Origin of the sequence: Aeromicrobium sp. (assembly GCF_037719875.1) — a bacterium.
In the GTDB taxonomy this organism is placed as follows: Bacteria; Actinomycetota; Actinomycetes; order Propionibacteriales; family Nocardioidaceae; genus Aeromicrobium.
The window spans coordinates 112544-169025 of the sequence record NZ_JBBJMJ010000003.1 but is presented as its reverse complement, the minus strand read 5'-3'; the positions used below and the strand labels follow the sequence as shown (position 1 = coordinate 169025).

Sequence of the window (56482 nt, the reverse complement as noted above, 5' to 3'; positions counted from 1 at the left end):
CACCCTCCTCTCCTGACCCACCACCCACCTCCGCTGAGGAGGACGCGCTCCTCAGCGTTAGGGTGCGGGAGTGCTGCTGCTTGCGTTCGACACCGCGACGCCGGTGATCACGGTCGCCGTCCACGACGGGGAGCGTGTGGTCGGTGAGGCATCGGGCTCAGGTGCCATGGCACATGGCGAGCTGCTGGCCCCCGCGATCCGCGATGCCGTCGCCCAGGCTGGAGCCACGATGGCCGACCTCACAGATGTCGCCGTCGGGGTCGGCCCCGGGCCCTTCACGGGCCTCCGGGTCGGCGTCGTCACGGCCCTGACCCTCGGATCCACGCTGGGCCTGGCGACCCACGGGGTCTGCACGCTGGACATCGTCGCTGCCGACATCCAGGTCGAGGGGGAGTTCCTCGTCGCGACAGATGCTCGCCGCAAGGAGGTCTACTGGGCCCGATACGGAGGCGCTCATGTACGCCTCGACGGCCCCCACGTCGACAAGCCCGCGCACCTCGCGGCCCGACACCCGGACCTGCCGGCATACGGTCGTGGCGGTCAGCTCTACGACGGAGTCCTGCGGGCCGCGGGAGAGGCGAGCGACCCACGGGCTGCGGCGCTCGCCAAAATCGTCGTGGCCGGCACGGCACACGCACTGCCGCTCGAACCGCTCTATCTGCGGCGGCCGGACGCCACCCCGCAGGTCGTGTCCAGACGGGCATGATCCGGGTCGCCCGGTCAGCCGATGTCGAGACGATCGTCGACATCGAGCTCGCCTGTTTCGGGGCCAGCGCATGGAGCGAGAGTGACGTGCGGGCCGAGGTCGACGCTGAACACCGCCTGGTGCTGATCGAGGGCGGCCTCCGGGCCTACGGCGCGATCTCGGTCGTCGGCGAGGTGGCCGACCTCGACCGCATCGCGGTCCTCCCCGGCGCGCGCGGTGGGGGTCTGGCGCGGGACCTGCTCGCCGAGCTGATCGGTAGCGCACGGCAGCGAGCGGCAGCCCGGATGCTGCTCGAGGTCGCGGCCGACAATGGCGCCGCACTCGGGCTCTACGCCTCGCTTGGTTTCGCCACCATCAATCGCCGCGCGCGCTATTACACCGGAGGCGTCGACGCCCTGGTGATGGAGCTCGACATCGAGGAGCAATCATGAGGAAGAACGTCAGCTCGCCCAATCCATGGGAGGACACCGTCGGCTACTCCCGCGTGGTGCGGGTCGGCAACAGCGCCTGGGTCGCCGGGACGACCGCGACGGTCAACGGCGAGGTCACCGGGGTCGGGGACCCGTACGAGCAGGCGCGGGTCGCCTTCGGCATCGCGCTGGCCGCGCTGCGCACCGCGGGGCTGGACACCCAGCACGTGGTTCGCACGCGGATGTATGTCACCGACATCGCGGACTTCGACGAGGTCGGTCGTGCCCACAAGCAGATCTTCGACGTCGTGCGGCCAGTCGCGACGATGGTGCAGGTCGCCGGCCTCGCCCGGCCCGAGCACCTCGTGGAGATCGAGATCGATGCACACATTGCATCCTCGGGATGGCGTGCAAGGCTGGGTTCATGACCGAGACCCCAGACCAGCCGACCGAGCAGTCCGAGATCCTGGACCAGCAGCAGCCCGAGGACACCCTGGTCGATCGTGGCGTCGATGACATCCTCGACGAGGGATATTCACCGCCGGAGAAGTGGTCGGCGGGCGAGGGATTCGGCACCACGGCCGACGAGGCCCGTCAGGGCGAGAGCCTCGACCAGCGCATCGCGCAGGAGGAGCCCGAACCCGATCCGTACGCTCCGGTGGACGACGACGTCCTCGACGACGGTGAGGTCGGCACCGAGCGGGCCGGTCGGCTGATCGACCCGGACGGGGGCGTCGGTGAGGACACGGAAAGTGACCTGATCGGCGACGATGTGGGCATCGATGGTGCGGCATCGAGCGCCGAAGAGGCTGCCGTGCACATCGTCGAGGACTGAGCGACGGCGGCGTGAGCCTGCTCTCGCTCGTCCCGCGAGACCACGCGGTTCCATTAGTCTGATCTGATGCGCGACTACACCTACCCGGCCACGATCCTCACGGCGAAGACGCTGTTCAGGGTCGCCGGCATGAAGTTCCAGACCTCCGGCACCGAGCACATCCCGCGCACCGGCGGTGCGATTCTCGCGGCCAACCACATCAGCTACGTCGACTTCATCTTCGACGGACTGGCCGCTCAGCCGAGCAGCCGACTGGTGCGGTTCATGGCCAAGCAGGAGGCCTTCGAGCACAAGGTGTCCGGTCCGTTGATGCGGTCGTTCCACCACATCCCGGTCAACCGTGCCGCGGGCGAGCAGTCCTACAACATGGCCGTCGACTATGCCCGCAACGGGGAGATCGTGGGGATCTTCCCCGAAGCCACGATCAGCCGCTCCTTTGAGATCAAGGAGCTCAAGACCGGCGCCGTACGCATGGCAGCCGAGGCCGGCGTACCCCTGATCCCGATGGTGACCTGGGGCACCCAGCTCCTCAAGACCAAGGACCACGAGTCGGATCTCAAGAGCCGCGGCAGGACCATCGGCCTGCACGTCGGGGCCCCGCTCGAGGTCACTGGCGAGGACCCGGTCGCTGAGACGATCCGGCTGCGCGAGGCGATGAGTGCCCTGCTCGACAAGGCCATCGCGGACTATCCGATCCGGCCTGAGGGGCAGTGGTGGGCGCCGGTGCGACACGGCGGCACGGCCCCCACCCTGGAACAAGCCAAGAAGCTGGACGAGGAAGAGCTGATCGCCCGAGCGGCCAAGCGCGCCGCCAAGAAGGAGTCGTCATGAAGGCATTACTCGGCCAGACCGTGGTCGCCGAGGCGCCGGTCGAGGATCTCGTCAAGATCGAGGGCAATTGGTATTTTCCGCCGTCGAGCCTGACCGAGGGCGCGTTCGAGAAGAGCTCCACGGCCTATCACTGTCCCTGGAAGGGCGACGCGCAGTACTGGAATGTCGGCCAAGGCGAGGACCTGCTCCCCGATGGTGGCTGGTCCTATCCTGAGCCACTCAAGCCCTCGTTCGACATCGTCGGGCAGGACTACAGCGGCTATGTCGCGTTCGACCCCAGGATCACTCTCTCGGACTAGCAGGGTGCGGGATCAGTCGCCGACGGATCCGTCGGCCATCTCTCGCAACAGGTCGAGGTGCCCGTTGTGGCGCGCGGTCTCCTCGATGAGGTGCGCGACGACCCAGCGCACCGTCGGGTGGAAGTTCGACAGCGGCTGCTCGGTCTCGGCATCGAAGTCGAGCTCGGCCAGCAAGGTCCGTGACAGCTGGACCTGCGTGCTGTAGGCATCGATGACCTCTTCGATCGGCAGGGTCAGCCCCTCCTCGAGCTCGCCGTCGGGTTGCTCGTCGCTCCACGGGGCACGGTCCTCGCGACCCAGCGTGATGACCTCGATCCAGTAGTGCTCATTCCACCTGAGGTGGTTGAGCAGCGAGGCAGGGTTGGTGAGGGGCGATGTCGCCACCGGCGCGGTCCTGGCCAGCTCCTGCGTGAGCCCTCGAACCTTGAAGAGCGCGGTCTGCTGGACATACTCCAACAGCTGCATCTGGACGGAGCGTTCGTCGCCGGCGGGGGGTGTGTCAGTGCGGACCATCCGCCCACCCTGTCACGTATGTCGGCGGTCCCCGACCGACATGCCCGTCGCGCGGCGCCTGTCACAATGGTCCGGTGAGCGAACCGCTGGTGATGGGCATCGAGTCCTCCTGCGACGAGACCGGTGTCGGCATCGTCCGGGGGACCGAGCTGCTGGCCCACGCGTTGTCCTCGAGCATGGAGCAGCATGTGCGCTTCGGCGGGGTCGTCCCCGAGGTCGCCAGCCGCGCGCACCTCGAAGCCATGGTGCCGACCCTCGAGCGGGCCTACGCCGAGTCCGGCATCCGCGTCCAGGACGTCGACGCGATCGCGGTGACGAGCGGGCCGGGCCTGACCGGCGCGCTGCTCGTGGGAGTCGCCGCGGCCAAGGCTCTCGCCCTGGCTCACGACAAGCCCCTCTACGGCGTCAACCACCTCGCCGCACACGTCGCGGTCGACCAGCTCGAGCACGGTCGCTTCGACCGCCGGGTGGCAGCGCTGTTGGTCAGCGGCGGCCACACCGAGCTGCTGCTCGTCGATGACATCGTCACCGACATCACGATGCTGGGACAGACGATCGACGATGCCGCGGGCGAAGCGTTCGACAAGGTCGCCCGGCTGCTCGGCCTGCCCTATCCCGGCGGGCCCCACATCGACCGGGTCGCGCGCGATGGCGACCCGTCCAAGATCGCGTTCCCTCGCGGCCTGACCGGTGGGCGCGACCTCGACAAGCACCGCTACGACTTCTCGTTCTCCGGCCTCAAGAGTGCCGTGGCCCGACACGTCCAGCACGAGGACCGCATGGGCCGTACGTTCGACGTCGCCGACATCGCCGCGTCGTTCCAGGACTCGGTGTGCGACGTGCTCACCAAAAAGGCCATCGCCGCGTGCCTCGACCACGATGTCAACACCCTGATCATCGGTGGCGGGGTCGCGGCCAACGCCCGGCTGCGGCAGTTCGCGCAGGAGCGCGCGGCCAAGGCCGGTATCCAGATCCGGGTTCCGCGCATGGGTCTGTGCACCGACAACGGGGCGATGGTCGCGGCGTTGGGCGCCGAGGTCGTGCGCCGTGGGTTGCCGCCCTCGCGGCTGGACCTGCCGGTCGACTCGAGCATGCCGGTCACCGAGGTCGTGGCGGCCTAGATGTCCCCAGAATCTGATCGTCAGCGGGACGTCGGGCGTGCCGGTGCGGCGGTCGTGCTGGGAGTGCTGATCCTGGTGGCGACTGCCGGGTGGGCAATCAATCCGAACGACGATGACGACACGAAACGGCCGGCGAACGCGCAGAAGAATGCGCAGAAGAGTGCGCAGAAGAAGGCACCGCCCGAGCCCAGGGGTTGGGCGCCGACGGCTGACGAGGCCGCCGAGGCGCGGTCGCTCGCGGCGGAACTGAGTCTCAAGGAGCTCGCCGGACAGCTCATCGTGGCGCGGAGCTTCTCGGAGGAGGACTCGCTCGCGCTGGTCCGCAAGCAGCACTTCGCCGGTGTCATGGTGACCAGCCCACGGATCCTCGAGGTGACGACCGACGATCCACTGAGCGAGGTCAAGGCCTTCAACCGACGGCTCCACGAGGCCGGCGACGAGCGTGGAGTGCCGGTCATGGTGCCGATCGACCAGGAGGGCGGCCTCGTCGCGCGACTGCGTGACCCACTCACGACGTTCCCGACCTTCATGTCGGCCGGCGCGGCGATCGCGGGCGATCCCAGTCGGGGGGCGGCCACGGTGACTGCTGCGACCCGCGCCTCCGGTGCAGAGCTGCGGGCGGCCGGTTACAACGCGGTGTTCGCCCCTGATGGCGACACGACGGTTGGTCCCGCAGATCCGATCATCGGCAGCCGATCGGCCGGTAGCGATCCGTCGATCGTGTCCAAGGCCGTCGTCGCCGCGATCGATGGCTATTCCGAAGCCGGCCTCATCTCGGCGGTCAAGCACTTCCCTGGCCACAACGTCACGACGGACAGCCATCGCGACCTGCCGGTCCTCGGCAGCGACCGGGCCCGCTTGCGCAGCCACGACCTGCCACCGTTCGAGGCAGCGATCGCCGAGCAGGCCCCCGGCATCATGACCGGGCACCTTGATGTCCCGCTGATCGACAAGGGTGTGCCGGCGTCGCTCTCACGCAAGGTCGTCACGGGTGGACTGCGCAAGGATCTCGGCTTTGACGGGCTGGTCATCAGCGACTCATTGGGCATGGGGCCGGTGATGTCGCGCTACCCCGGAGGCAGCTCGACCGTTGCCGCGATCAAGGCTGGCAGCGATCTCGCGCTGATGCCCGCGGACAACCTCCAGGCGCACAAGGCGGTGCTCGCCGCGCTGAAGTCCGGCGAGATCCCCGAGCAGCAGGCTCGCGACTCGGCGACCCGGGTCATCGGCTACCTCCTGCACAGTGATGCGTCGCCGCGACTCCCGGGAGAGCCGGGCAGCCACGGTGAGCAGTCGGAGGCGCTCACAGCGGGCGCGCTGACCGTGCTGGCCAGCCCTTGCCCCATCCCGCCGGTCGAGGGCGTACGACCCTTTGGATCCGCCGAGGCCGTCGCCAGCTTCCGGACCGCGGCCAAGGAGGAGGGGCTGCCGGTCGACACCGGCACGTCGGTCGCATTCCTCGGCCCGGGCAGCGCCGGGGCCGTTGCGGACGTCGTGGTCTCGACCGACGTTCCCTACGGGCTGGCCCGCAGCACCGCACCGACCAAGATCGCGCTCTACGGGCAGGGAGTTCCAGCCATGCGGGCGCTGGTCAAACGGCTCATGGGCAAGGCAGGTGCTCCGGGCAGGCTGCCGGTCGATGGCACGGGCCTGACACGGGTTGAGGCCTGCTGAGTCATCGCTGCGGGACACGCCTGAAGCGCAGGATCTGCCCTGGGGCGGCCTGGGCAAGCCGGTCGGTGTGCCGGTCGAGGACCACCGCGATGACCGGGTAGCCCCCCGTCACGGGATGGTCGGGTCCGAAGACAACGGGCTGACCGTCTGCTGAGACCTGGATGCTGCCTCGCATGCACGGCTCGCTCGGCAGCTCTTCGGAGCGTGACCGCTCGAGTGGAGGTCCGGCCAGGCGTACGCCGACACGGTTCGAGGCCGGGGTGACCTGCCACGCCGACTCGAGCAGCAGGTCGACCGCACCGGCGGCGAACCAGTCGTCTCGAGGCCCGATCGCGACGGCGAGAGTCAGCTCGGCGGACCGCCCGAGCGGCGGCACGTCCTCGAGGTCCGGCGTGGGTTGCCGCACTCCGACGTCGAGCCGGTCGCCTGCAGCAAGGGGTGCAGGACCGAGACCGGCCAGCGTGTCGGTCGAGCGCGAGCCGAGCTCCGGCGGGACCTGGAAGCCACCCGAGACCCCGATGTACGCTCGTAGCCCCGTGTTGGGTGAGCCGATGCCCAGCCGCTGTCCCCGGCCCAGTGGGACAGCCCGACCGTATGCCGCGGGGGCTCCGTCGATCGTGATGGCACCGACTGCGCCGGTCACCGAGACGATCACGGGCGCCTCGGCGCGAAGTGCGAGACCACCCCCGAGCGCCTCGAGTGCGGCCGCTCCGGGTTGGTTGCCGAGGATCAGATTGGCTTGACGCAAGGCGGTCCGGTCGAAGGCCCCGGACCGACTGACCCCGAGATGCCCGAGTCCGGGTCGACCTTGGTCCTGGAGCAGGGTGAGCAGGCCCGGGAGATCGACGACAAGGGTCATGTCTCGACCACGAATCGCACGGTCATCCCAGCGGTCAGCAGCGCCGGATCGGACCGGCCGGAGTCCCACATCGTCAGGTGGGTGCGTCCGATCAGCTGCCAGCCTCCCGGGGACTCGCGGGGGTAGACCCCGCTGAACTCCCCGGCCAACCCCACCGATCCGGCCGGAACCCTGGTGCGGGGGGAGCTCCGGCGTGGCACGTGGAGTCGCGGATCGCCCCCGTCGAGATAGCAGAATCCCGGCGCGAAGCCGCCGAAGGCGACGCTCCACGAAGAGCCGGCATGTGCCTGTGCGACCTCTGCCGTGCTCAGGCCGGTCAGTCGGGCGACGTCATCGAGGTCAGCCCCGTCGTAGACGACGGGGATCTCGATCTCAGCACCGAGGTGCTCCTCGCTCGGATCGGCCGGTGTGGTGCGGCTGATCAACGTTCGCAGGTCGTCCGGCCTGCCGCGGAGCAGCACGGTGCGGGCCCCGAGCACGGCCTCGACGTCGCCGTGAAGGGAGCTGAACCATTGCCGGGCCTCCTCGAGCGACTCACAGTCCAGCAAGAGGGCGGTGTCGCCATACGGCCTGAGGTTCACGTCATGCTCGTCAGCTCGGCGCCGGCGGACTCCAGAGCCGATCGGACGGCGCGTGCCAGCTCAGGCGCTCCGGGGCTGTCGCTGTGGACGCAGATCGAGGAGACGCTGCCCATCAGTCGTACGGCCTGGGCGCCGGCCGCCTTGGGGTCGTGGAGCACGGCGCCCGGCTCGCTCCGCGGGACGAGCCTGCCCTCCGGGGTGTAGGCGCGATCGGCGAATCCTTCACGCACGACGCGGAATCCGGCGGCCTCGGCGATCGAGAGCGACACCGAGCCCGGCAGGCCCAGCAGCGGGAGCGGCGTGTGGAGACGCTGCATCGCGTCGACGACGGCCTGCGCCTGGACGTCGTCGTCGACGATCGCGTTGTAGAGCGCACCGTGGGGTTTGACATACGCCACCATGCCGCCAGCCGAGCGGGCAATCTTGTCGAGCAGCAGGATCTGGCCCAGCACCTCGTCGGCAAGGTCCTGCGACGGCATCTCAAGGTGCACGCGGCCAAAACCCGCGCGGTCGGGGTAGCCCACCTGCGCGCCGATCGTCACGCCCTTGGCCACTGCCGCCTCGCACGTGGCCCGCATGAGGTCGGCATCGCCGGCATAGGTACCGCAGCACACGTTGGCGCTCGTGACGATGTCGAGCAGCGCGCTGTCCTCACCGGACTCCCACCTGGGCCACGACTCGCCCAGATCAGCGTTGAGATCGATTTGCACAGCTAAAGCCTCTCCACGAGGTAGGCCCGGCCGTCGCCGAGGACACGGGTCATGATGACCGTGGCGGTGTGCGGCCCCTTGAGCTTGAGCCGGCGGATGAGCTCGTCGGGCACGATGTCGACCCCGCGCTTCTTGATCGTCAGGGTGCCGACCCGTCTGGCCTGCAGCGCGGCCTTGAGCGGCTTCTCCCGAAATGGCAGCTCGTCGACGATCCTGAACCCGCGAGCCAGCGGGGTCTGGTGGGCGTCGTTCGAGGCGACGTAGGCGATGTGAGGGTCAGGCAGCCAGCCGCCGATCGTCGCGGCCATCTCGCTGACCAGCCCCGAGCGGATCACCGCGTCGTCGGGTTCGTAGAGGTATGGCCCGACGTCGGCGACGGCAACCGGCTCGCGGGTCGCGACCAGTCCGGCGCCGGACGGCAGGACCGTGGCCCGCCGGGTGGCCGTCGCGAACGGGGCGCCCCACAAGCAGGCCTCGACGAGGCTTCCGCGGTCGCTGACCCACTCGGCCTCGACCCCGTGGGGCACGGCGTTGTGAGCCAGGCCCGGCATGAGCTTGGCGACCGCCGGGCCCTCGAGCAGGTGCCGCACCCAGTCCCACGGCGGCTGCAGATCAGACGTGGAGAACGTACGACCTCGGCCGTCGCGTCGGGCCGGATCGATGAAGGCGACCTCGTCCGGGCCGATCGGCGCGTCGCGGGCGTCCTGGCAGCAGATGTCGCCATCGAGGTCGAGGACCCTCAGGTTGGCCGAGGCCATCGCGGCACGGAGGGGATCGATCTCGACTCCTCGCACGTGCAGTCCGGCCCGAGCGAAAGCGACGAGGTCACCTCCGATGCCGCACCCCAGGTCGACGACGCTGGTCGATCCGGTTGCCGCGAGTCGGGCGGCCCGGTGTTCGGCCACCGACATCCGGGTGGACTGTTCGAGGGCGTCGTGGGTGAAGTACATACGCGCTGCATCGGCGCCGAACTTCGCGAGCGCCTTGCCGCGCAGATGGTTCTGAGTGACGGCCGCCGCGACGAGCCCCGGGGCGTACGTCTTGCGCAGGCGGGTGCCAAGACCGAGATCGGACTCGACGCCGGCTCGCTCGGCGACCTCGGCAAGCAGCAGCTGGCCCGTGGGCGACAGCAGCTGCTCAAAGGTCTCGACGTCCATGACCTGACCCTAAGCGAGGGGCGGAGCCCGAGAAATCGGCCGTGGACGGAGTCCGCGAATCGAGTGCGAAGCGAAGCGAGCACGCCCGCCGGGTGTCGCGGGAGGTGAGGGTGTGAGGGCGGAGCCTGTCGCGGGAGGTGACGGTGTGAGGGCGGAGCCCGAAAAATCGGCCGTGGACGGAGTCCACGAGTTGAGTGCGAAGCGAAGCGAGCACGCCGGCCGGGTGTCGCGGGAGGTGAGGGTGTGAGGGCGGAGCCCGAAAATCGGCCGTGGACGGAGTCCACGAATTGAGTGCGAAGCGAAGCGAGCACGCCCGATTAGCACTCTCTTGGGTCGAGTGCCAACAGCGTGCTAGATTTCGTAGTGGCACTCTCCCTCCGAGAGTGCCAGCATCGGTGAGCACGACCCCCGCGACGGCGTGCCCACCAGCGTCCAACGTTCCACCGCTCGAAAGGGGAGGTCGACACGTGTCGGTCACCATCAAGCCGCTCGAAGATCGTCTGGTCATCCAGGCCGTCGAAGCCGAGCAGACCACTGCATCAGGTCTGGTCATCCCGGACACCGCCAAGGAGAAGCCGCAGGAAGGCAATGTCATCGCCGTAGGACCCGGTCGGGTCGACGACAATGGCAACCGCGTTCCGCTCGACGTCGCCGTCGGCGACAAGGTCATCTTCAGCAAGTACGGCGGCACCGAGGTCAAGTACGACGGCCAGGAGTACCTCATCCTGTCCGCTCGCGACGTCCTCGCTGTCGTTTCGTGATCTGATGCCCCGGCGCCCCTCCATGGGGCGCCGGGGCTTCTCATGTACACCCCATCGTCTTTTCACTGAAGACCAGCACATTTTTGAAAGAGGCTGACTATGCCCAAGATTCTCGAATTCGACGAGAACGCCCGCCGCTCGCTCGAGCGCGGCGTCGATAAGCTCGCCAACACCGTCAAGGTCACCCTCGGCCCCAAGGGCCGCTACGTCGTCCTCGACAAGAAGTGGGGCGCTCCCACGATCACCAACGACGGCGTGACCGTCGCGCGTGAGGTCGAGCTCGACGACCCGTTCGAGAACCTCGGCGCCCAGCTCGCCAAGGAAGTCGCCACCAAGACCAACGACGTCGCCGGCGACGGCACCACGACCGCGACCGTGCTCGCCCAGGCGATGGTCCACGAGGGTCTTCGCGCTGTTGCGGCCGGCGCCAACCCGGTCGGCCTCAAGAAGGGCATCGAGGCGGCCGTGACGGCCGTCGTCGAGCAGCTCCACAGCGTCGCCCGTGACGTCGACGACATCAAGGACATGACCGACGTCGCCACCGTGTCTTCGCGTGACGCGGTCATCGGCCAGCTCATCGCTGAGGCATTCGACAAGGTCGGCAAGGACGGCGTGATCACGGTCGAGGAGTCCAACACGATGGGCACCGAGCTCGAGTTCACCGAGGGGATGCAGTTCGACAAGGGCTATCTGTCGCCCTACATGGTGACCGACACCGAGCGCATGGAGACCGTCCTCGACGATCCCTACATCCTGGTCAACCAGGGCAAGATCTCCTCGGTCAGCGATCTCCTGCCGATCCTGGAGAAGGTCGTCCAGGCCGGCAAGCCGCTGTTCATCATCGCCGAGGACATCGAGGGCGAAGCGCTCTCGACCCTCGTCGTCAACAAGATCCGCGGCACGTTCACCTCGGCTGCCGTCAAGGCGCCGGCGTTCGGTGATCGCCGCAAGGCCATGCTGCAGGACATCGCGACCCTGACGGGTGCGCAGGTCGTGACGCCCGACGTCGGCCTCAAGCTCGACCAGATCGGCCTCGAGGTGCTGGGCACGGCTCGCCGTGTCGTCATCACGAAGGACGACACCACGATCATCGACGGCGGCGGCGACAAGGCCGAGGTCGATGGCCGGGTCGGTCAGATCAAGGCCGAGATCGAGTCGAGCGACTCCGACTGGGACCGCGAGAAGCTCCAGGAGCGTCTGGCCAAGCTCGCCGGCGGCGTCTGCGTCATCAAGGTCGGCGCGGCCACCGAGGTTGAGCTCAAGGAGAAGAAGCACCGCATCGAGGACGCCGTCTCGGCGACCCGTGCAGCGATCGAAGAGGGCATCGTCGCCGGTGGCGGCTCGGCTCTCGTCCACGCCGTCTCGGTCCTCGACGACAACCTGGGTCTGACCGGTGACGAGGCAGTCGGTGTGCGCATCGTCCGCATCGGCGCCGACGCCCCGCTGGAGTGGATCGCCCGTAACGGCGGCGTCTCGGGTGAGGTCGTCGTCAACAAGGTCCGCGAGAGCGGTCAGGGCTACAACGCGGCCACCGAGGAGTACGGCGATCTCGTCGCCCAGGGTGTCCTCGACCCGGTCAAGGTGACCCGTTCCGCGCTCGCCAACGCCGCATCGATCACCGCGATGTTGCTGACGACAGAGACTCTGATCGTCGAGAAGCCTGCCGAAGAGGCGGCCGACGCGCACGCAGGTCACAACCACTGACCTGGACCAACGAATGAGAGTGAGGCGGATGGCTCGGGTGAGCCATTCGCCTCACTCTTTTCTGACTGCCCTCGGACCGGGGTCGACAAGCGTGAGCACTCGATGTCTCGGGGTTCCGAGCCGCCGGCCTCACGCTCGCGCCGGCAAGGGGTGAACTCACCGGGGAGCGGATAGGTTCGTGCCGTGACTCCCTCCCAACACGATTTCGACGGCGTACGCGCGGAGTTCGACCTTCCGCCTGCGGCCGACACCGACCTGTTCCCGCCCGAGGTCGTGGCAGAAGCCGCGACGATCGCAGAGTCGTCCCCGGGTGACTTGGAAGACGCCACGTCGATGCCGTTCGTCACGATCGACCCACCGGGGGCCAGAGACCTCGACCAGGCGGTGTTCCTCGAGCGGGTCGGCGACGGCTTCCGTGTCCACTACGCGATCGCCGACCTCGGCTCGGCGATCCCTCCAGAGGGCGCCGTCGATGCCGAGGCACGCCGTCGCGGCCAGACGATCTACCTGCCTGATGGGCGGGTCCCGCTGCACCCGCCGGTGGTGTCGGAGGGCTCACTGAGCCTCCTGCCCGATCAGACCCGGGCCGCCGCGGTGTGGACGATCGATGTGGGCGCCGATGGTGCTCTGGGCAAGGCGTCGGTCCGTCGGGCGCTCGTGCGGTCGGTCGCGCAGCTGGACTACGAAGGCGTGCAAGGGACATTCGACGCGGGTGCTCCGCATCCCTCGATCGAGCCCCTCGGCGATCTCGGCCGGCTCCGACAGAAGGTCCGGGTCGACCATGGCGCGATCGACCTGGCCCTGCCCGAGCAAGAGGTGATCCGCGACGGCGATGGCTGGCGAGTCGTGATGCGCGTCCGGACCGATGTCGACGGGTGGAACGCGGAGGTCTCGTTGCTCACCGGCATGGCCGCCGCGCAGCTCATGATCCAGGCTCAGGTCGGCCTCCTGCGTACGCTCCCGCCGGCCGACGAACCGGCCGAGGACGACTTCCTCCGCACGGCACGGGCGCTCAAGGTGGATGTCCCGGACGGCGCCACCCCCGCCCAGGTCCTGGTGGGGCTCGACCCCGCCCAGCCGGTCTCCGTCGCGCTCATGACCGAGGCCACCCGGCTGCTTCGCGGGGCAGGCTACGAGGCATTCGACGGATCGGTTCCGGCTCAGCCGGACCACGCCGGAGTCGGCGGTTCCTACGCCCATGTGACGGCCCCGCTGCGGCGTCTCGCCGACCGGTTCGGAACTGAGGTGTGTCTCGCGGTGTGCGAGCAGCGTCCCGTTCCTGACTGGGTGCGGGAGGCGCTGCCGCTGCTGCCAGAGATCATGCGGTCCTCGGACCAGCGCGCTGCCAAGGTCGATCGCGCCTGCATCGACCAAGCCGAGGTCTGGATGCTCGCCGGCCGCGTGGGAGAGCTGTTCGAAGGCGTCGTCGTGCACGCCGATCGCCGGGCCGGCGAAGTCATGCTGCTCGACCCGCCCGTCATCGCCCGATGCCGGGGCGGGGGTCTCAACGAGGGGGCTCAGGTCAGCGTGCGACTCAGCGAGGTCGACGAGCAGCGCCGCGAGGTCGAGTTCACCTTTGGGGCCGCCGGCAGCTGAGCGGGATCTTAGGTTAGGCTGCCCTTATGAAACGACTAATGGCAGCCGCCTCCGCGCTGGCCCTCATGACCCTTGCCGCGTGCGGATCATCCACCCCGGACGACTCGTCCGCCGGCCCCTGGAAGTTCAAGGACGACCTCGGCACCTCGATCTCCCTGGACTCGGCGCCCAAGCGCCTCATTGTCCAGTCGTCGATGGCAGCAGCGTTGACCGACCTTGGACTCGGAGACAGGATCGTCGGCACGTTCGGCCCGCTCAAGAATGCCGAGGGCAAGCCTGACTCGCAGGTTGCCGGACTCGACATCAGCGCGGCCCCGGATGTGACGGGCGGGGGTGAGTACGGTTCGATCGATCTCGAGAAGGCGGCCGGCCTCAAGCCCGACCTGGTGGTCACGAGCGCCTACCTCGAGAGCGATCTCTGGTATGTCAACGATGCGACCGCCAAGAAGCTCAAGACGCTCGCACCGATCCTCGTCGTGAGCTTCGACGGCAAGACCCTGCCGGAGCTGCTGGCCGCCACCGAGCGGGCAGCCGAGGCGCTCGGTGCCGATCCCGAGGCGGCGCGCGTGCAGGCCGCCCACGAGGACTTCAAGACCGCTGCCGACGAGGTGGCGGACGCCGGAGCTGACCTTGACGGCAAGAAGATCCTGGTCGGGTCGCCGGCCAAGGACGTCTTCTACGTCTCCAACCCCAAGGTCAGCCCCGACCTGTCGTACTGGCGCGACGAGCTCGGCCTGCCGATCGTCGCCCCGACCAAGCCCGACGCCGGTGGCTACTTCCAGACGCTGAGCTGGGAGCAGGCCGATCTCTATCCTGCCGATGTCCTCCTGTATGACGACCGGGTCGGCAAGGCCGGGCTCGGGATCCTCAAGAAGCAGCCGGTGTTCCAGACACTTGCCGCTGCCAAGGCCGAGGCCTACATCCCGTGGACCTCGGTCGCACCCCCGAGCTATCGCGCATACGCCGACATCATGGACCGACTGGCCGGCGAGCTGGAGACGGCCGGCTGAGTCCTACGGCTCGATGCGACGCTGGGCGAGACCGGCCAGCACGATGTCGAGCTTGCGGGCGTACCAGCCGCGTCCACGCCAGACCTCTTCGGTGTCGTATGCCTTGAGGACCGGCAAGCTGGGCCCGGCGGTGTGAGCCGCCTCGATCCGGTGGAGGCGCCGCATCTCGGCCGAGGCCGTCAGCGCGAGAGTGATGACGAACTCGACCGAGACCGCGGCGTCCTCCAGCAGGAAACCCTGGTGCTGGATCGACTCGATGTACTTCTCGATCCGGTGCTCCACGGCACGCGGCGACCGCGGTGCACTGAGCGCCGCCTCATCGAGCCCGACATGCTCCTCGCACATGTGCCAGATGGTCTCGCCGATCGCACGGAGGAGCTCCTCCCAGGAACAGTCGGCGTCCGGCCACGTCGCCGCTTCGATCGCACGGTCAAGAGCACGGACGAGCAGGTCGTCACGGTCCTCGATGTAGCGATAGAGGCCCGAGTGCGCGACGCCCAGGCGCCGGGCGACAGAAGGCATGCTGAACGTCGCAATTCCGTCGTCGAGTGCCGCTTGCGCGATGACATCGACGGTGAGAGCCCGGGGGCGCCCTGGTTTGCGGTCCATCAGCTGATGATACTCCGGGTACGCCTTGGACGCCGTGCGATTTCGATGCCCGGCGCACGGCTGCACGGCCGTCCGCGAGGCTTCGTCGGAGCGATAGGATGAGGGCATGGAGCAGACGGGCATTCCTGACAAATTCGCGTCCCTCGGACTCACCTACGACGACGTCCTCCTGCTGCCCGGTGAGACCGACGTCATCCCCAGCGAGGTCGACACCACCGCCCGGTTGACCCGCGGGCTCTCGCTGCGCGTCCCGCTGCTGTCGAGCGCGATGGACACCGTCACGGAGTCGCGGATGGCGATCGCGATGGCCCGCGAAGGCGGCATCGGCATCCTGCACCGCAATCTGGCGATCGAGGACCAGGCCTACCAGGTCGACCTGGTCAAACGAACCCAGACCGGCATGATCCCCAACCCCGTCACGATCAACCCGAAGGCGACGCTGGAGGAGCTTGACGAGCTGTGCGGCGAATATCGGGTCTCGGGTCTCCCGGTCGTCGACGCGGACAACAAGCTGCTCGGCATCATCACCAACCGCGACCTGCGCTTCGTCCCGGTCGCGGAGTGGGGCACCCGGACGGTCCACGAGATCATGACCCCGATGCCGCTCATCACCGGACCGGTCGGCATCAGCCGTGAGGATGCGTCGGCGCTGCTGCGGGCCCACAAGCGCGAGCGACTGCCGATCGTCGATCCAGAAGGCCATCTTGCCGGTCTCATCACGGTCAAGGACTTCGTCAAGTCCGAGCAGTATCCGCTCGCCAGCAAGGCAGAGGACGGCCGGCTGCTGGTCGGTGCTGCGGTTGGCTTCTTCGGCGACTCGTGGGACCGGGCCAACTCCCTTCGTGAGGCCGGGGTCGACGTCATCGTGGTGGACACCGCGCATGGTCACGCCCGGCTGCTGCTCGACATGGTGCGCAGGATCAAGGGAGATCGGACGTTCGACGGAGTCCAGGTCATCGGTGGCAACATCGCGACCCGCGCCGGGGCGCAGGCGCTCATCGACGCCGGAGTCGACGCCGTCAAGGTCGGCGTCGGGCCGGGCTCGATCTGCACGACGCGTGTCGTCGCGGGAGTGGGAGTGCCCCAGATCACCGCGGTCTACGAGGCGTCGCTGGCCTGTGGGCCCGCGGACGTGCCCCTGGTCGCAGATGGCGGCCTGCAGTACTCCGGCGACATCGCCAAGGCGCTGGTCGCGGGTGCCGACACCGTCATGGTCGGCTCGCTGCTGGCCGGTTGCGAGGAGAGCCCCGGCGAGCTGATCTTCCGCGGGGGCAAGCAGTACAAGAGCTATCGCGGCATGGGCTCGGTCGGCGCGATGGCGTCGCGGGGCAAGCAGTCCTATTCCAAGGACCGCTACTTCCAGGCCGATGTCGCGAGCGACGACAAGATCGTGCCTGAGGGCATCGAGGGTCAGGTCGCCTATCGCGGCCCGCTGTCGGCCGTCGCCCATCAGCTGGTCGGTGGACTTCACCAGTCGATGTTCTACGTCGGGTCGCGCAACATCGCCGAGCTGCAGGAACGCGGACGATTCGTGCGCATCACGACGGCCGGCCTCAAGGAGAGCCACCCGCACGACATCCAGATGACCGCAGAGGCCCCGAACTATGCCTCACGATGATTCGCGCGCGGCGAAGCGTGGCGACGTGACTCCCCAGCTGAACGACTAACCTCTACACGTGACCAACCGCAACGTCGCCGTCTTCATCGACGCCGAGAATCTGTTCAAGGGCTACGGCAAGCTCGACATCCCGGACGTGTCGATGGCCGACATCCTCCGGCAGCTGGAATCGGCAGCAGCGCGCGAGGCCGGCGCCGGGAGCATCGCTCTCGCCCGGGCATACGCCGACTGGAGCGCTCTCGGCCTGGAGGACTACCGCCGCGACGTGGAGCGGGCCGGCGTGCAGACCATGCAGGTGTTCTCGGTGAGCAAGGCCGACAAGAACGCGGCTGACATCGTTCTTGTCGTCGACTGCCTGAGGGCCGCGGCCGACCTCGAGCAGCTCGAGGTCTTCATCATCGTGTCGGCGGACGGAGACTTCGTGCCCTTGGTCCGGCGCCTGCACGAGCTCGACAAGTACGTTGTCGGCGCGACTCTGGCCGACCATCCCGTCAACAACGTGCTGCGGCAGGAGGTCGACCACTACGTGCCGCTCAAGCTCGCCCCGGTCCTGCCCGCTGCCGGGCTGCACCCGGTGTTCTCGGCCGATCTCGTGACCCAGAAGGCGGCCCCGACCAGGAAGGCCCCGGGGAGGAGGGGCGCCGCCAAGGCGTCGGCCGAGCCGGCAGCTGCCCCGCCGGCACCGACCAAGAGGGTTGCCAGGAAGCAGGATCAGCCCGTCGCGAAGCCGTCCGGCAAGCCCGAGTGGCACAAGATCGCCAAGGAGATTCCAGTCGTGCACGCAGGCCGTGCCACCTCGCCGGATGACTACAAGGCAATCGTCAAGAAGGTCTTCTCCGACTCCAAGGTCCGCAGCTATCTCGACCTGCTCGCCGATCACGGCGGCACGCTGCCGATCCTCGCGATGGCACTCAAGGCCGCTGCGCCAGAGCTGAGTCCGTCGGACGCCAAGGTCAGCACCCTGTCCCGGGCTCTCCGGTTCGCCCTCGCGGGCACGCAGTATGCCCTGGCCCGCGAGAGCGATGACGTCCAACCGGTGCTCGTGCGCCGTTCGACCAATCCGCCCGGCATGCTGTCCGACCTGACGCTCGACGACATCGTGCGAGGCGTCCAGTAGGGTCGGCGCCACCGCGAAGCACAGCACTAGGCTGTACGCATGGCAGACATCGAAATCGGCACGGCCAAGCGCGGTCGGCGCGCCTACTCCTTCGACGACATCGCGATCGTCCCGAGTCGGCGCACGCGCGACCCCGAGGAGGTCTCGACGGCCTGGCAGATCGACGCCTACCGCTTCGAGCTGCCGGTCATCGCCGCTCCGATGGATTCGGTCATGAGTCCTGAGACGGCGATCGCACTCGGCAAGCACGGCGGCCTGGGCGTGCTCGACCTCGAGGGTCTGTGGACTCGCTACGAGAACCCCGAGAAGCTGCTCGATGAGGTGGCCGGCATCGAAGGCCCCTTGGCGACCAAGCGCCTGCAGGAGATCTATGCCGAGCCGATCAAGGCCGAGCTCATCACTGCCCGCCTCAACCAGATGCGTTCGGCGGGGGTGACCGTGGCGGGGTCCCTCTCGCCCCAGAGGACCAAGGAGTTCGCCGATGCCGTCGTCGACGCGGGAGTCGACCTGTTCGTCATCCGTGGCACGACGGTCTCCGCCGAGCACGTCTCGGGTCAGACCGAGCCGCTCAACCTCAAGGAGTTCATCTACGAGCTCGATGTCCCGGTCATCGTCGGTGGCTGCGCGACCTATCAGGCGGCACTGCACCTCATGCGCACCGGAGCAGCAGGAGTGCTGGTCGGATTCGGCGGGGGTGCGGCCCACACGACCCGTTCCGTGCTCGGTGTGGCGGTCCCGATGGCGTCGGCCGTGGCCGATGTCGCCGCCGCGCGGCGCGACTATCTCGATGAGTCCGGTGGCCGGTATGTCCACGTCATCGCGGACGGCTCGATCGGCCGTAGCGGGGACATCGCCAAGGCGATCGCCTGCGGTGCGGATGCAGTGATGATCGGCTCGCCGTTCGCCAGAGCAGTCGAGGCCCCCGGTCGCGGTTTCCACTGGGGCGCCGAGGCGTGGCACCCCGACCTGCCGCGCGGCGCCCGCGTCGAGGTGGGCACGGTGGGCGACCTCGAGTCGGTGCTGTTCGGCCCGTCCTCGGTCCCAGACGGCACGATGAACCTGATCGGTGCCCTGCGGCGTGCGATGGCCACGACCGGCTACACCGATCTCAAGGAGTTCCAGCGGGTCGAGGTCGTCGTCGGTTGAAGCTCGAGCAGGTGCCGTTCGGGCACCCCGACGCTGTTGCTCTTCGCGATGAGCACGTCGCGCTCGGCAACCAGCTCTATGCCTCGGATCCGTCCGCGCTGCACCGCTCGGGCTCCGAGGGCATCGATCCTGTGTCGGTGATCCTGACGGTCGTGGCATACGCCGACCATGGCCCGATCGGCCACGCCTGCCTCCGCCAGCTCGATGATGAGGTCGAGATCAAGCGGATGTATGTCGTGCCGAGCAGCCGGGGCTCGGGCGTCGCGGACGAGCTGCTCGCCGCGATGGAGGGTGCTGCCCGGGACGCAGGGGCCGGGCGCGTCATCATCCACACGGGTGACCGGCAGCTCGCCGCGCTGACGTTCTACCAGCGGCACGGCTACACCACGATCCCGGTCTATCCGCCCTATCAGGACGTGACCTACTCCCTGTGCTTCGAGAAGCCGCTGTGATGCGGGTCGATGCGGTCAGCATCTATCCGGTCAAGGCGACCGGTCCGGTCGCCCGGCCGGTCGCCGAGGTCGAGCTCGGGGGGCTGCGGGACGATCGTCGCTGGGCCGTCGTCGACCTGCGCGGAGCCCGGCTCAACGCGACGACCCACGACCGGCTCCTCGCGGTCACCGCGACCCCGGACGAGGATGGTGGGTTGACGCTGACGTCGGCCGGCGCCGCCCCTGTGGTCGTGCCCGTCCCGACCGGGGGACGCCACGTCCCGGTCGACGTCTCGCGACTCCCGACGATGGTGGACGCCGGTGACGAAGCAGCGGCGTGGCTGAGCGGGCACGTCGATCAACAGGTCCGGCTCGTGTGGCAGGACGACCCGGCCCGGCGCCCCATCTCCGAACGGCACGGGGGGCTGGGCGGCGAACCACTCAGCCTGGCTGACACGGGTCCGCTCCTGCTGACGACGACGTCCTCGCTGGCCCAGCTCGACTCCTGGATCAGTCAAGATCATGGGCCGGAGTCGATGGCCATGGGCCGGTTCCGCCCCAACGTCGTGGTCGGCGGGTGCGACATCCCGTTCGGGGAGGACCAGTGGCGCGACATCCGCATCGGCGAGGTCAATTACCGGTTCGCCGAGCACTGCGACCGGTGCGTCGTCACCACGATCGACCCGGAGACCCTCTCCCACGGCAAGGAGCCGATCCGTACGCTCGCCCGCCACCGCAAGTGGGCCGGCAAGACCTGGTTCGGGATCCGGATCGTCCCGCTGTCGCCCGGGACGATCGCGGTGGGGGACGAGGTCACGGTCGGGTAGGGACGATCCGCGGCGCAGATCACACCGCTCCACGTGGTGCCAAGGATAAGGGTTGCCTTAGCATGGTGAGGCTCGCCTTATTCTGGCGTGCCCCGATCGAAGGACCTCCGCATGAAGCAGCTTGCCACCCTCGGCGTGATGACGATCGCCGCACTGAGCCTCACGGCCTGTGCCGAGGAGACCACCGGGTCCGGTGGCCTGACGGTCGAGGCCGCCGACTCCTCCTGCAAGGTCTCGGCGACGAAGCTCAAGGCGGGCCCCTCGACGTTCAAGGTGACCAACAAGGGCAGCAAGGTCACTGAGTTCTACGTCTATGCCGACGGTGACCGCATCATGGGCGAGGTCGAGAACATCGGACCGGGCCTTTCGCGCAATCTCGTCGTCGATCTGCCCAAGGGCACCTACCAAGGTGCCTGCAAGCCCGGCATGGTCGGCGACGGCATCCGCGAGAAACTCACGGTGAGCGGTGAGGCAGCCCAGAATCTCTCGGACTCCGAGGAGCTCAGCGCCGCAGCAACGAGCTATGAGCGTTACGTCAAGTCGCAGTCCGATGCACTGATCGACAAGACCACTGAGTTCGTCGATGCGGTCAAGGCCGGCAAGGTCGACGAGGCCAAGACGCTGTTCCCCATCGCGCGGACGTACTGGGAGCGGATCGAACCGGTGGCCGAGAAGTTCGGCGACCTCGACCCGATCACCGACGGTCGGGAGCCTGACGCCAAGGCCGAGGGCGTCGACTTCACCGGGTGGCACCGCATCGAGAAGCAGCTCTGGGTCGAGGACAACACCACGGGCATGGACAAGTACGCCGATCAGCTGCTCGCCAACGTCAAGGAGATCGTCGCGCTGGGCCAGGACGCACCGCTCACGGCCCTCGAGCTGGCGCAGGGGTCGAAGGCGCTGCTCGACGAGGTCGCGGCCGGCAAGATCACCGGCGAGGAAGACGAGTTCAGCCACACCGACCTGTGGGACTTCAAGGCCAACATCGAGGGGTCGGAGGCCGCGATCAACGCACTGCGGCCGGTCCTGCAGAAGCAGGACCCCAAGCTGCTCGACCGGCTCGACACCGAGTTCGAGGCGCTCTACACCGAGCTCAACCAGTACCAGGACAAGTCGACGGGTGAGTGGGAGTTCTACGACAAGGTCACCGAGCCTGAGCGCAAGAAGCTCTCCGCTGCGGTCGACGCGCTCAGCGAGCCGATCAGCCAGGTCGCGGCCGTCGTCGCACGGTCGGCCTGAGTCACAGTGGACACGTGAGCGCTGACACCACCCGTCCTGAGTCCGGCCTCTCCCGCAGGAAGCTGCTGGGAGCGGCCGGACTAGGCGCGATCGCCGCTGGAGCGGCCGGGGCGGGAGCCGGCTACGCCGCGGCGGGCGGTTCGGACTCCGCTCCCGTGATCGACAAGGACGAGCTGCCGACGCCGTTCGAGGGTGCCCACCAGGCCGGCATCGTCACGCCGGCCCAGGACCGGCTCTACTTCGCCGCGCTCGACCTGACGACCGAGAGCCGTGAGGAGCTCGTCGCGCTGCTGCAGGAGTGGACCGCTGCCGCCCGCCAGATGACGCAGGGCAATGATGTCGGCGAGTTCGGCGCCGTCGCCGGGTCACCCTTCGCGCCGCCGGAGGACACCGGTGAGGCGCTCGGTCTCCCACCCTCGGGCCTCACGATCACGGTCGGATTCGGCCGAAGCATGTTCGTCGACGCCAAGGGCAAGGCGCGTTTCGGCCTCGACGGCCAGCTGCCTGACCGGCTCAAGGATCTGCCGCTGTTCATCGGCGACCGGCTCGACCCCGCCGTCAGCAACGGCGACCTCGCGATCCAGGCGTGCGCCAACGATCCGCAGGTCGCGGTGCACGCCGTGCGCAACCTCGTGCGCATCGCCTTCGGCCGCGCGTCCGTGCGCTATTCGCAGATGGGCTTCGGACGTACGTCCTCGACGTCGACGGCTCAGGCCACGCCTCGCAACCTGTTCGGCTTCAAGGACGGCACGGCCAACATCAAGGTCGAGGAGCGCATGGACGTCGAGAAGTTCGTCTGGGTCCATGACGACGATGGCCCCGAGTGGCTGGTCGGCGGCTCCTACCTCGTGACCCGCAAGATCGACATGCGCATCGAGATCTGGGACCGCGAGCCGCTGGAGGGCCAGGAGGCGATCATCGGGCGCACCAAGGGCTCCGGGGGTCCGCTGTCCGGTGGCGACGAGTTCGACGAGCTCGACTTCAAGGCCGAGGGCGACGGCGGTGATCCGGCCATCGGCGAGGTCGCCCACGTGCGACTCGCGCACCCCGACTTCAACAAGGGCGCCAAGCTCCTGCGTCGCGGCTACAACTTCGTCGACGGGTCGAACGGGCTCGGCCAGCTCTCGGCAGGACTGTTCTTCATCGCCTATCAGCGCGATCCGGAGTCGCAGTTCGTCCGGATCCAGAAGTCTCTGGCCGGCTCGAAGAACGATGTCCTCAACGAGTACATCGTGCACGTCAGCTCTGGGTTGTTCGCCTGCCCACCTGGCGTCGGCGCCAAGGGCTACTGGGGTGAGGGGCTGTTCGCCTGAGGCATGTGGGTTCGAGCGGTTACCGATGGGTAGGTAACTGGTCACATGTGACAGCGCCAGTGTCATACCGGAGGTACGCTGACCTCTATGTCTGTAGACCTCGCCAGTTCGTTGACCGGATCTCCCGTCGCCGCAGGGAGGATCGCTGAGCTCACCGGCCTCATCCGTACGACCTCAGGTGAGAGCCGGACGACCTACTCGCCGCTGACCGGCGAGGGGATCGCCGAGGTGCCCGTCTCGAGCATCGCCGATGTGGATGCGGCGTTCACGGTCGCTCGCGAGGCGCAGAAGACCTGGTCCCAGACCTCGCTGCGCGAGCGCAAGAAGGCCTTGCTCAGGCTCCACGACCTGGTCCTCGAACACCAGGACGAGCTGCTCGACCTGATCCAGATCGAGTCGGGCAAGAGCAGGTCACACGCGTTCGATGAGATTGCGCACCTTGCGCTGACCGCCCGCTTCTATGCGCGCCGGCTCAGGAGGCAGATCAGGCCCCGCCGCCGCAACGGGGCGCTGCCTGCATTGACCTCGATCACGGTCAACCAGGTGCCCAAGGGCGTCGTCGGGATCATCAGCCCCTGGAACTATCCGCTCACGATGGCGATCTCCGACGGTCTTCCCGCAGTCGCGGCGGGCAACGCCGTCGTCCACAAGCCCGACAGCCAGAGCCCGCTGATCGCCTTGGCGGGAGTCGAGCTCATGCGCAAGGCCGGTTTCCCGGCCGATGTGTGGCAGGTCGTCAGCGGCGCCGGATCGGTCGTCGGCACGGCGATCATCGAGCGCGCCGACTATGTGTGCTTCACCGGATCGACCGCGACCGGCAAGCTCATCGCGAAGCAGGCCGCCGAGCGCCTGATCAGCTGCTCGCTCGAGCTTGGCGGCAAGAACCCGATGATCGTGCTGCCCAGCGCCGACATCGACAAGGCGGCGGAGGGAGCGGTCAATGCGTGTTTCTCCTCGGCCGGTCAGCTCTGCGTGTCGATCGAGCGGATCTACGTCCCGGAATCACGCTTCGAGGAGTTCCGGGTGGCGTTCGTCTCGCGGGTGGAGCACCTGGCTCTGGGCGCCGCGCTCGACTGGGACGCCGACATCGGCTCACTGGTCTCGCAGGCGCAGCTCGACACCGTCACCGATCACGTCAAGGACGCCGTCGCCAAGGGTGCGACAGTTCTCGCCGGCGGCAACGCTCGCCCGGACATCGGACCGTACTTCTATGAGCCGACAGTGCTCGAGGGAGTGAGCGAGGACGCCGAGTGCCATGCCGGGGAGACATTCGGCCCGCTGGTCTCGCTCTATCCCTACGCGACCACCGACGACGCGATCGCGCTCGCCAACCAGGGGGACTACGGGCTCAACGCGAGCCTCTGGGGCAAGCCTCGTGAGGCCCGCGTGATCGCGGGTCGCATCAAGGCCGGCACGGTCAACATCAACGAGGGCTTCTCGGCCACCTTCGGCAGCGTCGACGCGCCGATGGGCGGCATGCGCCAGTCCGGTCTGGGCCGGCGGCAGGGTGTCGAAGGCATACTGCGCTACACCGAGCCGCAGTCGGTCGGCGTGCAGCGCGGCTTCCCGATGGCCGGCCCCGCATTCCTGCAGCCCCGCACCTATTCCAAGGTGCTGATCGCCGGCCTGAAGATCCTGAGGAGAACCCCCCGTGCCTGACAACTTCGACTACGACGTCATCGTCATCGGATCGGGCTTCGGCGGCAGCGTCTCGGCGCTGCGGCTGACCGAGAAGGGCTACAAGGTCGCCGTTCTCGAGGCCGGCAAGCGCTATGAGGACTCGGACTTCGCCAAGACCTCGTGGCGCCTGCGCAAGTTCCTCTGGCTCCCGCAGCTCGGCTGCTACGGCATCCAGCGCATCGACAAGCTCAAGGATGTCCTGATCCTGTCAGGTGCAGGCGTCGGCGGTGGGTCGCTCGTGTATGCCAACACGCTCTACGAGCCGCTCGACCCGTTCTACCGGGATCCGGCCTGGGGGCACATCACGGACTGGAAGGCAGAGCTCGAGCCCTACTACGACCAGGCCAAGCGGATGCTGGGAGTCGCGGTCTATCCGATCGAGACTGCCGCCGACCGGATCATCAAGAAGGTCGCCGACGAGATGGGTGTCGGTGGCACGTTCCACCACACGCCGGTCGGGGTTTTCTTCGGGTCGGATCCCGGCCAGACCGTCGCCGACCCCTACTTCGGTGGAGCCGGACCGGATCGTACGGGCTGTCTGCACTGCGGCGAGTGCATGACCGGCTGCCGTCACAACGCCAAGAACACCCTGGTCAAGAACTACCTCTACCTCGCCGAGAAGGGCGGAGCGGAGGTGCATCCACTCACGACGGTCATGTCGGTCAAGCCGCTGTCCGGCGGTGGCTACGAGATCGAGACTCGTCGGACCAACCGGCGCTTCCGCCCGCACAAGAAGATCACGGCCGAGCAGGTGGTGTTCTCCGCCAGCACGATGGGGACCCATAAGCTGCTGCACCGGATGCGTGACCGCGGCAACCTGCCCCACGTGTCGGACCGGCTCGGTGTGCTGACCCGCACCAACTCCGAGGCGCTCCTGGGCGCGATCGCCGACGGGCGTGATGTCGATTACACCCATGGCGCGGCAATCACCTCATCGTTCCACCCCGACGAGCACACGCATGTCGAGCCGGTGCGTTATGGCAAGGGGTCCAACGCGATGTCGCTGATGCAGACCGTGCTCACGGATGGCAGCACCGACACTCCTCGCTGGCGGGTGTGGCTCAAGGAGATGTGGGTGCAGAAGCGCAGTCTCCTCAAGCTCTACGACCTGCGGCACTGGTCCGAGCGCACGGTCATCGCGCTGGTCATGCAGACGCACGACAACTCGATCACGACCTACACCAAGCGCGGACTCACCGGCAAGCGCAAGCTGACATCGAAGCAGGGCCACGGAGCCCCCAACCCGTCATTCATCCCGCCGGCGCACGAGGCCGTGCAGCGGATGGCCGACCACATGGAGGGCACGCCCGGCGGCACGATCGGTGAACCGTTCAACATCCCGCTCACGGCTCATTTCATGGGCGGCTGCGCGATCGGCGACTCACCCGAGACCGGTGTCATCGACCCCTTCCAGCGGCTCTACGGCCACGAGGGTCTGCATGTCGTCGATGGCTCGGCGATCAGCGCCAACCTGGGCGTCAATCCTTCGCTGACGATCACGGCCCAGGCCGAGCGGGCGATCTCCTACTGGCCCAACAAGGGCGAGCAGGACGTACGCCCAGCAGTCGGCGAGGCCTATCGCAAGGTCCAGCCCGTCGCACCCAAGAATCCCGTCGTCCCGGCGGACGCCCCGGCAGCGCTACGACTGCCGATCATCGGCGTGAGCTGAGGAATTCGAGGCGGGCGGTTGCGTAGTCACCTTTGGGCGTCTGGGATTCGTGGCTGGCCCACCGCCGTCGGACTGGACTAACCCCCATACCGCAGGCGGACGAGCGAAGTCGCGAAGTCGTGCTCGACCGTGGACGGCCCACGGGTCTGCATGACGTGGTGGGTGGGTTCGGTGATGCCGTGGGTTTTCATCTGGTGGTGTCTGCGGCAGAGGCTGCGCAGGTTGGCCGCTGTGGTCGGCCCGCGTGGGTGGGGGATCTCATGGTCCTTGTCTGACTCCATCGAGGGTCTGGAGCAGGTGACGAATCGGCAGGTGCTGTCGCGTATGTCGATCGCGGTGCTCAGCTTGTCCGAGGCGAATCTGCCCAGCTCGGTGATGTCGAGGATATGGCCGAGGGGGTCGGTGAAGATCCGGTAGAACAGCGTCCCTGGCTGGGTCATCAGGTCGCGGACGGCTCCGGCGGGCAGGGCGAACGACCCGTCGAAGGACTCGCCGGGCTGGTCATCCCAGCCGGCAACGGTGGAGACCGGGACCGTGATCCCGATGACTGCGCGACTGCTGGTGGACCGGGCGTCGCCAGTTGAGCGCAACCAGGCGACAAGCTCGTCAGCCCTCTTGTGGTCCAAGGTCCGATCATCGGCAGGGAGCGCCTTGGCTCTGGCGGTGAGCTCGGCGTCGATCCGGATCGCCTCGGCGGTCGGCAGGTAGGCGTGCAGAAACGACATGCCGTCGTCCTGGTGGTCCAACCACACCGCACGCTTGTCATGCTCGGTCCTGGCCGCCCGGTCGCCCGGGACGTTGCGGGCCACGAACCGCTTCAGCCAGCCCTTCAGCTGGGCAGCGGTCCGCGCCGGCGCGGAGTCCGGGAGCAGGTAGTCCAGCTCGATGACCGCATGGTTGTCACCCCGGACCTTGTCCACCGCCGAGGAGATCATGCTGATCCGATAGGCATCAATCCGGCCGGCGGTGAAAGCCAGCCAGGTCAGCGGCAGCAACCCACGGACCCGGCGAGCATCAGCCAACCGGCACTGCACGACCCGCGTGGGCTGGTGCAAAGCGACGGCAAGCTCGTCGGCCGCAAATGACGCTTCGAGCGCGCGACGACGCGGATCACCGTTGCGGTCAGCCTGCCGGCGGCGCAGATCGGCGAACTCCAGCATCAACGACGCGGTCTCGGCCTCGATCCTGGCGCGCTCGACCTCGAGCACCGAGATCCTCTCGAGGATCTCGATGTCTCGACCAGCGGCTGCTTCCATACCCCCAATCTAGGGGTCGCCGCTGACACTTTCTTTCGGCCATTGCAGCGCAAATCTATGGCAAAGGGGGAGAAGACCCCGGAATGCACAGACCCCCGGAATGCACAGAGCCCGACCGGGAGGGAGCTCACGGGTCGGGCCCTGTTGTGCCACGAGGAGCAGCACATGATCTAACGGGAGGGAGTGTTGTTAGATCCACCCTGTAAAACGACCGTGCTGACACAGGGTTACGACCTTCTTCAAGAAATTTCCCGGCCGATAGGATGGTCTGCGTGTCCCCTGATCATGATCTTGTTCTCGTCGTCGATTTCGGTGCGCAGTATGCCCAGCTGATCGCCCGCCGGGTGCGCGAGGCACGCGTCTATTCCGAGATCGTCCCGCACACCATGCCGATCGAGGAGATGCTGGCCAAGCAGCCCGCCGCGATCATCTTGTCGGGAGGGCCGTCGTCGGTCTACGAACCGGGCGCGCCGCAGCTCGACGCCAGCCTGTTCGACGCCGACGTCCCGGTGTTCGGCATCTGCTACGGATTCATGGCGATGGCCCAGGCGCTGGGCGGCAACGTCGCGCACACGGGTCAGCGGGAGTATGGCCGCACCGTCGTGAGCGTCCTCGACGCCGGCACCCTGCTCGCCGGTCTGCCCGAGACCCTGACCTCGTGGATGTCGCACGGCGACGAGGTCGTGGCGGCTCCGGACGGATTCCTGGTCAACGCCAACTCTCCGCGCGCCACCGTCGCTGCATTCGAGGACACCGGCCGCAGGCTCGCCGGAGTTCAGTGGCACCCCGAGGTGCTCCACAGCGAGCACGGTCAGCGCGTGCTCGAGGCATTCCTGGTCGACATCGCCGGCTGCCGCCAGACCTGGACCAGCAGCAACATCGTCGATCAGCAGGTCGAGCTGATCCGTGCCGAGGTCGGCGACGCCCGCGTCATCTGTGGCCTGTCCGGTGGCGTCGACTCCGCGGTCGCGGCAGCGCTGGTGCAGCGGGCGATCGGCGACCAGCTGACCTGCGTCTTCGTCGACCACGGACTGCTCCGCGAAGGCGAGGCCGAGCAGGTCGAAAAGGACTACGTCAAGGCGACAGGGGTCGACCTCCACGTCGTCGAGGCCAGCGACCGGTTCCTTGGCTTCCTCGCCGGGGTCTCCGATCCGGAGGAGAAGCGCAAGATCATCGGCCGTGAGTTCATCCGGGTCTTCGAGCAGGCCGAGCGCGAGGTCGTCGAGGCGGCCGTGGGCGCCCCCGTGAAGTTCCTCGTGCAAGGCACGCTCTATCCCGATGTCGTCGAGTCCGGCGGTGGCGAGGGCGCATCCAACATCAAGAGCCACCACAACGTCGGCGGGCTGCCCGCCGATCTCGAGTTCAGCCTGATCGAACCGTTGCGCACGCTGTTCAAGGACGAGGTCCGGCAGGTCGGCGCCCAGCTGGGCCTGCCGCCTGCGATGGTGGCCCGGCACCCGTTCCCCGGTCCGGGCCTGGCCATCCGCATCGTCGGCGCGGTCGATGCCGAGCGCCTGCGCATCCTGCGCGAGGCTGACTCGATCGTCCGCGAGGAGACCACGGCTGCCTGTCTGGACAGCGAGATCTGGCAGTTCCCCGTCGTGCTGCTGGCCGATGTCCGTTCGGTGGGCGTCCAGGGAGACGGCCGGACGTATGGGCATCCCATCGTGCTACGCCCGGTCTCGAGCGAGGACGCCATGACGGCGGACTGGAGCCGCCTGCCCTACGACGTGCTCGAACGCATCTCGACCCGGATCACGAACGAGGTCGACGAGGTCAACCGGGTCGTCCTGGACATCACGAGCAAGCCGCCCGGCACGATCGAGTGGGAGTAGGCCCCGGCTACGACTGAGCGACAGTCATCCAGGAGTCCTTCGTGCGTCGGACGACGTCGTCCACCACGGCCGTGAGGTCGGCTGAACCGGCCGCAACCGTACGTTGACGATCCGCGCCAGTGCCCCCGGTGAGTACACGCTTGATCGCCGCTTCCACAGACTCTGTGGCGCCGTGCTGGTCGAGCACAGGGCGCAGGTGGTCGACCAGGTGACCGAGTGCCTCGTCGGCCGGCGTGAGTGACCTGGTTGCCGGGCTCACCAGCAACCGGCCGACGCCGTCATGGCTCGCCCGCCATCGCGCCGCCCGCAGCAGCTCGACCCGCCACGGACGCGCCGTTTCGCCGGCTGCCCGTGATCGTGCGGCCGTCTCGACGAGACCCCGGGCCAGCTCGGCGACAAGGATCGTGTCGTCGAGGTCCGTGCACACATCGGCGACGCGAATCTCCACGGTCGGGAAGTTGCGGGCCAGGCGCACATCGAAGTAGATCATCGCTTCGTCCAACGCGGCGCCCGAGGCGATCAACGCCCGCACCGCGTCGGCATAGCCGGCGGAGTCGACGAACGGCTCGACCGGTCCCGCGCTCGGCCAACCGTCCCAGACCTGCTCCCGCCAGCTGGCGAACCCTGTGTCGATCCCGCGATCGAACGGCGAGTTCGCCGAGAGCGCCACGAGCATCGGCAGCCAGGGCTGGATGTCGTCCACGACCCCGATGGCCTCGTGCTCGGCGACCTCCACGTGCACATGGGTCGCGCACACCAGGCCACGGTGACCGAAGGTCTCCATCATGGTTCTGTAGCGGACGCTGGGCGTCGTGATCCCGTCGTCGTCGGGCATGACGGGTGTGGCGACCGCAGCCAACGCGGCGCCGGCGGACTCCGCCGAGCGCGCCGCGAGTCTCCGTTGGGCGGCGAGATCTCGGCGCAGGGCCCCCAAGGCAGTATGTGGCCGGGTCTTGGTCTCGATCTGCTGGAGGAACAGCTCCTGGTCGAGGCCATCTGCTGCTGCCCGGCTCGCGTGGATCATGCGATCGGAAACCGGACGGAGCCTCCGGGTCTCGGGGTCGACGAGGAACATCTCCTCCTCGACACCCACGTGTCGCAGATTCACGAGATGAGAGGCGAGGTCATGAGGGCCTTCCGGGGTCGGGTCGTGTCGAGCCGTTCAGGCGTACCCGTCACCCAACCGCTCCAAACTGTCGGCGGCCCGCTCGTCCCGTTTGTCACGCTCGGTCGGGGGTAGACCAAGAATATGAATTCCATGCCCGGCCAGGCCATCTCGTGAGCAGCAACCGGCGTATCGTCGCGGCGACGCCGGACGATGTATGGAAGGTCCTCGCGGATGGTTGGCTCTATCCCCTGTGGGTCGTGGGCGCTGCCCGCATCCGTGATGTCGACGCGAGCTGGCCCGACAAGGGCAGCCGCATCCATCACTCGATCGGAGTGTGGCCCCTCCTCATCAACGACCACACAGAGGTCCTCGAGGTCGTGCCCGGACGATCGATCAAGCTGCGGGCCAAGGGCTGGCCCGTCGGTGAGGCCGAGGTCACGATCCGTCTCAGCGATGTCGGGTCGCAGACCGAGGTCACGATCGAGGAGGACGCCGTCGCCGGTCCGGGAGTCCTGGTGCCGGAGCCGATCAAGGGCCTCTCGCTCAAGTGGCGCAATACCGAGACTCTGCGCCGGCTGGCCTTCGTGGCCGAGGGCCGCCGCCCCCGTCAACCGTGAGCCGCGCCTATGACGCCGTCATCGTCGGCGCGGGCCCCAACGGTCTGGTCGCCGCCAACCACCTGATCGACGCCGATTGGTCCGTGCTGGTGCTGGAGGCCCAAGCCGAGGTTGGGGGAGCGGTCCGCAGCGCCGAGGACGTCCACCCCGGCTTCGTGCACGACACGTTCAGCGCGTTCTATCCGCTGGCCGAGGCTTCGCCGACGATCCGCTCGTTCGACCTGGAGGAGCATGGACTTGTGTGGCAGCACGCCCCAGCGGTGCTGGGCCACCCCACGAAGGACGGCCAGTGGGCCATGCTGCACCGCGACCGTGACGTCACAGCGCGGTTGATGGACGAGCAACATCCCGGTGACGGGGCGGCGTGGCTCGAGTTGTGCGGTCAGTGGGACCGCATCGGTGACCAGATGGTCAAGGCGCTGCTCTCGCCGTTCCCGCCGCTCAAGAACGGTCTCGGCGCGCTCGCGAGGCTGCGCAGCGTTGGCGGGCTGGAGTTCGTACGCTCGATGCTGACCCCCGCCGCCGAGCTGGGTCTCGCGAAATTCGGCGGGACGTCGCCGCGGCTGCTGATCGCGGGCAATGCCGGGCACGCCGACATCCCGCTCCATGCCCCCGGCTCGGGACTGATGGGCATCCTGATGTCGATGCTGGGGCAGACCGTGGGCTTCCCCGTGCCACAGGGCGGCGCGGGTGAGCTGACCAAGTCACTGGCTCGCCGCTTCACGTCGCTCGGCGGCGAGATCCACTGCTCCTCGGAGGTCAGCCGGATCCTGGTCGACGGGCGCCGTGCCACGGGGGTGCGTACGACCGACGGAGAGAAGTTCGCCGCGCGCCGCGCGGTCGTCGCCGACGTGGCGGCGCCGAACCTCTATGGCGGGCTCGTGCCGGAGGCGGACCTCCCGGTTCGCACGGTGCGTGCCATGAAATCCTTTGAGCTCGACCCCGGCACCGTCAAGGTCGACTGGGCGATCGACGGCGGGGTGCCATGGGCGAGCGCACCGCCTCACGCGCCCGGCACGTTCCACATCGCCGACTCGGTCGAGGAGATGACCGAGGCCCTCGGCCAGGTGTCTGCGCGCGCCATCCCGGCCTCGCCATTCATGCTGGCGGGTCAGATGTCCACGACCGACCCGACTCGCTCACCTCCGGGGACCGAGGCGCTGTGGGCGTACACCCACGTCCCGCAGTCCGCGGTCCGCGATGCGGGCGAAGGTGGCATCCGTGGCGAGTGGGACCGCGACGACTGCGAGCGGTTCGCCGATCGGATGCAGGCGCGCATCGAGGAGGTCGCTCCGGGCTTCGGCTCGAAGATCCTGGCCCGCCGCGTACTTGGACCACGGGAGATGGAGTCGCGTGACGCCAACCTGATCGGTGGCGCGATCAACGGTGGCACCGCCCAGCTGCACCAGGAGCTGATCTTTCGCCCTGTCCCCGGAATGGGGCGGGCCGAGACCGGGATCCGGGGCCTTTATCTCGGATCGGCTTCGGCCCATCCCGGCGGTGGAGTGCACGGGGCGCCGGGCATGAACGCCGCCCGCGCCGCGATCGCCCACACCCGCGTCCGTGAGCTGCTGCCAGCAACGCTGCGTCGCTGATCTGGACGGTCAGCGCAGCTGCTCGAGGCGTGCCTCGGCCTTGTCGAGCGCCTTCTGTGCCGAGGTCGAGGCCCGCTCGGCGTTGTCGGCGTGGGCCTGCGCGGTCTTCAGGGCACGCTCGGAGTCAATGATCTGCTTGTCGATCCGCGCGGCCTGCTTGCGCAGGTCCGCGATCTCGGTGTGCAGGGCGTCGCGCTCCGCGGCCAACGAGTCAGCTTGTGCTGCAGCAGCGACCGCTTCCTTGCCAGCCGCCTCGACCGCCCGCTCCGCCTTCTGGATCCGTTTGTCGTCGAGCTTGACCGGAGGCGGTGTCGGTGGCCTCCTGGTCCGGCGTGCCGGGCGCACCCGCGACCCATCGGGCGGGACGGCGAGGACGTCGGTCAGGTCGACCGGCTCGAAGGGACTCGCCACGAACGAGGTGACGAGCAGTCCGTCCTGGACCGCGTCGCCTGCGTCAGGGTCAGTCATCGCCGCGAGGAGGGTCTCCTCGACCCCCGCGGCGGCCTGGGCGCTGAGTGTTCCGCCGACAGCAGTGGCCAGCGTCGAGGCCTCCGCGAGTGCCGTGGCGGTCAGCTCGCGACGCTCACGGTCGAGCAGGCGGGTGCGCGCGCCGTCGGCCTCGGCCTGGGCGTCCCGCAGATCCTCGCCGAGGTCCAGGATGTCCTGGATGATCTCGGGCCGCTCGCGGGCGAGCGCGTTGACCGCCCAGGCCGCCGCGCTGGGTTTACGCAGCGCACGGATCTGTCGGCCCAGCTCCTTGTCCCCGGCCTCCGAGGCCTGCTCGTTGCGCGCGGCGATGAACTCCGCCAACGGCCGGCCGTAGACATCGGTTGCGATCGCTCGAAGGTCGGCCATTCGTCCAGCGTATGGCCGCCGCCAGCCGCTGCCGTGGTTTGCGGGCCTCCCGTGCGGGTAACTCGCAGCAATGACCTCGCTCTGGATCGACCGCGCCGAACGGGTCGCCAGCGATCCGCTGCCCACCGACGAACGGCTCGACGACATCGTCGTCGGCGCGGGGCTGACCGGTTTGACGACGGCCCTGCTGCTCGCGAGATCAGGCCGACGCGTCGCGGTCGTCGAGGCGCGTGAGATCGGTGCGGTGGCGACCGGCAACACGACAGCCAAGCTGTCGCTGCTGCAGGGGACCACGTTGTCGACGATCCTGCAACGGCAGTCCCACCGGGTCGCCCAGGCGTATGTCGACGGCAACCTCGAGGGTCAGCAGTGGTTGCTGCGGTTCTGCCGTGACCACGGTGTCGAGGTCCAGACCCGTGACGCTGTGACCTATGCGGGCCGGTCCGACCAGGTGTCGACTGCTCGCGGAGAGCTGGATGCCGCGCGTTCGCTGGGTCTCGACGCGCACTGGAGCTCCGAGCTGGACATCCCTTTCCCGCACCACGGGGGCGTCGTGCTGCCGGACCAGGCGCAGTTCGACCCGATGGACGTCCTGATCGCCCTCGCGGAGCAGGTCCGACTCCACGGCGGCACGATCCACCAGGGGTGTCGCGTCGTGAGCGCCTCCAAGTGGGGTCGCCCACGGATCAACCTGGTTGACGGAAGCACCCTCGGCGCTGAGACCGTCGTGCTGGCAACCGGCACCCCGATCCTCGATCGCGGTCTCTACTTCGCGAAGCTCGAGCCGCAGCGTTCGTATGCCCTGGCGTTCGAGCACCCGGAACCGCCGGCGGCGATGTACCTGTCGGCTGGCGCCCCGTCTCGCTCGATCCGCGATGCGCCGAGGGCCGGCGAACCGAGCAGGCTGCTGATCGGCGGCAGTGGGCACGGTGTGGGTCGCGCAAGCTCCGAGGCCTGCCACGTGGACGAGCTCCGCGAGTGGACCTACACCTACTTCCCCGAAGCCGTCGAGACCCACGTCTGGTCGGCCCAGGACTACGGCTCGCACGACGGCATCCCCTATGTCGGCAAGCTGCCCCGCGGCGGCGGACGCTTCTACGTGGCAACCGGCTTCGACAAGTGGGGCATGACCAACGGAGTCGCTGCGGCGCGCACGATCTCGGCAGAGATCCTCGGCACGCCGGTGTCCTGGTCCAAGCCGATGTCGCGCCGCATCACCCGCCCCGCCGGGATCGCCCACGGTGCCTCGATCAACCTCGGCGTCGGGGTCGCGCTGACCAAGGGAATCGCGACCGCCGAGTCACGCCCGGTGCCGACGGACCCGCCCGAAGGTGCTGGCGAAGTCGGCCGTGACGGCATCATCCCAACGGGCGTCTCGACCGTCGATGGGCGCACGTGCGCCGTGCGAGCCGTGTGCTCGCACCTCGGCGGGATCCTGTCGTGGAACGACCACGAACGCTCGTGGGACTGCCCGCTGCACGGCTCGCGGTTCACCCCGGAGGGCGACGTCCTCGAAGGTCCCGCGACACGGCCGTTGAGCCGTCCGGGGGACCAGGGCACCAGGTAATCAGGCACCAGGGGACTAGGGCCTGTCGCGGGCGGGCAGCACCTTGTGCGTGCCGTCGCACCACGGCTGGCTCGCGGACTTGCCGCACCGACACACCGCTGTGATCGGGCGTTCGGTGCGGTGCATGACGCCGTCCGCATCCTCGATCAGCCGGTCTCCGCGGATCAGCATGGGGCCTCCGGGGCAGAGGATCACATCGGGATGGTCGAAACCGTGATCCTCGGTCATGCCGCCCACCCGTCGAGCATGCGGCGGGCGAATCGGTCCTCCAGGTCGAGGCAGGTGAATGCGCCGAACACGATGTCGTCGACCAGATGTGGCTCGGCCTCGACCAGCGCACCGCAGATCGTCCGCACCGCGAGCTGCTCGTGGACGGCATCGGCCTCGACGTGTTCCTCGTAGTAGGCGACCATCTCCGGCGCGAAGCCGAGGCGGGCGAGGCCCTGCGCCATGCGCCGGGACGGCAACGAGCTGCTGGCCTCGAATGCGGCCAGGTGCCCCAGCGCTGAGGCCCGCAGCCTGCGATGCAGGCCGAACAGCGACATCGCGTTGTTTTCCTCGAGGGTCTCCACCGGCACGTCGTCGATGTAGGCGCCGCAGTCGCTGCGGAGTCCGCTCGCCTCGAGCCCGAGCGCGAACAGGTGGGAGTGCAGCCGGTTGGGATCGCCTCCGCCGTACTCGTCGTACTGCAGCTCCATCAACGCGGCCTTGGGGGCCGTGGGGAGCCGGGGCACGACCCAGGCGACCGGATCGGACTCCTTGAGGTGATATATCGAGCGGTGCCGCAGGAGCTCCAGCACCTGGTCGCGGTCTGCCTTGCGGTGCACGTGCGCCGCCACGGAGAGGCCGTCATGATCGGCGATGTAGGCGAACAGCGCCTCCGCGAAAGGGCCGTCGAGCTCCGCTGCCGGCCGGCGCGCGCGGAGCTCACGCTCGAAGTCGCGCTCGAGGGTACGCCTCAGCCCCAGGATGGCCGGGTGCCACTCCATCTCGTCGTCGACGTCCTCGAACCCGGAGTAGTGCAGCTCGTACATCGCCCATAGGCAGATCTGGAGGTCTTGCGGATCTGTGGGCTCGACGTCGGGCAGGCGGTCGAGCCTACGGGGATCGTGACGAAGCGAGCCGAACAGTGTCTCGCTCAGCTCGCCGCGAGCCTTGGGTACGAGCATCGCTGCCTCCTTCAAACCGGGTGGGACGTCACTCCCCGATTACCCCTTTGGCTGCGCCTCGAAACCCAGATCGAGGACCGTCGGAGTCGCCGAGATCACAGTTTGAACATGCCCGCTGAGGGGAAAGAAGATCCGGACCGGTTGAGCAGCAGCCGGCATCCAGGCGCCGAGAAGGGCATGCGCGGTGAATCCGACCACCAGCAAGAATCTCCACTTCGTTCTGAGCAGCACCGAGGACCTCAAGCAAGCCATCACCGAGCTCAGCGGGGTCTTCCATGTCATTCCGTCGGCGTCACTCGATGCCGAGCTGCCCCTGCTCAGTGTCGAGGTCGACGACGACTTCCCGCATCTGGTCGATGAGGTCCGACGGATCGTGGAGGCGAACGACCCGGCATCCACAGAGGTGGAGCAGGCCGGCTGATCAGGCCTGGTAGACGTCAGGCACGCCGTCGCCGTCGTCGTCGTGCTGCTCCCGCAGCTCGATCAACCGGTAGCGGCGGTTCCGACCGCGCAGGATCAGGCCGGCGCCGACAGCCGAGACGAAGGATCCCACCAGGACGCCGGTCTTGACCTGTTCGTCGGCGGGGCTTCCGGCACCATAGGCGAGCTCGCCGATCAGCAGGGAGACCGTGAAGCCGACGCCGGCCAGCATCGCGAGCCCGACGACGTCCAACCACTCGAGGTCGTCGTCGAGCCGGGCCCGGGTGAACCTGGAGACCAGCCAGGTCGCGCCGAAGACGCCGACGGTCTTGCCCACGAACAGTCCCGCGATGATGCCGAGCGTGATCGGTTCGGTGAGTGCGTCGGTGAAGCCACTCCAGCCGTCGATCTCCACGCCCGCGCTGAAGAACGCGAAGATCGGGACTGCGACGGCAGCCGAGATCGGACGGAAGCGATGCTCGAAGTGCTGGGCCAGCCCGGGCCCGTCATTGCCATCGCGCCGTAGGACGGGCACCGCGAAGGCGAGCAGCACCCCGGCGACGGTGGCGTGGATGCCCGAGGCGTGAACCAGCCCCCAGGTCAGGCCGGCCAGCGGCAGCAGGATCCACCACGTGCGTACGCGTCGCTGGACGAGCAAGGTGAAGATCGCGAGCGGCACGAGCGCGAGGAGCAGGTAGCCGATGTGGAGCGTCTGCGTGTAGACCACGGCGATGATGATGATGGCCAGCAGGTCGTCGACGACTGCGAGCGTGAGGAGGAAGGTCCGCAGCGCGGACGGCAGGTGGCTCCCGATGACCGCGAGCACCGCCAGGGCGAACGCGATGTCGGTCGCGGTGGGGATCGCCCACCCCTCGAGCGAGCCACCGAGGTTGATTGCGACAAAGACCAGGGCCGGCACGGCCATGCCGCCGATCGCCGCGACGACCGGGAGGGCCGCGCGGCTCGGGTCGCGGAGGTCGCCGGCAACGAACTCACGCTTGAGCTCGAGACCGGCCACGAAGAAGAAGATCGCGAGGAGCCCGTCGGCGGCCCACCCGCCGAGCGTGAGATGCAGATGGAGCGAGTCCGGACCGATCGCGGTGTCGCGCAAGGACGCATAGCCGTCGCCGAGGTTCGCAGCGAGGATTGCCACGATGGTCGCGCCAAGCAGGAGAGCGCCGCCCAAGGTCTCCTGGCGCAGGATGTCCGCGATCCGCGAGGCCTCTGGCCACGAACCGCGTCCGAACAATCTCGACTGAGCCACGGCCCTACCCTATCCACGCCGCAAATCCGTGGAACCAGGGTGCGGGTAGCCTGCGGGCATGCCGGACGTCGCGCTCGCTGCGCCCAACGAGGCCGCCGCCGACGCCGGTGAACAGATCGCGCGTGGTGGTGGCAACGCGATCGATGCCGCTCTGGCCGCAGCGCTCGTGACGATGGTCAACGAGGTCGGGATCGTGTCGCTGAGCTCCGGCGGATTCATCACGGTCCAGCCGCCGGATGGCAGTGCCCCACAGACCGTCGACGGCTGGATGGAGATGCCGGGACGCGGACGGGACCTCGGGGGCGGCACGTGGGATGTCCACACCGCCTACGGCGACGGTGTCACTGCCACGATCGGGGCGGGATCGGTCGCGGCACACGGTTCGGTGGCTGCCTTCGGCGAGGCGCACGCGCGCTGGGGGAGTCTCCCGTGGCACGAGATCGTGGCTCCGGCAATCGACGTCGCACGCGGGGGATTCCGCCTGGGCTCTGCGTCGCGCTATTACCTCGAGCACGTCCACGACCTCATCTTCGGCTGGGATGACCAGAGCCGTTCGGCCGTGCACGACGTGGACGGCCAGGTCACGACCGGCCTGATCGTGCTGCCCGACCTGATGGGCTCACTCGAGCTGATCGCGACCGAGGGTCCTGCGGCGTTGCACACGGGTGACCTGGCCCGGTTGATCAGCGCCGATGTGCTCGATCGGGGAGGCATCCTCGGACCACGGGATCTGGCCGCCTATCGGCCGGTCGTCCGGCCGTCGTTGCTGAGCACGGTCGGTGACTGGACTCTGGGGACCAACCCTCCGCCATCAGTGGGTGGCGTGTGTGTGGCGGCGATGCTGCGTCTCCTCGACGGTCGTCCATATGCCGGTTGGGACGGTGACGACGTCACACACCTGGTGCGTGTGCAGCGCGCCGTGCTGGGACACCGGCTCGCGGTCCTCGACCACACCGACGACCTCGAGCGCGATGCTGCCGCCTTCCTCGACCTGGTGGATCGCGATCACCTCGCGGTGCTCGAATCCGGTTCGACCGCACACGTCTCGGCGACCGACAGCGAGGGCGGGGCCTGCTCGGTGACGGTGTCGTCCGGCTACAGCTCCGGGATGATCGCGAAGGGGACCGGCATCTGGCTCAACAACTGCCTGGGGGAGCCGGAGCTCAATGCCCGCGGGCTGCACGGTCTGCCGCCGGGGACCCGGTTGCTGTCCAACATGGCGCCGACCGTGGGGCGCCACACCGACGGGTCGGCCCTCGCGATCGGATCGCCCGGGGCCGACCGCATCACGAGCGCGATCGTGCAGGCGGTCGCCGGATTCGTCAACGGAGGCCTGGGCCTGCAACAGGCGATCAACCATCCGCGTGTGCACGTCCACCGGGCGGGTCGCCCTGACGAGGTCGTCAAGACCGAGACCGACCTGACGATGTACTACGGAGGGGTCGCCGCCACCCTTCGCAGGCACGACGGTCACCTGGTTGCGGCCGCGGATCCGCGGCGGGACGGAGCGATCCGTCTGGTGCGCGCCGCGACGGACCATCGACCGGATGCGGTGTGAGAGTCCCGTGTCCCCGGCACCCATCGTCATCGCCCATCGTGGCGTCCCCGGTCATCGACTCGAGCACACCCGCCCTTCCTATCTCCTGGCGATCGAGCAGGGGGCGGACTACATCGAGCCCGACGTGGTCAGCACCAAGGACGGCGTCCTGGTCGTGCGGCACGAGAACGAGATCGGCGGGACGACGGACGTGTCCGAGCGCGCTCAGTTCGCCGACCGCAAGGTCTCGAAGTTCATCGACGGGGTCGTCTACACCGGTTGGTTCACCGAGGACTTCACCCTCGAGGAGCTCAAGACGCTTCGTGTCCTGGAGCGGCTGCCAGCACTGCGGCCGCAGAACATACCGTTGGATCGCACCGAACCGATCTTGACGTTGGACGAGGTCCTGACGATCGCCGAGCAGGCGAGCCAGGGCCGCGAGACCCCGATCGGGGTCTACATCGAGACCAAGCACCCGACCTACTTCGCCGGGATCGGGCTCGATCTCGACGATCTGCTGATCGCCGACCTCGAACGGCACGGGCTGAACCACGAGAATGCCAAGATCATGATCCAGTCGATGGAGACCGGCAACCTGCGCAGGCTGCGCGGTCGAACGCCGCTGAGCCTCATCCAGCTGATGGATCGTCAGGGCGCCCCGTTCGACCTCATCAACGCTCGCGACTCCCGCACCTACGCTGCCATGACGTCACGGACCGAGCTGGCCGCGATCGCGGCGTATGCCGATGGGATCGGCCCCAACAAGAGCCAGGTCATCCGTCGTGACAAGAAGTATCGGCTCGCTGGCGACACCGGCCTCGTCCGACATGCTCACGAGGTCGGGCTCCTGGTGCACATTTGGACGATGCGCAACGAGAACAACTTCCTGCCGACCAACCTGCGCACCAGCAGGGACAAGGTCGCCCACGGCGATGCCGTGGGCGAATACCTTGCGTTCTTCGATGTCGGTGTCGACGGTGTCTTCTCCGACTTCACTCAGACGGCCGTGCGGGCTCGCTCCCAGTGGTTGGGGCGTCGGTAGCCGCGGTCCACCCGCTTTGCGCCGCCAGCGGTTCGGCAGGCATCAGGATCCACGCGACGATGTACGCCAGGATGAGCGATCCGGCGCCGAGAATCGTGGCGGCGGCGACGAGCAGGCGGATCAGGTTGGCGTCGAGGCCGGTATAGGTGGCGATGCCTCCGCACACGCCACCGAGCCATTTCTCGTCACGGCTGCGGGTCAACTTCTTCATCTTCAGGTCCTTCCGGGCTGGTTGCTGCGGTGTGGGGGACGGGGGTGGCCTTGGCCTGCGGTGGGCGGGTCCGCCACACCGTCGCGGCGACGCCGACCAGTCCGAGGACGATCAAGACCCCAGATGCGGTGAGACTGAACTCGCGCGGAGTCAGGAGGTCCTGCTTCCACACCGCCCAGTTGCCGACGATGGACAGGAAGAGCAGGCCGAACGCGAGCCCCTCCCAGCGGAATGTGTGCCTGGTCATCTGCGGATCACCTCGATGTTGCCGAATCGTTGGTCGATGTCGATCATGAGAGCTGGCCCGGTCGTGGCCGGCAGGTCCAGGTCGTTGTCGGTGCCGTTGACCTTGCGGCCGAAGATCGAGATCTCACCAGCGCCGAGGTGGGACACCACAGTGACGTCGAGGTCGCTCGGGACGATGACCTTGGTCTGGCCGACACCTGCTCGGAGGTTGATGGTGTCGCCGATGAGCGCCTCCTGGTTCTGGACCTGGGTCAGGTCGAGCTCCAGCAGACCGATACCGTGCCGATAGGTCGAGTCGACCTGCGAAGCGGTCAGAGGGACTGGACGTTGCTCGCCGAACTTGCCGTTGGGGAGCACCGAGCCGATTGCCAGGGCGATCGCGAGGATGACCCCGAGACCGATCAGCGGACCTCCGTTGCCGAAGAGGGTGCCGACCAGGAGGCCGATCGCGACGACGCCGAGAGCCACCGCGACGTACGACGTCCAGCGGGTCTCGTCGTGATACTCGGCGTAGATCCGGGTCGCAGCGACCGCGATCACCGCGACCGACGCGGTCAAGCCGGTGAGCGTCCACGAGCGATCTCTGGGTGTCTTTGCGTACTTTCGGTTGTCCACCAGGCCGACCCTGGCGCCGTCTGCCGCAGACACGGTCTGTTGACCGGCCGCCTGCCGTGCCGCGTCGTCGCTGCGCCGGCGGCGTGGACGCACGAAGAACAGGTAGTAGACGAAGGCAATCGGTACGAGGATCCAGGGTGCGCCGTCCCAGAAGTAGCCGTTGTCACCGATGACCGCCAGCCCGGCGACGACGACGGCGCCCACGAGACCGATGACCCGCACCTGCTCCTCGTTCTTGTCGAGCTTGAACCAATCGGCCGCGACGCTCTTGTCCTCGTCCGCGGCCGGCAGCAGGAACCACGCAGCGGCGTAGAGGATGACGCCCGCGAACCCGACGACGGTGAGCACCGCGATGACGACGCGCACGATGACGGGGTCGATGTTGAGGTACTTGGCGGCACCGGAGCAAACGCCGCCGAGCAGGCGGTCATCCCGGGAGCGCCGCATGTCGGTGATGGAGCGAAGCCGTTGTGGATCGAAGTCGCCGTCCGGCGGGGTGGTGCGGGTGTCTTCTGCGTTCATGTCTCCATCGTGTCCGAGCAGGCCCGTGCAGACCATCGGGTACGACCCTGAATCACACCCGGGACCGGCCGGGGTCACCGGGGGACGTTCCCCATGGCGCCCGTGTGCGTACGCGTGTGACGATCTTGGTGTGAGTGGACGAGGCATCACCCCATACCGCCGGGCCTTCCGACCAGCCGATCGCCGGCTGGTCGGTGGAGTGGCGACCGGTGTGGCCGAGCACTTCGGCGTCCCAGTCCTCTATGTCCGGCTGGTCTTCATCGTGGCGACGTGGTTCCACGGCATGGGCGTCATCGCCTATCTGTTGCTGTGGCGGTTCCTCCCGCTCCGCCAGCCCGAGCTTTCGCCCGGCCTCGAGTCGGCCACCCGTCGCGGGCTGCGGACCGGCAGCCGTCCCAGCATGTTCGAGATCGCGCAGACCTTGGCGCTCGGCGCCGTCGGCATCGGCGTGTTGTTCATCATTCAGGCAAGCGGCCGGGGCATCGCCGGCGGCCTGTTCGCACCTTTGCTGATCGGTGTTGTCGGTGTCGCGGTGATCTGGCGTCAGTTCGACGACGCCGCGTGGGGGCGCTGGATGCGCCAGACGAAGGGCCTCGCGTTCGCTCTCCGGGTCGCGGCGGGTGCGACCCTCGTGGCGGCGGCCGCCATCTACTTCCTGACCCAGGAACGGGGTTGGGGAGCCATGGTCGACCTCGGCTCGGCCGTCGCGGTGGCGGTCCTCGGCCTGTTGCTGATCCTGGGGCCCTGGATCACCAAGCTGCTCGGCGACCTGTCGGAGGAGCGGCGGGAGCGCGTGCGGTCCCAGGAGCGCGCTGACGTCGCCGCTCACCTGCACGACTCGGTGCTCCAGACCCTCGCGCTGCTGCAGAAGAATGCCGGCGACTCTGCAATCGTCGCCACCCTTGCACGTCGCCAGGAGCGGGAGCTGCGCGCCTGGCTCTACGGCAACGACGAGCGGCCCGGGGACTCGCTCGTCGCGGCGCTGCGGGCATCGGCGGCCGATGTCGAGGACACGCATCGGGTGCCGGTCGAGGTCATTGCGGTCGGCGACGCGTCGCTCGATCCTGATGTCGCGGCGATCGCGAAGGCCGCCAGGGAAGCCATGATCAACGCCGCCAAGCATGCCCATGTCGACCGCATCGACGTGTACGCCGAGACCGACGGACGTACGGTCGAGGTGTTCGTGCGCGACCGGGGGGTCGGCTTCGACATGGCGTCGATCGCGGAGGACCGCATGGGTGTGCGAGGCTCGATCATCGACCGGGTCCAACGGCACGGTGGCACGGCCTCGATCCGCAGCACGCCGGGCGAGGGCACCGAGGTCGCACTGAGCGTTCCCCTCCGCACCGGCGACTCCGCCCCGACCGAAGAAGTGAGCACATGACGACACCGCACATGACGACACCGCACATGGCGGCACTGCGCGTCGCGATCGTCGACGACCACGCGATGTTTCGCACCGGAGTGCGAGCCGAGATCGAAGGACCCGTGGACATCGTCGGTGAGGCCGAGGATGTCGACAGCGCCGTCAAGGTCATTGCCGCGACCAGGCCCGACGTCGTCCTGCTGGACGTCCACATGCCCGGCGGCGGAGGCCTCGAGGTCATCCGTCGCCTGCACCTGCGCCACCCGGAGACCAAGTTCTTGGCGCTGTCGGTCAGCGACGCGGCAGAAGACGTGATCGGCATCATCCGCGCCGGGGCCCGCGGCTACGTCACCAAGAACATCTCCGGACCCGAGCTGCTCGACGCGATCAACCGGGTGGCCGTCGGTGACGCGGTGTTCTCGCCACGGTTGGCCGGATTCGTCCTCGACGCATTCGCCGGCACGATCGAGGTCGCCCAAGTGGATGAGGAGATCGACCGGCTGACCGAGCGGGAGCGTGAGGTCATGCGACTCATCGCCCGCGGCTACGCCTACAAGGAAGTGGCCAAGGAGCTGTTCATCTCGATCAAGACCGTCGAGACCCACGTCTCGAGCGTCCTGCGCAAGCTGCAGCTCTCCAGCCGTCACGAGCTGACCCGCTGGGCCAATGACCGCCGCCTGATCTGAGGCTGAGCCGATCTGCTGGCGGGAGCACCTTAGGTGGCGCCCGCAACTTCTCGCGTCGAATGATTCACGCGTTCACCCCCTCAGGTCTAGCCTGTGGGGGTGAATGAACCCCACCTGATCGTGCTCTTCGGGGCCACGGGAGACCTTGCCCGCCGCAAGCTGCTGCCCGGCATCATGCACCTTCTGCAGTCCGGACTCGTGCCCGAGTCACGGATCATCGGCGTCTCGATGGATGAGTTCGACGACGAGGGGTTCCGCGACTTCGCCGGCAAGGCATACCGCGAGTTCAGTACCCGCGAGATCGACGAAGCGAAATGGGCCGAGTTCGCTCCCAAGCTCTCGTACGTCAACGTCAAGGCGGGGCCGGAGGCGCTGGCGAAGGCCGCGGCCACGCTCGAGGCCGAGCTCGGCGGCGCGCCGGAGCGACTGCACTACCTCAGCGTCCCACCCAAGGCTGCGCTCGATGTGGTGCACACCCTCGACGACGCCGGACTCGTCGAGCGGTCGCGGATCATCATGGAAAAGCCCTTCGGCACCGACCTCGCGAGCGCCAAGTCGCTCAACTCCCAGCTCCACGAGGTCTTCGCCGAGGACCAAATCTTCCGCATCGATCACTTCCTCGGCAAGGAGGCGGCGCTCAACATCCTCGCGTTCCGCTTCGCCAACGGACTGTTCGAGCCGATCTGGAACCGCAACTTCATCGACCATGTGCAGATCGACGTGCCCGAAACGCTGTCGGTCGAGGGCCGCGCCGGCTTCTACGAGGGCACCGGCGCCTTCAAGGACATGGTCGTCACCCACCTGTTCCAGGTCCTGGCGTTCATGGCGATGGAGCCGCCGACCTCGCTTGATTCCGACTCGATCAGCGAGGAGAAGAACAAGGTCTTCCGCTCGATGCTGCCGCTCGACCCGCACCACGTGGTCCGCGGGCAGTACCAGGGCTACCGGGACGAGGACGGTGTCGCGTCCGATTCCGAGACCGACACGTTCGTGTCGCTCCGGGCCGAGATCGACAACTGGCGCTGGGCCGGCGTGCCGTTCTTCCTGCGGACCGGCAAGAAGATGGCCGAGGGGGCCCGGATCATCTCGATCGCGTTCAGGGAGCCCCCCAAGAGCATGTTCCCGGCAGGTTCGGGGGTTGGCCTGGCCGGCCCGGACCACCTGACCTTCGATCTTGCGGACTCCTCGAAGATGTCGTTGTCGTTCTATGGCAAGCGGCCAGGCCCGGGGATGCGTCTGGACAAGCTCAGCATGCAGTTCGCGATGCAGGAGACCGAGCGCGCCGGCGAGGTCCTCGAGGCGTACGAACGCCTGATCTACGACGCGATGCGTGGCGAGCGCACGCTGTTCACGACCGCGGAGGGCATCGAGCGGCTGTGGGAGATCTCCGAGCCGCTGCTCAACGATCAACCGCCGGTCAGGCCCTACTCAGGCGGCACGTGGGGCCCCAACTCGGTGCATCAGCTCATTGCTCCGCGAGCGTGGCGACTGCCGTTCGAGCGCACGTGGCGCAGGCCCAACACGATGGCCGAATAGTCAGGACGTCCTCAGGGAGCCCAGCTCTGCTGGACCAGCCGGATCGCCTCGTCGATGGAGAGGCCCTGGGTCCGCGCCAGGCGGGCGTACGTCTTGGCGCCCGCCTCGGCCTCGACGTCACCGAGTCTGCGGCTCGCGATGAACGTGCCGCGGCGACCCTGGGTCTCGATCACGCCATCGCTCTCCAGGGCCCGATAGGCCTTTGCGACGGTGTTGGCCGCGAGCCCGAGGTCCGTTGCCAGCTGGCGTACGGTCGGCAGCTTGTGTCCGGACGCGAACGAACCGGAGGCCGCGCCCTCGGCGATCTGGCGGCGCACCTGCTCGAATGGCGGCTCTGCACCGGTGGAGTCGACCGAGATGATGCTCATGCGGTGTCCTTCCGCTCGAGGTGGACGATCGCGAACCCGCGACCGGCGACATCGGTGGGGTCGCGGCGGGTCTCGCGAAAGCCTTGGGAGAGATAGAAGCCGAGCCCCACGGAGTTGGCCGCGTAGACCTCGACGGTCCGTGGCCCGCCGCCGTCGGCCAGCTGCGACAGCAGGGCAGGGCCGATGCCGCGACCCTGCGCCTCGGGGGCGACATAGAGCAGCTCGACGTGCTCGTGACGCGCTCCCACGAAGCCGACCGGCAGGTCGTCGAGCGAGGCGGCCCAGACGTCCATGGATGGCAGCAGCAGGTCGCGGATCCTTGGCCGGAGCTCGGCGAACTCCTCGTCGGCCATGAACCCGTGGGTCGAGCGGGCGGCGCGCTCCCAGACGTCGGTGAGCGCGTCGAAGTCGGCCTCACCGGCCGGCCGGATCGAGACGGCGCTGTCCATGGCTCGGGAGTCTACGTCGGGTGCATCCGGGGGGATCGATGTCTGCCTCGGCGACTAGGCTGGGCGGCACGATGACGTTGCCGTTCCCTGTGCCCCCCGCTGCGCCCGACAAGTCTCCTGACAAGCGGCGCCCGCGCTCTGAGACCCTGCTGGAAGGCCTCAACGAGGCTCAGCAATCGGCTGTCTCACACCCCACCGGACCACTGCTCGTGGTGGCTGGCGCAGGATCGGGCAAGACCCGGGTGCTGACCCGTCGCATCGCCTGGCTGATCGCTGCCCGAGGCGCCCACCCCGGCTCGATCCTCGCGATCACGTTCACCAACAAGGCGGCGGCCGAAATGCGCGAACGAGTTGCCGAGCTCGTGGGGCCCCGCGCCCGGATGATGTGGGTCTCGACGTTCCACGCCGCCTGCGTGCGCATCCTGCGGCGTGAGGCGAGCAAGTTCGGCTTCACCTCGACGTTCACGATCTACGACGCAGCCGACCAGCGAAGGCTCATGACGCTGATCTGTCGCGACATGGACCTGGACCCCAAACGGATCAATCCGCGGGCGGTGCTCAACTGGATCTCCAACCTCAAGAACGAGCTCGTCGACCACGAGTCAGCAGCGGGCAGGGCGGACAACCCGACCGAGGAGATCTACGCCGAGGCCTACAAGGCCTATCAGGCGAGGCTGCAGGCCGCCAACGCAATGGACTTCGATGACCTCATCATGAACACGGTGCACCTGTTGCAGGCCTGGCCGGAGGTTCGCGAGACATACCGGCGGCGGTTCCGGCACATCCTGGTCGATGAGTACCAGGACACCAACCACGCGCAGTACCAGCTCATCAAGGAGCTGACCGACGAGGAGTCCGATCTGCTGGTGGTGGGTGACTCCGATCAGTCGATCTATGCGTTCCGCGGCGCCAACATCCGCAACATCCTCGAGTTCGAGGACGACTTCCCCAACGCGGCGACGATCCTGCTGGAGCAGAACTACCGCTCGACGCAGACCATCTTGTCGGCTGCCAACGCCGTGATCAGTCGCAACGAGGGCCGCAAGGACAAGCAGCTGTGGTCGGCCGAGGGCGATGGCGAGAAGATCGTGGGCTACGTCGGCGACGACGAGCGTGACGAGGCGCAGTTCATCGCCGACGAGATCGACAAGCTGACCGACGCCAGCGCCGCTGCCGCCAAGGATGTCGCGATCTTCTATCGCACGAATGCCCAGAGCCGAGTGTTCGAAGAAGTCTTCATCCGGGTCGGACTGCCCTACCGCGTCGTCGGCGGAGTCCGGTTCTACGAGCGCAAGGAGATCAAGGACGCCTTGGCGTACGTCCGGGTGCTGGTCAACCCGCGCGACGCCGTCTCACTGCGGCGCATCATCAACGAGCCCAAGCGCGGCATCGGTGAACGGGCGGAGGCGGCGATCCAGCGGCTCGCGACCGCCGAGGGCATCAGCTTCTGGGAGGCGCTGACCCGCGCCGACGAGGCGACAGACCTGGCAACCCGTTCCAGCAACGCGATCCAGGCATTCACCTCGATGATGGCCGAGCTCATCACGATGGCCGAGTCGGGCGCCCCCGCTGACGCGGTGCTGGAGGCCGCGCTGACCCGCAGCGGCTATCTCTCGACCCTCGAGCAGAGCACCGATCCCCAGGACGAGACGAGGGTGGAGAACCTCGCCGAGCTCGTCGCAGTGGCGCGCGAGTTCGTCGTGGGTGCCAGCACGGTCGCAGACGAGCTGCTGGTCGAGCGAGGGGTCGATGTCCTCCAGGAGGAGCGGTCGGCAGCGGTCGACGCGATCTCCGACGAGCCCGATCTGGCGGCCGGCTCGCTCGCGGCATTCCTCGAGCAGGTTGCGCTCGTCGCCGACGCGGACCAGATCCCCGACGAGGGAGACGGTGTCGTGACCTTGATGACACTCCACACGGCCAAGGGTTTGGAGTTCCCTGTGGTGTTCCTGACCGGCCTCGAGGACGGGGTGTTCCCGCACATGCGCTCCTTGGCCGACAGCAAGGAGCTGGAGGAGGAGCGCCGGCTGGCATATGTGGGCATCACCCGAGCCCGCACCCGCCTCTACGTCACGCGAGCTGCGACGCGCTCGGCCTGGGGCGCCCCGGCCTACAACCCGCCGTCGCGATTCCTCGACGAGCTGCCCGAAGCCCTCGTCGACTGGCGCCGGTTGGCCTCGCCGCCGACCCAGTGGACGCCCAGCTCGCCGTCGGCGACGGCACAGTCAACGTTCAGGTCCTCCAATGTCGCGGCCCGCTCCAGGCGCGCGTCGCTCGAGGTCGTGTCGCTCTCACCTGGCGACCGGGTCAGTCATGACAGCTTCGGCCTCGGCACCGTCGTCACGGTCGAGGGCCAGGGCGAGAAGTCGGTGGCCTCGGTCGACTTCGGGTCGCTCGGGGTCAAGCGCCTGCTGTTGCGATACGCGCCCGTCGAAAAGCTCTGAGGCCCTCGGCGGTGCCAAGACGCCGCCTACGCGGGGATCAGGGGCGGATGCCGTGCTGGATCAGCACGGGCTCGGGGTCGACCGAGCTGCTGCCACCGGGGAGGTAGACCTCCAGGTGCAGGTGGGGTCCGGTCACGTTGCCGGTCGAGCCGGTGTAGCCGATGACCTCGCCGGGGCCGACCGCCTGGCCGACCTTGACCGCTATGCGGCTCTGGTGGCAGTACCAGACCTCGGTGCCGTCGCGGAGCGTGATGACGGTGCGGTTGCCGTAGGAGCCCTCATAGCCGGACGACTTCACGACACCCGCTGCAACCGAGACGATCGTCGACCCTGAGGGACCGGCGAAATCCAGGCCGGTGTGTGATCCGCTGGACCAGAGGCCGCTGCGCTGACCGAAACGCGCCGTCAGGCGGTAGCCGGTGACCGGGAGGACCCACTGGTTGGCCTTGGACTCCTTGGCGAACTTGTCGACGTCCTTCTTGAGGTCAGACTGGGCGACCAGCGTCTGCTCGGCCTGGAGCTTGGTCTGCTTCTTGACGAGCGTGCGGTTGAAGTCGCGGCTGACGTCGACCTTGCCGTCAGTGCCGTCGTCGTCGGGACCGACGTAGCTCTGCGAGATGGTTTGGTAGCGGTCGCTCTTGAGCGAGTTGCTGTCGGTCTTGGGGCCGATAACCGTGGCAAAGAAAGCAGCCAGGACCAGGACGAAGGCACCGGCCATGGCCGGAGTGAGACGAAGGGTGCGCTTGGGAGCTTGGCGCCGCTGCGCGGAGCGTTTCCCGGTCGTTCGCTTCGGAGTCTCTTGGCGGACATCGAGTCGGCGTTTCGGCGCAGACGATGACACGCAGAAAACCTCCGGAAGAAGGACAACAGGACCCCACGAGACTAGCCGAAGGATTGCGTCGAGTGAAACCGAATCTGCGTTCTCCACAACAAATGACGTCAGCCAAGCGGGAAAAGTCGACAAAGTGTGATGACCTTCACCCTTGTGGGAGCATCGTCCGCATGGTCAGGGAGCGTGTCGTGCTGGGCGCGATCGGTGGTGATGAAGCGGTCCGGCGGGCCGCTCGGCGTATGCGGGACGAGGGGCGGGAGGTCGTCTATGTGGGAGGCGACCAGACCCCGGAACAGCTCGTCCACACCTTCATCGCAGAGGATGCGACGGCGATCGTGGTCGACGGTGATGTCGAGTCGCTGACCCGCATCGCCGATCTGTGTGCCGACCTCGGTGTGGGCGAAGCCGTCGTCACGCCTCTTGACGAGCGGTCAGACGGCCCTCGATCTCGGTGACGAAGGCTCGGACAGTGTCCGCGATGAGCTCAGGTTGGGTCTGGACGACCCAGTGGCTCGCAACGACGTCGACGCGCCGGACGTCGGGCGCGAACTCGGCGACGTCGACATAGATCGCCGGTGAGAGGAAGGGGTCCTCGTCGGCACGACGAGCTGCACGGGCACCGACGTCGTCCCTCGCGTGAAGCTCAGCCCGTTGGCACGGTAGAGGTTGATGCCGTTGCGGAAGTCGTCGTCGAACGTCTCCCCCCAGTGTCCGTCGTCGCCCAGCCGCTGGCCACGGGCGAGGACCGCGCGGATCCGGTGCCCGAAGCGGCGCGTGACGAGCTCGGGGATCAGCGGTGCCTGGAACGCGATGACATACCAGGAGCGTGCGAGCTGGCCACAGACCGCGCCGAGCTGCTTGCCGGCGAGGCCACTGCGGAGGAAATGACCGAACAGGTCGAGGCCGGGGCCGCTGATCGAGGTGTAGGAAGCGATGCGGCCGGTGAGGCGCGGGTCCGAGTCCTCGCGCATGACCGCGCCCCAGGACTGGACCGAGCCCCAGTCATGGCCTACGAGGTGCACGGCACCGCCGTCGGGGCGTACGTGCTCGATGACCGCGGCCAGGTCGCCGACCAGGTTGGTCATGCGGTAGCCCGATCGTGATGTCGGTGCCGTCGAGCCGCCCGCCCCACGCACGTCGTACGTGACGACCCGGAAGTCCGGCGTCAGGAGCGGGACGACGCGGTCCCAGACCTGCTGGTTGTCGGGGAACCCGTGGACCAGGACGACGACCGGGCCGGCGTCGTTGCCCTCGACACGCACACGCAACTGCACGTCGGACGATGTGATCGTGTCGGTGGTCATGGGTCTCCCAAGATGTGTGACGAAGCCAACGCGCGTGAACACCCGGTTAAGGGCTAGAGTCGCAAAGGCTCAATTACTGTCGGCCATCGGCCGGCTCCCGAGCGTATCGGACGTCAACAGAGGACGGACTCCACCGTGGATTTGATGGAATATCAGGCGAAGGAGCTCTTCGCCAAGCACGACGTACCAGTCACCCTGGGCATCGTTGCCAACACACCGGACGAGGCGAAGGTCGCGGCAGAGCAGCTCGGCGTCGTCGTCGTCAAGGCACAGGTCAAGGCCGGCGGTCGCGGCAAGGCCGGCGGCGTCAAGCTCGCCAAGACACCTGACGAGGCGCATCAGCACGCGTCGGACATCCTCGGGATGCAGATCAAGGGTCTGACGGTCAACCGGGTGCTCATCGCTCCGGCCGCGAGCATCGAGGAGGAGTACTACTTCTCATTCCTGCTCGACCGCGCCAACCGCAGCTATCTCTGCATCGCGAGCGTCGAGGGTGGCGTGGAGATCGAGGAGGTCGCCAAGACCAACCCCGACGCGGTCAAGAAGATTCCGATCGATGCCGGCACAGGTGTGGACGAGGCGAAGGCGCGAGAGATCGTTGCCGACGCAGGATTCCCCGAGGCCCTGGTCGAGCAGGCCGTCACGACGGTCCAGACGCTGTGGAAGGTCTTCGTCGAAGAGGACGCCACGCTGGTCGAGGTCAACCCGCTCGCACGGCTCGAGGGCGACATCCTCGAGGCGCTCGATGGCAAGGTCTCGCTCGATGAGAACGCCGAGTTCCGTCATGAGGACCACGCTGCGTTCGAGGACAAGGATGCGGCCGACCCGCTTGAGGCCAAGGCCAAGGAGAAGGGCCTCAACTACGTCAAGCTCGACGGCGCGGTCGGCATCATCGGCAACGGCGCGGGACTCGTGATGTCGACACTCGACGTCGTCGCGTATGCCGGGGAGAAGCACGGCGGGGTCAAGCCCGCCAACTTCCTCGACATCGGCGGCGGAGCCTCGGCGCAGGTCATGGCCGACGGTCTCGACGTCATCCTGGGTGACGAGCAGGTCAAGAGCGTGTTCGTCAACGTCTTCGGTGGCATCACCTCATGTGACGCCGTCGCCAACGGAATCGTCGGGGCGCTGGACATCCTCGGCGACGACGCTTCCAAGCCGCTCGTCGTACGCCTCGACGGCAACAATGTCGAGGAGGGGCGCCGGATTCTCGACGAGCGCGATCACCCGCTCGTGACCCTCGTCGACACCATGGATGGCGCGGCAGACCGCGCCGCCGAGCTCGCCAACAACTCCAACGGACAGGGAGCCTGACATGTCGATCTTCCTGAACAAGGACTCCAAGGTCATCGTCCAGGGCATCACGGGCGGCGAGGGCACCAAGCACACCGCCCTGATGCTCAAGGCCGGCACGAACGTCGTCGGTGGCGTCAACGCCCGCAAGGCAGGCACGACCGTCACCCACGGTGACGTCGAGCTCCCGGTCTTCGGCACGGTTGCCGAGGCCATTGAGAAGACCGGCGCCGACGTGTCGGTCGCCTTCGTCCCCCCGGCGTTCACCAAGGATGCCGTCGTCGAGGCGATCGATGCCGAGATCGGCCTCCTGGTCATCATCACCGAGGGTGTGCCGATCCAGGACAGTGCCGAGTTCTGGGCTTACGCGCAGGGCAAGAAGACGCGCATCATCGGTCCCAACTGCCCCGGCATCATCACGCCGGGCGAAGCGCTCGCAGGCATCACGCCGGCGACGATCTCGGGTTCGGGTCCGATCGGTCTGGTGTCGAAGTCAGGCACGCTGACCTACCAGATGATGTTCGAGCTGCGTGATCACGGCTTCACCACCGCGATCGGCATCGGCGGCGACCCCATCATCGGGACGACGCACATCGACGCTCTCGAGGCGTTCGAGGCAGACCCCGACACCAAGGCGATCGTGATGATCGGCGAGATCGGCGGCGACGCGGAGGAGAAGGCTGCGGCCTACATCCAGGAGCACGTCACCAAGCCGGTCGTGGGCTATGTCGCGGGATTCACCGCTCCGGAGGGCAAGACGATGGGCCACGCCGGCGCCATCGTCGCCGACGGTGCAGGTACCGCGCAGGGCAAGAAGGAAGCCCTCGAGGCTGCGGGCGTCAAGGTCGGCAAGACGCCGTCGGAGACCGCCGAGCTGATGCGGGAGATCCTCAAGGGGCTCTGAGCCCGAGCAAGGAACGCCCCGAGCAACGGACGCGTAGTACGCCGAAGCCCCTCCCGCCGACAGGCAGGAGGGGCTTCGGCGTGAATGCGGTCCTACTTGGCGTACTTCAACCTCGTCGCCGCTCGCGTCGCGACGGCTTCGAACTCGGTCTGGGTGATGTCGTACTTGCCGGCCGGGGTGAAGGTCACCTGGGCGACCTTGGAGCCGCGGCGGATCAGTGAGGTGCGGTAGTACGTGCGAGATCCCTTGGTGACCTCGAGCCCGACCCGCCAGACATCGCCTGAGAACGCGGGATCCTTGAAGGACTTGCGCTGGTCGATCTTGGCCGAGAGGGTGTCGTCGGCGCATGACTCGAGCCGCTCGGTGGCCTTCTTGACGAAGGCCTTGGCCTTCTTGGTCGAGGAGAACCGGCCCACGGTCTCGGCGACGCCGAACTTGTCCGGCAGCGTCTTGGCCTCGTAGAGCACGTAGATGCGTGCGCTGGCATCGCGGACGTCCTCGCTGCTGAAGTCGGCCTTGTCGCACCGTGTCGCGGCCGGGTTGGGCTTGGCAGGAACCGTCGCCGCGGCCCACACCTTGTCGATGTTGCTGATCGGCGGCAGGTCGACGATGCCGAGGTATTCGGGCGCTTCCGAGGTCGGCGGTGGGTCGGTGCGACGGACCTGGATCCGGTCGGTGCACACGCCGCCGCTGTCCTTGCAGACCTTGTCGACCGAGTCGTTGAGCGTACGGGCGAAGGTCCGGACGCTCGGGCCCTTCTTGCCGTCGACCTCGTGGACCAAGGTGCTCGTGATGGTGCCGGAGTGGCTGAAACCGACCGTGAACGTACGTTGGGGTGAGCGGTGCGACCGCAGGCGGAGGATCTGGAAGTCGCCGAAGGGTCGCTGCACCGTGTAGGCAGCGACGAGCTGGACGCGGGGGTGCTCGCAGTCGGAGTACCACTGCACGAGCCGCTCGTAGGTCGTGGCCGCGATCGTGTCGCTGCGGGACACCTCGATCGCCTGTGCGACGCGCTCGGTGGCGGCGCCCTTGGAGGCGAAGGTGCGCACGAAGACCTTGCGCGGGTTCTTGTTCGCATAACGCTTGGTGGGACACGTGGCATAGGGGGTCGTGTTGTTGACGTTCTGGTCGGTGCCGTCGACCGCCCAGGAGCTGGCGGGGTCGAGGTTGCTGACCTGCTTCGCGGAGAGCAGGTTGCCGGTGTCGATCGTCTTGGCATCAAGCTGGACGTCCTGCTCGGTGCCGAACTTCTGGCGGCTGGGGGCCTTGGTGCCACTGGCCAGCGCGTCACCGTCCGTCGCAACGAATCCGCTGCCGAAGATGATGGCCACGGAAGCCGCGACCAGCAGGACGGTGTTGCGCCTGCGCCCGCGCTTGGCCGCGCTGCGGACCGTCGCCGGATCAGGGACCTGGAGTGATTCGGTCGCAGAGGCAAGCGCATGCATGCGCCGCTCGATCATGTCGATGCGCTGCCTCAGCGCGGTCTCGAGGCTTGCCAGCGCGGTCGTGACGCTCTCGATGCCCTCCTCGGCAGGCAGCCCGACCTCACGCGAGGCCTCTTCGAGATCGGTGTTGCCGAGTGTCATCAGGACTATCAGTCGGCGATCGTCGACGCTCAGCTCGGCGAGGGCCTCGAGCAGCTGGGTGTCGCTGTCCTCCTCGTGCTTGCGTCGCAGGGGGTGGGTGCCGCGGCTGAGCGCCGTGAGCTTCCACGCCTCGTTGCGCACATAGCCGAGCGGGTGACGGTCACGGATCTTGGACCAGTCGCGCCACGCCCGCCGATAGGCGTCCACGGTCGCCTCGAAGGCGACCTGTCGGTCACCGCTGACTGCATAGGTGACTTGGACGGCCTGAGCGAAGGTCGAGGAGTAGAAGCTGTCGAACTCATCGACGCGAGTCATGTACCAGCCTCCTTTTGACGTGCGGCGTGCCTGACTCCAACGCCCCAACTTTACAGGTTGGATGAAGGGGTGCCCCCGCCCGTCGAGACCCCCTACCTCCGACCGGCCTTCCTCACCGCGCTGCTGGCCGCCGTCCTGTCGCTCGCGGTATCGGCCGTCTTCGTCGTCATTGCAAGGGGTTTCGCCGATTTCACGCTCGCCTCGTTGCTTCGATCCACGGTGCGCACGTGGCTGGTTGCGCTCGGGTCCGGCATCGACGCCGGCGGGGTGACCTTCGCACTGGTGCCGATCGGTGCCACGCTCGTGTGCGTCGCGCTGGTGGCGTGCACTGCGGCGTGGGTCGTCACCGAGCCCGTCCAGGAGCTCGCGGCCTTCACCGCGACGACGGCCGGGGCGTACGGAGTCATCGCGGGCATCGCCTCGGCGGCATCGGCATCCGGCGACGTGCACACTCCGGTCGTACGTGCGGCATTCGTGGCCTTCGTCGTCGGAGGCATCGGTGCGGCGCTGGGGGCCGTCCGCCGGCACGGCGGGGGCGATCAGCTGTGGTTCACGGCATCTGAGGATGTGCGCCTCGCGACGCGAGCAGCCGTCCCAGGTGTCCTGGTCGTGCTGACCGCCGCGGGCGTCGTGGTGGTGGTCCAGCTCGCGCGCAACATCTCGCGGGCGGGAGACCTATGGGCGCAGCTCGATCCCGGCAGGGGCGGTGGGATCGCCCTGGGCGTCGGGTGCCTGTTGGCGGCGCCGACCCTCTTGCTCTGGACCGCTTCGGTCCTGATCGGACCCGGTTTCATGCTCGGCACCGACACCTCGGTCGACCTCTCCGGATCGCAGCTCGGCAATGTCCCGGGCTTCCCGCTGCTCGCCGCGCTGCCACCGCCGGGCGAGCTGCCCGGCTGGGTGTTCGTGCTCGGGCTCGTGCCATTGCTCGCCGGGGTGGTGTCGGGCTGGCGCGTCGGTCCGGGCCGCCGGGAGGGTGTCCTGGGCCGGGTGGCCCTTGGTGCGGCGGCCGGTGCCGTGGCGGGCTTCATGCTGGGCGTCCTCATCGGGCTCTCCGGAGGCGCAGTCGGGCCCGGCCGGATGGCCGATGCCGGGCCGCCCACGTTCACTCCGTTGCTGCTCGCGGT

The 56482-nt window shown here is 68.0% G+C and carries 57 protein-coding genes (2 of these 57 cut by a window edge); 37 read left to right on the top strand and 20 right to left on the bottom strand.

All coding sequences use genetic code 11. The features are described from left to right. The 7 genes from tsaE to WKF39_RS05535 all read left to right on the top strand — a co-directional run. On the top strand, positions 1–16 hold the end of the coding sequence (tsaE, locus tag WKF39_RS05565; RefSeq protein ID WP_340386241.1) for a tRNA (adenosine(37)-N6)-threonylcarbamoyltransferase complex ATPase subunit type 1 TsaE. The gene continues 953 nt to the left of window position 1, outside the view; only the last 16 of its 969 coding nucleotides appear in the window; the start codon falls outside the window, past its left edge; its stop codon occupies positions 14–16. Positions 17–70: 54 nt separating this feature from the next. Next, positions 71–706 carry a tRNA (adenosine(37)-N6)-threonylcarbamoyltransferase complex dimerization subunit type 1 TsaB gene (gene tsaB, locus WKF39_RS05560; RefSeq protein WP_340386240.1) on the top strand — a complete coding sequence of 212 codons (636 nt, stop codon included), beginning with the start codon at positions 71–73 and terminating at the stop codon, positions 704–706. Further along, positions 703–1137 (top strand): GNAT family N-acetyltransferase, encoded by a 435-nt coding sequence (locus tag WKF39_RS05555; RefSeq protein WP_340386239.1) that lies wholly within the window; start codon positions 703–705, stop codon positions 1135–1137. Before tsaB ends, WKF39_RS05555 begins: the two co-directional genes overlap by 4 nt. Then, entirely contained in the window at positions 1134–1544 is a 411-nt protein-coding gene (locus tag WKF39_RS05550; RefSeq protein ID WP_340386238.1) for a RidA family protein, read from the top strand. The genes WKF39_RS05555 and WKF39_RS05550 overlap by 4 nt, the downstream gene beginning before the upstream one ends. Further along, positions 1541–1951, top strand: a complete 411-nt coding sequence (locus tag WKF39_RS05545; protein WP_340386237.1) for a DUF5709 domain-containing protein — start codon at positions 1541–1543, stop codon at positions 1949–1951. Before WKF39_RS05550 ends, WKF39_RS05545 begins: the two co-directional genes overlap by 4 nt. A gap of 66 nt (positions 1952–2017) precedes the next feature. After that, positions 2018–2782 carry a lysophospholipid acyltransferase family protein gene (locus WKF39_RS05540; protein WP_340386236.1) on the top strand — a complete coding sequence of 255 codons (765 nt, stop codon included), beginning with the start codon at positions 2018–2020 and terminating at the stop codon, positions 2780–2782. Beyond that, positions 2779–3081 carry a DUF427 domain-containing protein gene (locus tag WKF39_RS05535; RefSeq protein WP_340386235.1) on the top strand — a complete coding sequence of 101 codons (303 nt, stop codon included), beginning with the start codon at positions 2779–2781 and terminating at the stop codon, positions 3079–3081. The genes WKF39_RS05540 and WKF39_RS05535 overlap by 4 nt, the downstream gene beginning before the upstream one ends. A gap of 12 nt (positions 3082–3093) precedes the next feature. Here the strand turns inward: WKF39_RS05535 and WKF39_RS05530 are convergent, their stop codons facing one another. Next, positions 3094–3594 carry a DUF664 domain-containing protein gene (locus WKF39_RS05530; RefSeq protein WP_340386234.1) on the bottom strand — a complete coding sequence of 167 codons (501 nt, stop codon included), beginning with the start codon at positions 3592–3594 and terminating at the stop codon, positions 3094–3096. A 74-nt stretch (positions 3595–3668) separates the two neighbouring features. On the opposite strand from WKF39_RS05530, the gene tsaD reads away from it, so the two are divergent. Both tsaD and WKF39_RS05520 read left to right on the top strand, forming a co-directional pair. Next, the gene (gene tsaD, locus WKF39_RS05525) at positions 3669–4715 is read left to right on the top strand and encodes a tRNA (adenosine(37)-N6)-threonylcarbamoyltransferase complex transferase subunit TsaD (protein ID WP_340386233.1); all 1047 of its coding nucleotides are present in this window, start codon (positions 3669–3671) and stop codon (positions 4713–4715) included. Continuing rightward, positions 4716–6389, top strand: coding sequence for a glycoside hydrolase family 3 N-terminal domain-containing protein (locus WKF39_RS05520; protein WP_340386232.1), 1674 nt, complete (start codon positions 4716–4718; stop codon positions 6387–6389). A gap of 1 nt (position 6390) precedes the next feature. On the opposite strand, the gene WKF39_RS05515 is transcribed toward WKF39_RS05520, so the two are convergent. The 4 genes from WKF39_RS05515 to WKF39_RS05500 are packed head-to-tail and all read right to left on the bottom strand — an operon-like array spanning position 6391 to position 9696. Further along, positions 6391–7248, bottom strand: coding sequence for a biotin-dependent carboxyltransferase family protein (locus WKF39_RS05515; protein WP_340386231.1), 858 nt, complete (start codon positions 7246–7248; stop codon positions 6391–6393). Beyond that, complete coding sequence (locus tag WKF39_RS05510) at positions 7245–7829, bottom strand: allophanate hydrolase subunit 1 (RefSeq protein ID WP_340386230.1); 585 nt, start codon at positions 7827–7829, stop codon at positions 7245–7247. Before WKF39_RS05510 ends, WKF39_RS05515 begins: the two co-directional genes overlap by 4 nt. Next, positions 7826–8533, bottom strand: coding sequence for a 5-oxoprolinase subunit PxpA (locus tag WKF39_RS05505; RefSeq protein ID WP_340386264.1), 708 nt, complete (start codon positions 8531–8533; stop codon positions 7826–7828). Before WKF39_RS05505 ends, WKF39_RS05510 begins: the two co-directional genes overlap by 4 nt. 8 nt (positions 8534–8541) lie before the next feature. After that, the gene (locus WKF39_RS05500; protein ID WP_340386229.1) at positions 8542–9696 is read right to left on the bottom strand and encodes a class I SAM-dependent methyltransferase; all 1155 of its coding nucleotides are present in this window, start codon (positions 9694–9696) and stop codon (positions 8542–8544) included. Between the two features lie 467 nt (positions 9697–10163). Here WKF39_RS05500 and groES point away from each other — a divergent pair, with 467 nt between their 5' ends. The 4 genes from groES to WKF39_RS05480 all read left to right on the top strand — a co-directional run bounded on the left by groES (position 10164) and on the right by WKF39_RS05480 (position 14767). Further along, a complete protein-coding gene (groES, locus tag WKF39_RS05495; protein WP_056209271.1) occupies positions 10164–10457 on the top strand; it encodes a co-chaperone GroES in 294 nt (97 codons plus the stop codon). Between the two features lie 99 nt (positions 10458–10556). Next, positions 10557–12161, top strand: coding sequence for a chaperonin GroEL (groL, locus tag WKF39_RS05490; protein WP_340386228.1), 1605 nt, complete (start codon positions 10557–10559; stop codon positions 12159–12161). A gap of 183 nt (positions 12162–12344) precedes the next feature. Continuing rightward, complete coding sequence (locus WKF39_RS05485; RefSeq protein WP_340386227.1) at positions 12345–13757, top strand: RNB domain-containing ribonuclease; 1413 nt, start codon at positions 12345–12347, stop codon at positions 13755–13757. Positions 13758–13783: 26 nt separating this feature from the next. Beyond that, positions 13784–14767, top strand: a complete 984-nt coding sequence (locus WKF39_RS05480; protein WP_340386226.1) for an ABC transporter substrate-binding protein — start codon at positions 13784–13786, stop codon at positions 14765–14767. A gap of 3 nt (positions 14768–14770) precedes the next feature. Here WKF39_RS05480 and WKF39_RS05475 read toward each other — a convergent pair whose 3' ends face one another. After that, complete coding sequence (locus tag WKF39_RS05475; RefSeq protein ID WP_340386225.1) at positions 14771–15376, bottom strand: TetR/AcrR family transcriptional regulator; 606 nt, start codon at positions 15374–15376, stop codon at positions 14771–14773. A 106-nt stretch (positions 15377–15482) separates the two neighbouring features. On the opposite strand from WKF39_RS05475, the gene guaB reads away from it, so the two are divergent. The 9 genes from guaB (at position 15483) to WKF39_RS05430 (ending at position 26416) form a co-directional block, all read left to right on the top strand. Next, a complete protein-coding gene (gene guaB / locus WKF39_RS05470) occupies positions 15483–16994 on the top strand; it encodes an IMP dehydrogenase (protein WP_340386224.1) in 1512 nt (503 codons plus the stop codon). Between the two features lie 58 nt (positions 16995–17052). Next, on the top strand, positions 17053–18111 hold the full coding sequence (locus WKF39_RS05465) for an NYN domain-containing protein (protein WP_340386223.1): 1059 nt from the start codon (positions 17053–17055) through the stop codon (positions 18109–18111). Between the two features lie 39 nt (positions 18112–18150). Further along, complete coding sequence (locus WKF39_RS05460; RefSeq protein ID WP_340386222.1) at positions 18151–19257, top strand: GuaB3 family IMP dehydrogenase-related protein; 1107 nt, start codon at positions 18151–18153, stop codon at positions 19255–19257. Then, positions 19254–19709, top strand: coding sequence for a GNAT family N-acetyltransferase (locus WKF39_RS05455; RefSeq protein WP_340386221.1), 456 nt, complete (start codon positions 19254–19256; stop codon positions 19707–19709). Before WKF39_RS05460 ends, WKF39_RS05455 begins: the two co-directional genes overlap by 4 nt. Beyond that, positions 19709–20515 (top strand): MOSC domain-containing protein, encoded by an 807-nt coding sequence (locus tag WKF39_RS05450; RefSeq protein WP_340386220.1) that lies wholly within the window; start codon positions 19709–19711, stop codon positions 20513–20515. Before WKF39_RS05455 ends, WKF39_RS05450 begins: the two co-directional genes overlap by 1 nt. A gap of 111 nt (positions 20516–20626) precedes the next feature. Then, complete coding sequence (gene efeO, locus WKF39_RS05445) at positions 20627–21754, top strand: iron uptake system protein EfeO (RefSeq protein WP_340386219.1); 1128 nt, start codon at positions 20627–20629, stop codon at positions 21752–21754. Positions 21755–21768: 14 nt separating this feature from the next. After that, positions 21769–23067, top strand: coding sequence for an iron uptake transporter deferrochelatase/peroxidase subunit (efeB, locus tag WKF39_RS05440; protein WP_340386218.1), 1299 nt, complete (start codon positions 21769–21771; stop codon positions 23065–23067). Positions 23068–23154: 87 nt separating this feature from the next. After that, entirely contained in the window at positions 23155–24726 is a 1572-nt protein-coding gene (locus WKF39_RS05435) for a succinic semialdehyde dehydrogenase (protein WP_340386217.1), read from the top strand. Continuing rightward, on the top strand, positions 24719–26416 hold the full coding sequence (locus WKF39_RS05430; RefSeq protein ID WP_340386216.1) for a GMC family oxidoreductase: 1698 nt from the start codon (positions 24719–24721) through the stop codon (positions 26414–26416). The genes WKF39_RS05435 and WKF39_RS05430 overlap by 8 nt, the downstream gene beginning before the upstream one ends. A 77-nt stretch (positions 26417–26493) precedes the next feature. Here the strand turns inward: WKF39_RS05430 and WKF39_RS05425 are convergent, their stop codons facing one another. Beyond that, the gene (locus WKF39_RS05425) at positions 26494–27672 is read right to left on the bottom strand and encodes a DUF222 domain-containing protein (RefSeq protein WP_340386215.1); all 1179 of its coding nucleotides are present in this window, start codon (positions 27670–27672) and stop codon (positions 26494–26496) included. Positions 27673–27944: 272 nt separating this feature from the next. Here WKF39_RS05425 and guaA point away from each other — a divergent pair, with 272 nt between their 5' ends. Continuing rightward, on the top strand, positions 27945–29507 hold the full coding sequence (gene guaA, locus WKF39_RS05420; protein WP_340386214.1) for a glutamine-hydrolyzing GMP synthase: 1563 nt from the start codon (positions 27945–27947) through the stop codon (positions 29505–29507). 7 nt (positions 29508–29514) lie between these two features. Here guaA and WKF39_RS05415 read toward each other — a convergent pair whose 3' ends face one another. Continuing rightward, positions 29515–30615 (bottom strand): glutamate--cysteine ligase, encoded by a 1101-nt coding sequence (locus WKF39_RS05415; RefSeq protein WP_340386213.1) that lies wholly within the window; start codon positions 30613–30615, stop codon positions 29515–29517. 170 nt (positions 30616–30785) lie between these two features. On the opposite strand from WKF39_RS05415, the gene WKF39_RS05410 reads away from it, so the two are divergent. Further along, positions 30786–31232, top strand: coding sequence for an SRPBCC domain-containing protein (locus tag WKF39_RS05410; RefSeq protein ID WP_340386212.1), 447 nt, complete (start codon positions 30786–30788; stop codon positions 31230–31232). After that, positions 31229–32827 (top strand): NAD(P)/FAD-dependent oxidoreductase, encoded by a 1599-nt coding sequence (locus WKF39_RS05405; RefSeq protein ID WP_340386211.1) that lies wholly within the window; start codon positions 31229–31231, stop codon positions 32825–32827. Before WKF39_RS05410 ends, WKF39_RS05405 begins: the two co-directional genes overlap by 4 nt. Before the next feature lie 9 nt (positions 32828–32836). On the opposite strand, the gene WKF39_RS05400 is transcribed toward WKF39_RS05405, so the two are convergent. After that, positions 32837–33682, bottom strand: a complete 846-nt coding sequence (locus WKF39_RS05400; protein WP_340386210.1) for a hypothetical protein — start codon at positions 33680–33682, stop codon at positions 32837–32839. 70 nt (positions 33683–33752) lie between these two features. Here WKF39_RS05400 and WKF39_RS05395 point away from each other — a divergent pair, with 70 nt between their 5' ends. Further along, positions 33753–35249 carry an FAD-dependent oxidoreductase gene (locus tag WKF39_RS05395; RefSeq protein WP_340386209.1) on the top strand — a complete coding sequence of 499 codons (1497 nt, stop codon included), beginning with the start codon at positions 33753–33755 and terminating at the stop codon, positions 35247–35249. 15 nt (positions 35250–35264) lie between these two features. Here WKF39_RS05395 and WKF39_RS05390 read toward each other — a convergent pair whose 3' ends face one another. Next, positions 35265–35477 carry a CDGSH iron-sulfur domain-containing protein gene (locus tag WKF39_RS05390; RefSeq protein WP_340386208.1) on the bottom strand — a complete coding sequence of 71 codons (213 nt, stop codon included), beginning with the start codon at positions 35475–35477 and terminating at the stop codon, positions 35265–35267. Further along, a complete protein-coding gene (locus tag WKF39_RS05385) occupies positions 35474–36418 on the bottom strand; it encodes an iron-containing redox enzyme family protein (RefSeq protein ID WP_340386207.1) in 945 nt (314 codons plus the stop codon). Before WKF39_RS05385 ends, WKF39_RS05390 begins: the two co-directional genes overlap by 4 nt. Positions 36419–36602: 184 nt before the next feature. Here WKF39_RS05385 and WKF39_RS05380 point away from each other — a divergent pair, with 184 nt between their 5' ends. Next, the gene (locus WKF39_RS05380; protein WP_340386206.1) at positions 36603–36839 is read left to right on the top strand and encodes a hypothetical protein; all 237 of its coding nucleotides are present in this window, start codon (positions 36603–36605) and stop codon (positions 36837–36839) included. Here the strand turns inward: WKF39_RS05380 and nhaA are convergent, their stop codons facing one another. Beyond that, entirely contained in the window at positions 36840–38102 is a 1263-nt protein-coding gene (nhaA, locus tag WKF39_RS05375; RefSeq protein WP_340386205.1) for a Na+/H+ antiporter NhaA, read from the bottom strand. It abuts the gene before it with no gap. A gap of 58 nt (positions 38103–38160) precedes the next feature. Here nhaA and WKF39_RS05370 point away from each other — a divergent pair, with 58 nt between their 5' ends. Beyond that, entirely contained in the window at positions 38161–39660 is a 1500-nt protein-coding gene (locus tag WKF39_RS05370; RefSeq protein WP_340386204.1) for a gamma-glutamyltransferase, read from the top strand. Positions 39661–39667: 7 nt separating this feature from the next. Further along, positions 39668–40681: a glycerophosphodiester phosphodiesterase family protein gene (locus tag WKF39_RS05365; RefSeq protein ID WP_340386203.1), complete on the top strand. Its 1014-nt coding sequence runs from the start codon at positions 39668–39670 to the stop codon at positions 40679–40681. Here the strand turns inward: WKF39_RS05365 and WKF39_RS05360 are convergent. From WKF39_RS05360 to WKF39_RS05350, 3 genes are read right to left on the bottom strand one after another with little or no spacing between them, the layout of a single operon-like run. After that, a complete protein-coding gene (locus WKF39_RS05360; RefSeq protein WP_340386202.1) occupies positions 40632–40892 on the bottom strand; it encodes a PspC domain-containing protein in 261 nt (86 codons plus the stop codon). The genes WKF39_RS05365 and WKF39_RS05360 overlap by 50 nt on opposite strands. Then, entirely contained in the window at positions 40867–41139 is a 273-nt protein-coding gene (locus WKF39_RS05355; protein WP_340386201.1) for a hypothetical protein, read from the bottom strand. Before WKF39_RS05355 ends, WKF39_RS05360 begins: the two co-directional genes overlap by 26 nt. Then, positions 41136–42275, bottom strand: a complete 1140-nt coding sequence (locus tag WKF39_RS05350) for a PspC domain-containing protein (RefSeq protein ID WP_340386200.1) — start codon at positions 42273–42275, stop codon at positions 41136–41138. Before WKF39_RS05350 ends, WKF39_RS05355 begins: the two co-directional genes overlap by 4 nt. A gap of 130 nt (positions 42276–42405) precedes the next feature. Between WKF39_RS05350 and WKF39_RS05345 the strand changes: the two genes are divergently transcribed. The 3 genes from WKF39_RS05345 (at position 42406) to zwf (ending at position 45863) form a co-directional block, all read left to right on the top strand. Then, entirely contained in the window at positions 42406–43659 is a 1254-nt protein-coding gene (locus tag WKF39_RS05345) for a PspC domain-containing protein (RefSeq protein WP_340386199.1), read from the top strand. Then, a complete protein-coding gene (locus WKF39_RS05340) occupies positions 43656–44327 on the top strand; it encodes a response regulator transcription factor (RefSeq protein ID WP_340386198.1) in 672 nt (223 codons plus the stop codon). Before WKF39_RS05345 ends, WKF39_RS05340 begins: the two co-directional genes overlap by 4 nt. Before the next feature lie 99 nt (positions 44328–44426). Continuing rightward, positions 44427–45863, top strand: coding sequence for a glucose-6-phosphate dehydrogenase (gene zwf / locus WKF39_RS05335; protein ID WP_340386197.1), 1437 nt, complete (start codon positions 44427–44429; stop codon positions 45861–45863). 11 nt (positions 45864–45874) lie between these two features. Here the strand turns inward: zwf and WKF39_RS05330 are convergent, their stop codons facing one another. Both WKF39_RS05330 and WKF39_RS05325 read right to left on the bottom strand, forming a co-directional pair. Beyond that, a complete protein-coding gene (locus WKF39_RS05330; RefSeq protein WP_340386196.1) occupies positions 45875–46231 on the bottom strand; it encodes a GntR family transcriptional regulator in 357 nt (118 codons plus the stop codon). Then, positions 46228–46680 (bottom strand): GNAT family N-acetyltransferase, encoded by a 453-nt coding sequence (locus WKF39_RS05325; protein WP_340386195.1) that lies wholly within the window; start codon positions 46678–46680, stop codon positions 46228–46230. Before WKF39_RS05325 ends, WKF39_RS05330 begins: the two co-directional genes overlap by 4 nt. A 71-nt stretch (positions 46681–46751) precedes the next feature. On the opposite strand from WKF39_RS05325, the gene WKF39_RS05320 reads away from it, so the two are divergent. Further along, positions 46752–49121, top strand: coding sequence for a UvrD-helicase domain-containing protein (locus tag WKF39_RS05320; RefSeq protein WP_340386194.1), 2370 nt, complete (start codon positions 46752–46754; stop codon positions 49119–49121). Between the two features lie 37 nt (positions 49122–49158). Here WKF39_RS05320 and WKF39_RS05315 read toward each other — a convergent pair whose 3' ends face one another. Then, complete coding sequence (locus WKF39_RS05315; protein ID WP_340386193.1) at positions 49159–49839, bottom strand: M23 family metallopeptidase; 681 nt, start codon at positions 49837–49839, stop codon at positions 49159–49161. Positions 49840–50123: 284 nt separating this feature from the next. On the opposite strand from WKF39_RS05315, the gene WKF39_RS05310 reads away from it, so the two are divergent. Then, entirely contained in the window at positions 50124–50408 is a 285-nt protein-coding gene (locus WKF39_RS05310; RefSeq protein WP_340386192.1) for a hypothetical protein, read from the top strand. Here WKF39_RS05310 and WKF39_RS05305 read toward each other — a convergent pair. Then, positions 50385–51257 carry an alpha/beta fold hydrolase gene (locus tag WKF39_RS05305; RefSeq protein ID WP_340386191.1) on the bottom strand — a complete coding sequence of 291 codons (873 nt, stop codon included), beginning with the start codon at positions 51255–51257 and terminating at the stop codon, positions 50385–50387. The genes WKF39_RS05310 and WKF39_RS05305 overlap by 24 nt on opposite strands. 135 nt (positions 51258–51392) lie before the next feature. On the opposite strand from WKF39_RS05305, the gene sucC reads away from it, so the two are divergent. Together sucC and sucD are read left to right on the top strand one after the other, a co-directional pair. Further along, complete coding sequence (sucC, locus tag WKF39_RS05300; RefSeq protein WP_340386190.1) at positions 51393–52571, top strand: ADP-forming succinate--CoA ligase subunit beta; 1179 nt, start codon at positions 51393–51395, stop codon at positions 52569–52571. A gap of 1 nt (position 52572) precedes the next feature. Further along, positions 52573–53454 (top strand): succinate--CoA ligase subunit alpha, encoded by an 882-nt coding sequence (sucD, locus tag WKF39_RS05295; RefSeq protein ID WP_340386189.1) that lies wholly within the window; start codon positions 52573–52575, stop codon positions 53452–53454. 92 nt (positions 53455–53546) lie between these two features. Here sucD and WKF39_RS05290 read toward each other — a convergent pair whose 3' ends face one another. Next, positions 53547–55355 (bottom strand): hypothetical protein, encoded by a 1809-nt coding sequence (locus WKF39_RS05290; protein ID WP_340386188.1) that lies wholly within the window; start codon positions 55353–55355, stop codon positions 53547–53549. A gap of 69 nt (positions 55356–55424) precedes the next feature. Between WKF39_RS05290 and WKF39_RS05285 the strand changes: the two genes are divergently transcribed. After that, on the top strand, positions 55425–56482 hold the 5' portion of the coding sequence (locus WKF39_RS05285) for a DUF6350 family protein (protein WP_340386187.1). Its footprint extends 157 nt past the window's final position; the window shows 1058 of its 1215 coding nt (coding positions 1–1058); its start codon is at positions 55425–55427; its stop codon lies off the right edge, out of view.

Coding starts and splice junctions, on each gene's coding strand:
- WKF39_RS05540 (WP_340386236.1), top strand. CDS start 2,018: ATGCGCGACTACACCTACCCGGCCACGATCCTCACGGCGAAGACGCTG.
- WKF39_RS05320 (WP_340386194.1), top strand. CDS start 46,752: ATGACGTTGCCGTTCCCTGTGCCCCCCGCTGCGCCCGACAAGTCTCCT.
- WKF39_RS05520 (WP_340386232.1), top strand. CDS start 4,716: ATGTCCCCAGAATCTGATCGTCAGCGGGACGTCGGGCGTGCCGGTGCG.
- WKF39_RS05550 (WP_340386238.1), top strand. CDS start 1,134: ATGAGGAAGAACGTCAGCTCGCCCAATCCATGGGAGGACACCGTCGGC.
- WKF39_RS05290 (WP_340386188.1), bottom strand. CDS start 55,355: ATGACTCGCGTCGATGAGTTCGACAGCTTCTACTCCTCGACCTTCGCT.
- WKF39_RS05370 (WP_340386204.1), top strand. CDS start 38,161: ATGCCGGACGTCGCGCTCGCTGCGCCCAACGAGGCCGCCGCCGACGCC.
- WKF39_RS05325 (WP_340386195.1), bottom strand. CDS start 46,680: ATGGACAGCGCCGTCTCGATCCGGCCGGCCGGTGAGGCCGACTTCGAC.
- WKF39_RS05530 (WP_340386234.1), bottom strand. CDS start 3,594: ATGGTCCGCACTGACACACCCCCCGCCGGCGACGAACGCTCCGTCCAG.
- WKF39_RS05305 (WP_340386191.1), bottom strand. CDS start 51,257: ATGACCACCGACACGATCACATCGTCCGACGTGCAGTTGCGTGTGCGT.
- WKF39_RS05390 (WP_340386208.1), bottom strand. CDS start 35,477: ATGACCGAGGATCACGGTTTCGACCATCCCGATGTGATCCTCTGCCCC.
- WKF39_RS05425 (WP_340386215.1), bottom strand. CDS start 27,672: ATGGAAGCAGCCGCTGGTCGAGACATCGAGATCCTCGAGAGGATCTCG.
- WKF39_RS05475 (WP_340386225.1), bottom strand. CDS start 15,376: ATGGACCGCAAACCAGGGCGCCCCCGGGCTCTCACCGTCGATGTCATC.
- guaB (WP_340386224.1), top strand. CDS start 15,483: ATGGAGCAGACGGGCATTCCTGACAAATTCGCGTCCCTCGGACTCACC.
- WKF39_RS05355 (WP_340386201.1), bottom strand. CDS start 41,139: ATGACCAGGCACACATTCCGCTGGGAGGGGCTCGCGTTCGGCCTGCTC.
- WKF39_RS05545 (WP_340386237.1), top strand. CDS start 1,541: ATGACCGAGACCCCAGACCAGCCGACCGAGCAGTCCGAGATCCTGGAC.
- groL (WP_340386228.1), top strand. CDS start 10,557: ATGCCCAAGATTCTCGAATTCGACGAGAACGCCCGCCGCTCGCTCGAG.
- WKF39_RS05340 (WP_340386198.1), top strand. CDS start 43,656: ATGACGACACCGCACATGACGACACCGCACATGGCGGCACTGCGCGTC.
- WKF39_RS05395 (WP_340386209.1), top strand. CDS start 33,753: ATGACCTCGCTCTGGATCGACCGCGCCGAACGGGTCGCCAGCGATCCG.
- WKF39_RS05310 (WP_340386192.1), top strand. CDS start 50,124: ATGGTCAGGGAGCGTGTCGTGCTGGGCGCGATCGGTGGTGATGAAGCG.
- WKF39_RS05400 (WP_340386210.1), bottom strand. CDS start 33,682: ATGGCCGACCTTCGAGCGATCGCAACCGATGTCTACGGCCGGCCGTTG.
- efeO (WP_340386219.1), top strand. CDS start 20,627: ATGAAGCAGCTTGCCACCCTCGGCGTGATGACGATCGCCGCACTGAGC.
- WKF39_RS05350 (WP_340386200.1), bottom strand. CDS start 42,275: ATGAACGCAGAAGACACCCGCACCACCCCGCCGGACGGCGACTTCGAT.
- WKF39_RS05435 (WP_340386217.1), top strand. CDS start 23,155: ATGTCTGTAGACCTCGCCAGTTCGTTGACCGGATCTCCCGTCGCCGCA.
- WKF39_RS05480 (WP_340386226.1), top strand. CDS start 13,784: ATGAAACGACTAATGGCAGCCGCCTCCGCGCTGGCCCTCATGACCCTT.
- WKF39_RS05460 (WP_340386222.1), top strand. CDS start 18,151: ATGGCAGACATCGAAATCGGCACGGCCAAGCGCGGTCGGCGCGCCTAC.
- WKF39_RS05315 (WP_340386193.1), bottom strand. CDS start 49,839: ATGGCCGGTGCCTTCGTCCTGGTCCTGGCTGCTTTCTTTGCCACGGTT.
- WKF39_RS05450 (WP_340386220.1), top strand. CDS start 19,709: ATGCGGGTCGATGCGGTCAGCATCTATCCGGTCAAGGCGACCGGTCCG.
- WKF39_RS05555 (WP_340386239.1), top strand. CDS start 703: ATGATCCGGGTCGCCCGGTCAGCCGATGTCGAGACGATCGTCGACATC.
- WKF39_RS05500 (WP_340386229.1), bottom strand. CDS start 9,696: ATGGACGTCGAGACCTTTGAGCAGCTGCTGTCGCCCACGGGCCAGCTG.
- WKF39_RS05515 (WP_340386231.1), bottom strand. CDS start 7,248: ATGACCCTTGTCGTCGATCTCCCGGGCCTGCTCACCCTGCTCCAGGAC.
- WKF39_RS05330 (WP_340386196.1), bottom strand. CDS start 46,231: ATGAGCATCATCTCGGTCGACTCCACCGGTGCAGAGCCGCCATTCGAG.
- sucD (WP_340386189.1), top strand. CDS start 52,573: ATGTCGATCTTCCTGAACAAGGACTCCAAGGTCATCGTCCAGGGCATC.
- WKF39_RS05385 (WP_340386207.1), bottom strand. CDS start 36,418: ATGCTCGTACCCAAGGCTCGCGGCGAGCTGAGCGAGACACTGTTCGGC.
- WKF39_RS05360 (WP_340386202.1), bottom strand. CDS start 40,892: ATGAAGAAGTTGACCCGCAGCCGTGACGAGAAATGGCTCGGTGGCGTG.
- WKF39_RS05535 (WP_340386235.1), top strand. CDS start 2,779: ATGAAGGCATTACTCGGCCAGACCGTGGTCGCCGAGGCGCCGGTCGAG.